Source organism: Actinomadura rayongensis (assembly GCF_009831215.1).
In the GTDB taxonomy this organism is placed as follows: domain Bacteria; phylum Actinomycetota; class Actinomycetes; order Streptosporangiales; family Streptosporangiaceae; genus Spirillospora; species Spirillospora rayongensis.
Genome location: NZ_WUTW01000007.1, coordinates 57,672 through 115,342 on the forward strand (window position 1 = coordinate 57,672; position 57,671 = coordinate 115,342).

Genomic DNA, 57,671 nt, shown 5'->3' on the forward strand with positions numbered 1-57,671 from the left:
ACGAGGGCGAGCGCGTCGTCCTGTCCGCCCGCGAGCGCGCCGGACTCGGCGGCCGGGCTCCAGTCGCCGCCGGTCGCCGCCGCGCGGCCGAGGTAGTTGAACGCGAGCTGCGGCGTCCGCGCGCCGAGCCCGGCGCCCGCCGGGTTGAGATGGCGCAGCAGGCCGTGGCCGATGCCGTTGTCGGGGATCTCGCGGAGCTGTTCCTTCACCCGCTTCAGCGCGGTGCCGACGGCCGGGCCGCCCGCGACGACCTCGTCCCAGGCGACCGTCCCGGCGTCCACGCGGACGGGGAAGATCGAGGTGAACCAGCCCGCCGTGCGCGACAGGTCCGCGCCGGGGACGATCTCCTCGCGGCCGTGGCCCTCCAGGTCCAGCAGGACCGGCGTGTCGTCGCCGGTCCCCCGGTCGCGGCGCCACGCGGCGACGGCGAGCGCGAGCGCGGTGAGCAGGACGTCGTTGGCGCGACCGTGGAACGCGGCGGGCACGTCGGTGAGCAGCGGGCCGGTGACGTCGGCGGGCAGCTCCACGGTCAGGTGCCGGGCCGTCGCGAACGTGTCGCGGGCCGGGTCGAGCGGGCGGGCGGCCAGGTCCGGGTCGGGCGCGGCCTCGATCTCGGCCCACAGCGGCAGTTCGGCGGTGCGGGCCGGGTCGGTGGCGGCGGCGGTGAGCCGCTGCGCCCAGCGGCGGAACGACGTCGGGACGGGTTCCAGCTCGCTTCCCGCCCACGCGGCGACGAGGTCGGGGAGCAGGATCCGCCAGGACACGCCGTCCACGACGAGGTGGTGCAGGGTGAGCAGCAGGCGGCCGGACGCGGCCGGTCCCGCGTCGAACCAGACGAGGCGGGCGTTGATCCCGCGCGCCGGGTCGAGGGCGCGGCGGGCGGCCAGGGACTCGTCGTGCAGGACGGTCGCGAGCGCTTCTCCGTCCAGGCCGGTGACGTCCACGCGGCAGACGAGCTTCGCGGCGGCCACGGCACCGGGCTCGGGGATCTCGAACCGGCCGCCGTCGGCGCGCATCCGCAGGACGTCGTGGTGGTCGAGCAGCGTCTGCAGCGCCTCGGCGAGCCGGGTCTCGCCGAGGCCGGGCGGGACCTGGAGCAGCATCCGCTGGCTGTAGCCGGCGGTGGGGCCGTCGAGTTCGGTGAACCAGCGCAGGATCGGCGTCGGCGGGACCGGGCCGAGGGCCGCGCCGGGCGGTTCGGTCTCGACCGTCTCGCCGGCCGGGCGCGCGGTGCGGGCGAGGGCTTCGACGGTCTGGTGCTGGAAGACGTCGCGCGGCGAGATGACCAGGCCGGACTGGCGGGCGCGGGAGACGAGCTGGATCGCGATGATCGAGTCGCCGCCCAGGTCGAAGAACCCGTCGTCCACGCCGACCCGCTCCAGGCCGAGGACTTCGGCGAACAGGCCCGCCAGCGTCTCTTCCTCGGGCGTGCTCGGCGCGCGGGAGGACGCGGCGGCGGCGAAGTCGGGGGCGGGCAGGGCGCGGCGGTCGAGCTTGCCGTTGGGGGTGAGCGGCAGGGCGTCCAGGGACACGACCGTGGCCGGGACCATGTGGTCGGCCAAGGTCCGGTTCGCGAAGGTGCGCAGCTCGCGGGAGTCGATCGCGGCGCCCTCGGCGGGGACGGCGTAGGCGATGAGGCGTTCGTCGCGGACGATCACCGCGACGTCGGTGACGGTCTCGTGCCGGGCCAGGACGGCTTCGATCTCTCCGGGCTCGATCCGGAAGCCGCGCAGCTGGACCTGCTGGTCGGCGCGGCCGAGGTATTCGAGATTCCCGGACGTGTTCCAGCGCGCGAGGTCGCCCGTCCGGTACATGCGGGTGCCCGGCTTGCCGTACGGGTCGGCGACGAACCGTTCAGCCGACAGCCCGGGGCGGTTCAGATACCCGCGCGCCAGGCCCGCGCCCGCCACGTACAGCTCACCGGCCACACCCGCCGGGACGGGCTGGAGCCGGTCGTCCAGGACGTAGATCCGCAGGTCGGGGATGCCGACGCCGATCGTGCTGCCGGGCGCGGTCTCCGCGTGCACCTGGTCCAGCGCGAGGTGGGAGACGTGGACGGTCGTCTCCGTGATCCCGTACATGTTGACCAGGCGCGGGGCGTCGTCGGCGTGCCGGGAGTACCAGTCGGCCAGACGGCCCAGTTCGAGAGCTTCCCCGCCGAACACCACGTACCGCAGCGCCAGATCCTGGCCGGGGTTCTCCCGGTCGGCGGCCATGAGCTGGTAGAACGCCGACGGCGTCTGGTTCAGCACCGTCACCCGCTCGGCGACCAGCAGCTTCAGGAAGTCCTCCGGCGACCGCGACGTCAGATACGGCACCACGACCAGACGGCCGCCGTACAGCAGCGGACCCCACAACTCCCACACCGAGAAGTCGAACGCGTAGGAGTGGAACAGCGTCCAGACATCGTCCGGGCCGAAGTCGAACCACGGCTCGGTGGAGCGCAGCAGCCGCACCACGTTCCGGTGCGGGACGACCACGCCCTTGGGACGCCCGGTGGAACCGGACGTGTAAATGACGTACGCGGGATTGTCCGGGGACAGCGCGACGTCCGGTGCGGTGGCCGGGTATCCGCTCTCGGGGTTCTCGTCCAGGTTCAGGCGCTCGACGCCGTCGGGCAGCGCGCCCGCCGCCGTGGTGATCGCGAGGGCGGGACGCGCGTCGTCCAGCATGTACGCGATGCGCTCGGCCGGGTAGTCCGGGTCGACCGGGACGTACGCCGCCCCGGCCTTCAGCACGCCCAGAATCGCCACGACCAGATCCGCCGAACGCGGCAGCGCAAGCGCCACGAACTGTTCCGGGCGGACGCCGCGCCCCACCAGCAGGTGCGCGAGACGGTTGGCGCGGGCTTCGACCTCGGCGTAGGTGAGCGTGACGCCCTCGAACGTCACGGCCGGGGCGTCCGGACGCTCCGCCGCGCGGGCGGCGAACGCGGCCGGGATCGTGTCCGCGTCGAGCCGGGGCGCGAACCCGGCGGGCAGGCCGGGGCCGGCGGGCCAGCGGCGCAGCAGCGTGCGGCGCTCGGCGCGGTCCAGGATCTCGGCGGTCCCGACGGGCGCGTCCGGCGCGGCGACCAGCTCCCCGACGAACCGGACGAACCGCTCGGCGATCGACGTCGCCGTGGCCGCGTCGAACAGGTCGAGCGCGTACTCCAGGTGCGCCTCGATCCCGGCGGGCGCGCCGTCGGCGTGCCGTTCCTCCAGGTAGAGGGACAGGTCGTACTTGGCGGTGCCGAGCGGCATCGGCTCGGGGGCGGCGGTCAGGCCGTCCAGCTCCAGCGTCGCCTCGGGGTTGTTCTGGAACGACAGCGCGACCTGGAACAGCGGGTGCCGGGCCATCGAACGCGCCGGGTTGAGGACGTCCACCAGCTTCTCGAACGGCAGGTCCTGGTGGGCGTAGGCGGCGAGGTCGGCCTCCTTCACCCGGGCGATCAGCTCACGGAACGACGGGTCGCCGGACGTGTCGGTCCGCAGGACGAGCATGTTGACGAACATGCCGACGAGATCGTCCAGGGCCTCGTCCGTGCGGCCCGCGATCGGCGACCCGACCGGAACGTCCGTGCCCGCGCCGAGCCGCGTCAGCAGCGCGGCGTACGCGGCCTGCATGACCATGAACAGGCTCGCGCCGCTCTCGCGCGCGAGGGCGCGGAGCCCGGCGTGCACGTCGGCGTCGAGGGTGAACGGGATCGTCCCGCCCCGGTGGGACGCGCGGGCGGGGCGCGGCCGGTCGGCGGGCAGCGGCAGTTCCTCCGGCAGGCCCGCCAAAGCGCCCTGCCAGTAGGCGATCTGCCGGGCGATCAGGCTGGACGGGTCGTCCTCGGAACCGAACAGCTCACGCTGCCACAACGTGTAGTCCGCGTACTGGACGGGCAGCGGCGTCCACTCGGGCGCGCGTCCGTCCGCGCGGGCCGCGTAGGCGACGATCAGGTCCCGCGCGAGCGGCGCCATCGACCAGCCGTCCCCCGCGATGTGGTGCAGCACGAGCAGCACCACGTGTTCATTGGGAGAGAACCGAAACAGCCGGGCGCGCAGCGGCGGCTCCACCGACAGGTCGAAGCCCTGCCCGACGGCGGCGGCGAGCGCGGCGGGCAGCCGGGCCGCGTCGGTCTCGGTCACGACCAGCGGCGGCCGGGCCGTCGCGGCGTCCAGGACGAGCTGGCGCGGCGTCCCCGACGCGTCCGGGAAGATCGTCCGCAGCGGCTCGTGCCGGGCCACGACATCGCCGAGCGCCGCGTCCAGCGCCGCCGCGTCCAGGGCGCCGCGCAGCCGCAGCGCGACCGGCATCGCGAACGTCGCCGACGGCCCCTCGAACCGGTTGAGGAACCACAACCTCTGCTGCGCGTACGACAGCGGCACCGGGTCGGGCCGGACGGCCGGGACGAGCGGCGGCCGGGCCGTCCCTGCGGCCTCGGCGAGCCGGGCCGCCAGCCCCGCGACGGTCGGCGCCTCGAACAGCGCCCGCACCGGCAGTTCCGCGCCGAACGCCGACCGGACGCGGCTGACCAGCCGGGTCGCGGTGAGCGAGTCGCCGCCGAGGTCGAAGAACGAGTCGTTCGCGCCGACCGGCGCGGTGCCGAGCACGTCGGCGAACAGCCCGCACAGGATCTCCTCCTGCGGGGTGCGCGGGCCGCGCCCGGCGGTCTCGGCGGCGTCCGGCGCGGGCAGCGCGCGGCGGTCCACCTTGCCGCTGACGGTGAGCGGCAGCGCGTCCAGGACGGTCACCGACGCGGGCACCATGTACTCGGGCAGGCGGGCTGCGGCGTGGCGGCGCAGCGCGGCCGGGTCCAGCCCGGCGGGTGCGACGTAGGCGGCGAGCCGGTCGTCGCGGACGACGACCGCGGCCTGCGCGACGTCCGGATGCGCGGCGAGCACGCTCTCGACCTCGCCCAGTTCGACCCGGTAGCCGCGGATCTTCACCTGATCGTCGGCGCGGCCGAGGTATTCGGCGATCCGGGGGTCGCCGGTCCAGCGGACGAGGTCGCCCGTCCGGTACATGCGGTCGCCGGGCGCGCCGAACGGGTCGGCGACGAACCGCTCGGCGGTCGCGCCGGGCCGCCCGTGGTAGCCGCGCGCGAGCTGGCCGCCCGCCAGGTACAGCTCGCCGGGGACGCCGGGCGGGACGGGCTGCAGCGCCGCGTCCAGCACATAGGCGCGCACGCCCCGGCGCGGCGCGCCGATCGCCGGGCGCTCGGCGGCGGCGAACCGGTGGTCGAGGACGTCGACGGTCGCCTCGGTCGGGCCGTAGAAGTTGCGGGCCTCCACGCCGGGCAGGGCGCGCAGCTCGTCCCACAGCGCGGCCCCGACCGCCTCGCCGCCGAGCAGCAGGTGCCCGGGCAGGTGGCGGCCGTCGGGTTCGAGCAGGCCGGACTCGCGCAACGACTGCAGATGCGACGGCGTGGTGTTGATGAGGTCGACGCGGTGTTCGGCGACGTATTCGGCGAACGCCTCGACGTCCCGGCGCGTCCGGTCGTCGATCAGATGCAGTTCGTGGCCGTGGAACATCCACAGCAGGCCCATCCACGACGTGTCGAACGAGAACGACGCCAGATGGGCGAAGCGGAGGCGCCGACCGCCCGCCGCCGCGACGGCCGGGTCGAAGAACGCCGTCCGGTGCGCCTCGTAGTACGCGAGGACGGCCGCGTGCGGCACGGCGACGCCCTTCGGACGCCCGGTCGAGCCCGACGTGTAGATGACGTACGCGGTGTTGCCCGGCCGGACGCCGCTCGGTGACAGGGGCGGTGCGTCGGCGGGCAGGTCGTCCAGCGCGATGCGGCCGGGCGCGTCCGGGACGAGGTCGCCGGTCGTCACGGTCAGGACGGGACGCGCGTCCTCCAGCATGTACGCGATCCGGTCGGCCGGATACGCCGGGTCGATCGGCACGTACGCGGCGCCCGCCCTGTGCGCGGCGAGGATCGCGACGACGATCTCCGGGACGCGCGGCAGCACGACCGCGACCCGGTCCTCCGGCCCCGCGCCGCGCGCGGCCAGCTCCCCCGCGAGCCGGGACGCGCGGGCGTCCAGCTCGGCGTAGGTGAGCGCGGTGTCCCCCGCGATGAGCGCGACCGCGTCCGGCGTCGCGGCGGCGCGCTCGGCGAACAGGTCGGCGAGCGTCCCCGGACGCTGCGCGGTGCCGGTGGCGTTCCAGGCGGCGAGCGCGGCCAGGTCGTCCGGCCCGGCGAGGGCGAGCGCGCCGATCGGCGTGCCGGGATCGTCCGCGACGGCCTCAAGAACGCGCCGGACGCGGGCGAGCAGCGCTTCGGCCGTGTCGCGCGCGTAGACGTCGGGCCGATAGTGCAGACGCAGTTGCAGTTCCGGGCCGGGCGCGGCGACGAACGACAGCGGGAAGTGCGTCGCGTCGTAGGCGTCGGCCCCGGTGATGCGAACGCCGTTCAACGACCCGTCCATCGCCTCCGGGTCGAACGGATAGTTCTCCAGGACCGTCATCGTGTCGAACAGCGGGCCGCCGTGCCCGGCCGCGCGCTGGATGTCGGTGAGCCCGAGGTGGTGGTGCGGCAGCAGGTCGGTCTGCTCGTCCTGGAGGCGTTCGAGCAGGTCGCCGAGCGTGTCCCCGGGACGGAACCGGACGCGCACCGGCAGCGTGTTGATGAACAGCCCGATCATCTGCTCCACGCCGGGCAGCTCCGGCGGACGGCCCGAGACCGTCGCGCCGAACACCACGTCGTCGCGGCCGAGCGTCCGGCCGAGCACGACGCCCCACGCGGCCTGCAACAGCGTGGACAAAGTCGCGCCGTGGCGGCGGGCGACGCGGGTGAGCTTCCTGGCGAACCGCTCGTCCAGCGCGGTCACGGCCCGCTCCGGCGGCACCGGCGGCAGCCCGGCCGCGTCGGGCGCGACGAGGCTCGGCTCGGCGACGCCGTCCAGCGCGCGCCGCCACGCCGCCCGCGCCGCGTCCCGGTCCTGCCCGGCGAGCCAGGCCAGGTAGTTCTTGTACGGGGTGACGCGCGGCATCCCGGTGTCGTGGCCGCCCTGGAGGTAGAGCGCGAACAGCTCGGTGGCGAGGACGGGCGTGGACCAGCCGTCCAGCAGGATGTGGTGGTGCGTGAAGACGAGCCGGTGCTCCTCGGCGCCGAGCCGGACGAGCACGAACCGCAGCAGCGGCGGCTCGGTCACCGGGAACGGCCGGGCCCGCTCGCGCGCCACCACCGCGTCGGCCTCGGCGCGGTCGGCGGCGTCCACCTCGTCCCACGGCAGGTCGACCGCGCGCGGGATCACCTGCACGGGCTTGGACAGGTTCTCGTGCCAGAACGCGGCGCGCAGGTTCGCGTGCCGGCGCAGCAGCGTCACGGCGGCCGTGCGCAGCGCGCCCGCGTCCAGCGGCCCGGCGAGGTCCAGGACGAGCTGCGCCGTGTAGACGTCCGGCGCGTCCGCGTCGAGCACAGCGTGGAAGAAGAAGCCCTGCTGCAGCGGCGACAGCGGCAGGATGTCCTCCAGGTCGCCCCGGTTCACTCTCGGTTCCTCCACGCGTCCTGCAAGGTGTCGATCTCGCTCTGGTCCAGGTCGACCAGCAGGTCGGACGGGGTGAACCCGCCCGCCGCGCCCGCCCGGGCATGGGCGGCGAGGCCGCGCAGCGCCGCGAACCACGCGTCGGCGAGGTCGCGGACGTCGGCGGCGGCGAGCAGGCCGTCCGGCCAGGTCCAGGTGGCGCGCAGCTCGGGGCCGCCGGGCAGGTCGCGGGCGAGCGCGTTGACCGTGAGGGCGTGCGCGAACGGCATGCGCGGGTCGTCCCCGGCGGCCGGTTCCTCGGGCGCGAGGCTCCAGTCCGCGCCGTCGGCGCCGGGCGCGACGCGGCCGAGGTAGTTGAACGCGAGCTGCGCCGTCGGCAGGTCGGCCAGTTCCTCGGCGGTCTCCTCGTTGAGGTACCGCAGCAGGCCGTAACCGATCCCGTTGCGCGGCACCGCGCGGAGCTGTTCCTTCACCCGCTTCACGGCCGTCCCGACGGCGGGACCGCCCGCCGTGACGTCGGCCCAGTCGGCCGGGCCCGCGTCGAGCCGGACGGGGAAGAGGGAGGTGAACCAGCCGACCGTCCTGGACAGGTCGACGCCGGGCACGACGTCCTCGCGGCCGTGGCCCTCCAGGTCCAGCAGGACGCCCGTGCCGCGTCCGCCCCGGCGGCGGCGCCAGTGCGCGACGGCGAGCGCGAGGCCGGTGAGCAGGACGTCGTTGACGCGGCCGTGGAACGCGGCGGGCACGTCGGCGAGCAGCGGGCCGGTCACGTCGGCGGGCAGGTCGACGGTCAGCGACGCGGCGCGGTCTGTTGTGACCGTGCGCGGGTCACCGTCGGCGAGGCGTTGCGGCGGGCCGTCCACGAGGTCCAGCCAGGTGTCGAGTTCGCCGGTCGTCTCGGCGCCGGACGCGAGCGCGGTGAGCTTCTGCGCCCAGCGGCGGAACGACGTCGGGACGGGTTCGAGCGCCGCGCCCGTCCACGCCGCGACGAGGTCGGGCAGCAGGATCCGCCAGGACACGCCGTCCACGACGAGGTGGTGCGCGACGACGAGCAGCCGCCCGCGCTCCTCGCCCGCGTCGAACCAGACGACCTGCAGCGTCGTCCCGGCGACCGGGTCGACGCGGTCGCGGGCGGCGGCGGCCTGCTCGGCGAGCACGGCGGCGCGCTTGTCGGGGTCCAGGCCCTGCGCGTCGATGCGGGTGACGAGCGGCGCGGCCGGGACGTCCCCGGCGGGCCGGACGAACGGGCGCCACGCGCCGTCCTCGACGTCCAGGCGCAGGCGCAGCACGTCGTGCCGGTCCAGGACGGCCCGCACGGCGTCCACCAGCGCGTCGTGGTCCAGGCCCGGCGGGGTGACAAGCATCGTGGCCTGCGTGTACGCGGCGACGCGCGCGGCGTCGCCGCCGACGCGGTCGCGCAGCCACGCCACGATCGGCGTGACGGGGACGGGTCCCTCGCCCGCGCCGGGCGGCTCGGTCTCGACCGTCTCGTCCGCGCCGGCCGGGCGCGCGACGGCCGCCAGCGCCTCGACGGTCTGGTGCTGGAAGACGTCGCGCGGCGAGATCACCAGGCCCGACTGCCGGGCGCGGGAGACGAGCTGGATCGCGATGATCGAGTCGCCGCCCAGATCGAAGAACCCGTCGTCCACGCCGACCCGCTCCAGGCCCAGCACCTCGGCGAACAGGCCCGCCAGGATCTCCTCCTCGGGCGTGCCCGGCGTGCGCGCCGACACTTCGACCGTGAGGTCGGGCAGGGCGCGGCGGTCCAGCTTGCCGTTCACGGTCAGCGGCAGGACGGGCAGTTCGACCACGCCCGCCGGGACCATGTGGACGGGCAGGTGGCGGCCGGCGAACGCGCGCAGCGCGGCTGCGTCGAGCGCGGCGCCCTCCGCCGGGACGACGTACGCGACCAGGCGCTCGTCGCGGACGATCACCGCGACGTCGGTGACGCTCTCGTGCCGGGCCAGGACGGCTTCGATCTCGCCCGGCTCGATCCGGAAGCCCCGCAGCTGGACCTGCTGGTCGGCACGCCCGAGATATTCGAGCGTCCCGGTCCTGTCCCAGCGCGCCAGGTCGCCCGTCCGGTACATGCGGGTGCCCGGCTTGCCGTACGGGTCAGCGACGAACCGCTCCGCCGACAGCCCCGGACGGTTCAGATACCCGCGCGCCAACCCGGCGCCCGCGACGTACAGCTCACCCACGACGCCCGGTGCAACGGGCTGGAGGTAGTCGTCCAGGACGTAGATCCGTAGGTCGGGGATCCCGATGCCGATCACGCTGCCGGACGCGGTCTCCGCCGAGAACTGGTCCAGTTCCACGTACGAGACGTGGACCGTGGTCTCGGTGATGCCGTACATGTTGACCAGGCGCGGCGTGTCGTCGGCGTGCCGGGAGTACCAGTCGGCGAGACGGCCCAGTTCGAGGGCTTCACCGCCGAACACCACGTACCGCAGCGCCAAGTCCGAGCCGGGGTTCTCCCGGTCGGCCGCCATGAGCTGGTAGAACGCCGACGGCGTCTGGTTCAGCACCGTCACCCGCTCGGCGACCAGCAGCTTCAGGAACTCGTCCGGCGACCGCGACGTCAGGTACGGCACGACCACGAGGCGACCGCCGTTGAGCAGCGAGCCCCACAGCTCCCAGACGGTGAAGTCGAAGGCGTAGGAGTGGAACAGCGTCCAGACGTCGTCGGGGCCGAAGTCGAACCACTCCCGTGTGGACGACAGCAGCCGCACCACGTTCCGGTGCGGGACGACCACGCCCTTGGGACGGCCGGTGGAACCGGACGTGTAGATGACGTACGCCGGGTGGTCCGGACGCAGCGGCGCCGTCCGGTCCGCGTCCGTCACCCTCGTGGCCGGGAACTCGCCGACGGCGTCGAGCAGGACGCGCGGCAGCTCGGCCGGAAGCGCGGCGTCCGCGCCGGGCGCGGTGACCGCGAGCGCCGGGGCCGCGTCCGCCAGCATCGAGGCGACGCGCTCGGCCGGATAGTCCGGGTCGACCGGGACGTACGCCGCCCCGGCCTTCAGTACGCCCAGGATCGCCACAACCAGATCCGCCGAACGCGGCAACGCCAGCGCCACGAACTGCTCAGGACCGACGCCGCGCCCCACCAGCAGATGCGCAAGCCGGTTCGCGCGGGCCTCCACCTCGCCATACGTCAATGTGACGCCCTCGAACGTCACCGCCGGGGCGTCCGGACGGGCCTCGGCCCGCGCCTCGAACAGCGCGGGGATCGTCGTCGCCGCGTCCGGCGCGGCCGTCCCGCCGGCCCAGTCGGTGAGGATCGCGGCACGCTCGGCCGGGTCCAGGACGTCCACGGCGCCGATCCGCGCGGACGGGTCGGCGAGCAGCCCGGCGAGGTACCGCTCGAACCGCCGCACGATCGTCTCGGCCGTCGCGGGGTCGTAGCGGTCGAGGGCGTACTCCAGCTCGCCGTCGATCCCGGCGCCGTCCGGCCGCTCGGTGAGCACCATGAGCAGGTCGAACCGCGCGACGCCCGCGTGCAGCGGCTCGGGCTCGGCGGTGAACCCGGGCAGATCGAGACGCGCCTCGGGGTTGTTCTGGAACGTCAGCCCGACCTGGAACAGCGGGTGGCGGCCGAGGTGGCGCGGCGGGTTCAGGACCTCGACCAGCCGCTCGAACGGGACGTCCTGGTGCGCGTACGCGGCGAGGTCGGTCTCCCGCACCCGCGCGATCAGCTCGCGGAACGACGGGTCGCCGGACGTGTCGGTCCGGAACACCAGCATGTTGACGAAGTTGCCGACCAGGTCGTCCAGGGCCTCGTCCGTGCGGCCCGCGACCGGCGACCCGACCGGGACGTCGGTGCCCGCGCCGAGCCGCGTCAGCAGCGCCGCGTACGCGGCCCGCGCGACCATGAACGGGCTCGCGCCGGTCTCCCGGGCGAGGGCGAGCAGCGCGCGGTGCGCGTCGGCGCCGAGCGTGAACCGGGCGGTCGCGCCCCGGTGGGACGCCTCGGCGGGACGCGGCCGGTCGGCGGGCAGCGGCAGTTCCTCCGGCAGGTCGGCGAGCGCGTCCCGCCAGTAGGCGATCTGCCGGGAGATCAGGCTCTCCGGGTCGTCCTCGGAACCGAACAGCTCCCGCTGCCACAGCGTGTAGTCCGCGTACTGGACGGGCAGCGGATCCCACTGCGGCGCGCGTCCGGCGGCCCGCTCGACGTAGGCGCCGATGAGGTCGCGGGCGAGCGGCGCCATCGACCAGCCGTCCCCCGCGACGTGGTGCAGCAGCAACAACACGACATGTTCGGTCGCAGACAACCGGAACAGGTGCGCGCGCAACGGCGGTTCGCCCGAGATGTCGAACGTGTACCCGGCGGCGGACGCGAGCTTGACCGGCAGGTCGCGCTCGGTCGCGTCCGCGATCCGCAGCGCCGGGCGCGCCGCCGCCGCGTCCAGGACGACCTGGCGCGGCACCCCGCCGTCGTCGGGCAGGATCGTGCGCAGCGCCTCGTGCCGCGCGACGACGTCCCCGAGCGCGGCGCGCAGCGCGTCCAGGTCCAGCGCCCCGCGCACCCGCAGCGCGACCGGCACGTTGTACGTCGCGGACGGCCCCTCGAACCGGTGCAGGAACCACAGCCGCTGCTGCGCGTACGACAGCGGCACCGACGCCGGGCGCTCCCGGGCCGTCAGCGCGGGCCGGGCCGGATCGGTGCCCGCGAGCGCGGCGAGCCCCGCGACGGTCGGCGCCTCGAACAGCGCCCGCACCGGCAGCTCCACGCCGAGCGCGCGCCGGATCCGGCCGACAATCCGCATCGCGACGAGCGAGTCGCCGCCCAGCTCGAAGAAGTCGTCGTCGATCCCGACCCCGTCCGCGCCGAGCAGGTCGGCGAACACCGCCGCGATGGCCGCCTCCCGCTCGTCGCGCGGCGCGCGGTAGGGCCGCAGCGGGACGGTCAGGACGGGCCGGGGCAGCGCCTTGGTGTCGACCTTCCCGTTCGGCGTCAGCGGCATCTCCGGCAGCACGACGACCGCCGCCGGAACCATCGACTCGGGCAGGTGCGCGCGGGCGTGCGCGCGGATCTCCTCGGGGTCGAGCGTCGCGCCGGGCGCGGCGACGACGTACGCGACGAGCTTCTTGACCGTCCGCGCGGGCGGCTCGGGCGCGGCGAACCGCGCGGCCAGAGCCGCGTCGGTCAGCGCGAGGTCGGCGACCGGACGGGACGGGTCCTCGACCAGCGCCGCCGCGAACGCGAGCAGCTCCGCGACGAGCGCCTCGGCGGTCGCGCGGTCGAACAGGTCGGTGCGGTAGCCGAGCCGCAGTTGCAGCCGCTCCCCCGGCACCGCGTCCAGCGTCAGCGGGTAGTGCGTGGCGTCGAGCAGGTCCGCGCCGGTGAGCCGGACGCCGCCGAACGCGGCGTTCAGCAGCGAGGAGTCCAGCGGGTAGTTCTCGAACACCGTCATGGTGTCGAACAGCGCGCCCGTCCCGGCCGCGCGCTGGATCTCGCCGAGCCCGTGGTGGTGGTACGGGAACAGGTCGGCCTGCTCGCCCTGGAGCCGCACGAGGAAGTCCCCGGCCGTCTCCCCCGGCAGGAGCCGCACCCGCACCGGCAGCGTGTTGATGAACAGCCCGACCATCCGCTCCACGCCGGGCAGCTCGGGCGGACGGCCGGACACCGTCGCGCCGAACACCACGTCGTCGCGGCCGAGCAGGCGGCCGAGCAGCAGCCCCCACGCGGCCTGGACGACCGTGTTGACCGTGACGCCGTGCGCGCGGGCGGTCGCGGCGAGGCCGTCCGACAGCGCGGCGGGCAGCAGCGTCTTCACCTTGCCGGGCAGGCCCGGGGCGATCGCGGGGGCGGCCGGGGCGACGAGCGTGCCGTGCTCCAGGCCGTCCAGCGCTTGCGCCCACGCCGCGCCCGCCTCGGCGGGGTCCTGCCGGGCCAGCCACCCGAGGTGGTCGCGGTAGGCGGGGGCGCGCGGCGGCTCCTGGCCGGAGTAGAGCGCGAGCAGTTCGGCGGCGAGGGACGGCATCGACCAGCCGTCCAGCACGATGTGGTGGAACGTCAGGACGAGCCGGTACCGCCCGGGCCCGAGCGCGGCCAGCACGAACCGCAGGAACGGCGGCCGGGCGAGGTCGAAGCGGCGGGTGCGCTCGGCGTCCATGAGCGCGGCGAGGGCCGCCTCGTCGCAGGCGACCTCGCGCCAGTCCACGGCCGCGTCGCGCAGCACGACCTGGACGGGCTCGCCGTCGGCGGCCTGCGTGAACGCGGTCCGCAGCGACGCGTGCCGGGCGGGCAGGGCGTGCGCGGCGGCGCGCAGCGCGGCGGCGTCCAGGTCGCCCGCGAGGTCCAGGACGAGCTGGCCGGTGTAGACGTCGGTCGCGGCGGCGTCCAGCAGCGAGTGGAAGTACAGGCCCTGCTGGAGCGGCGCGAGCGGCCACACGTCGGTGAGCGCGGGGTGGGCCCGCTCCAGGTCGGCGACGGCGGCGGCGTCCAGCGCGACGAGCGGGAAGTCCGACGGCGTGTGCCCGCCCTCGCCCGCGACGGCGGCCAGCGCGCGCAGCTCGGCGGTCCAGCGCGCGGCGAGTTCGCGGACGTCGGCCTCGGCGAGCAGCGCGCCCGCGAACGTCCAGGTCGCGACCAGGCGCGGGCCGTCGGGCCCGTCCTGCGCGACGGCGTCCACGGCGAGCGCGTGGCCGAGCGGCAGCGCGTCGTCGGCGGCGCCGCCGAGCGCGCCCGGCTCGCCCGCGACGCTCCAGTCGCCGTCGGCGTCCGCGACGCGGCCCAGGTAGTTGACGACGATCTCCGGCGCGGGCAGCGCGGCCAACTCCGCTTCGGTGTCCGCGTTCAGGTAGCGCAGCAGGCCGAAGCCGAGGCCGTTGTCGGGGATCGCGCGCAGCGTCTCCTTGACCCGCTTCAGCGACTCCGCCGGGCCGAGCTCGCCCGGGTCGAGCCGGACGGGGTACTTGCTGGTGAACCAGCCGACCGTCCGGGACAGGTCCAGGCCGGGGAAGACGTCCTCGCGGCCGTGGCCCTCCACGTCGAGCAGGACGGGCCCGGACCGCCCGCGCGCCTCCCGCCAGCCCGCGACCGCGCGGGCGAACCCGGTGAGCAGCACGTCGGCGGCGCGGCCGTGGAACGCGGCGGGGACGGCCGTGAGCAGCGCGCCGGTCGTCTCGGCGTCCAGCTCGGCGGTGAACCGGACGGCGGTGGCGTGCGTGTCCACGGCGGGGTCGAGGGGGCGGTCGCCGAGCGGGACCGGGTCCCCGGCGAGGACGCCGCGCCACAGGTCCAGCTCGCCGGCGCGGGCGGGGGCCTCGTCGGCCAGACGCCGCGCCCAGGCGCGCAGCGACGTCCCGACCGGGTCGAGGGCGGGCGCGCCGCCGGCCGCGAGCGCCGCCCACGCCGTGACGAGGTCGGGCACGAGGATCCGCCAGGAGACGCCGTCCACGGCGAAGTGGTGGACGACGAGCAGGAGCCGTCCGGGCGCGTCCCCGGCGTCGAACCACACGAGCCGCACGTTGTCGCCCGCGGCCGGGTCCAGCGCGGCGCGGGCGGCGGCGCGTTCGACGGCGATCGTCGCGGCGAGCGTTTCCGCGTCCTGTCCGGCGACGTCGACGCGGCGGACGGACGCGTCCCCGGCGCCCGGCGGCGGGACCTCCAGCGTGCCGTCGGGCCGCGCGATGAGCCGCAGCGCGTCGTGGTGGTCGAGGACGGCGCGCAGCGCGCCCGCCAGCGGCTCGGCGCCGAGCCCGGCCGGGGTGCGCAGCAGGACGCTCTGCGCGAACCCGTCCGCCGGGCCGCCGAGGTCGCGGAACCAGCGCAGGATCGGGGTCGCGGGGACGTCGCCGAGCCCGGTGTCCGGGGCGGCGGGGACGGCGCCGTCGAGCGGGCGGGCGACGGCGGCCAGCTCGTCCACCGTGGGCCGCTGGAACACCTCGCGCGGCGAGATCGCGAGGCCCGCGCGGCGCGCCCGCGACACCAGCCGCATCGCGATGATCGAGTCGCCGCCGAGGTCGAAGAACCCGTCGTCCAGGCCGACCCGCTCCAGCCCGAGGATCTCGGCGTAGAGCCCGCACAGGACGGTCTCGGCGGGCGTGCGCGGCGCGCGGTAGGGCCGGGACGCGCCGGACGCCGCCGCGTAGTCGGGGGCGGGCAGCGCGCGCTGGTCGAGCTTGCCGTTCGGGGTGAGCGGCAGCGCGTCCAGCGCGACCACGGCGGCCGGGACCATGTACTCCGGCAGCGTCGCGCCGACCGCAGCGCGCAGTTCGCCCGGATCGACCGGTTCGCCGTCCGGGACGACGTAGGCGACGAGCCGCTTGACGCCGGGCTCGTCCTCGCGGGCCACGACGGCGGCCCGCGCCACCGACGGCTGCCGGACGAGCGCCGCCTCGATCTCGCCCAGCTCGATCCGGAACCCGCGGATCTTCACCTGCTGGTCGGCGCGGCCGACGTACTCCAGCGACCCCGGCACCGCGACCGACCAGCGGACGAGGTCGCCGGTGCGGTACATGCGCTCGCCGGGCGTACCGAACGGGCACGCGACGAACGCGGCCGACGTCAGCGCGGGCCGGTTCAGGTAGCCGCGCGCCAGGCCCGAGCCCGCGATGTACAGCTCGCCGGTGACACCGGGCGGGACGGGCCGCAGCGCCGCGTCCAGGACGTAGGCGCGGGTGTCGTCCAGCGGCGAACCGATCGGGACGGTCCGCAGCGCGGCGAGGTCCAAGCCCGCCAGCGGCTGCGCCAGCGCGTAGGTGGTCGCCTCGGTGGGACCGTAGACGTTCGATACGCGCGTGTCCGGGCAGGCGGCGGTCACCCGGGCGAGCGCGGCGGCGGACGCGGCCTCGCCGCCGGTCTGCACGACGCGCGCCGGGGCGAACGCGGCCGGGCGCTCGGCCGCGACCAGGTTGAACAACGCCGTGGTGATGAACAGGTGGCTGACGCGGCCCGCCGCGATCACGCGTTCCAGTCCGGCGGAGTCCAGGGCGCCGTCCGGCGGGACGACGACGGTGCCGCCGCCGAGCAGCGGCCCGTACATCTCCAGCGTGGACGCGTCGAACGCGTGCGGGGCGAGCAGGAGGTGCCGGTCGCCGGGGCCCTCGGCGAGGCGCCCGTCGGTGGCGATCTCCACGACGTCGCGGTGCCGCGCGCCGACCGCCTTCGGGGTGCCGGTCGAGCCGGAGGTGAAGATCGCGTAGGCGAGCTGGTCCGGGCGGACGGCGACGTCCGGCGCGTGGTCGGGCTCGTCCGTCGCCCAGGCGTCGTCGTCCAGCACGAGCACCGTGATGCCGGCGTGGCGGGCGTCGGCGAGCCAGGGCCGCTCGGCGAGCGTCGCGCGGTCGCAGACGAGCAGCCGAACGCCGGTGTCGCGCAGCAGCCACGCCACCCGCTCGGCCGGGAACGTGTGGTGGATCGGGACGTAATAACCGCCCGTCTTGAGTACCGCGAGCGACGTCGTCACGACGTCCGGCGAGCGTTCCAGCAGCACCGCGACCGGCGTCTCGGCGCCCGCGCCGAGCCCCAGCAGCCGGTGCGCGAGGCGGTTGGCGCGGCGGTCCAGGTCCCCGTAGCCGAGGACCGCGTCGCCCGGGACGGTCGCGACGGCGGGCGCATCCGGGGTCGCGGCGACCTGGGCGGCGAACGCGTCCAGGACCGTCCGCGCGGGCCGCTCTGTCGCGGTCGCGTTCCAGCGCGTCAGGACGTTCGCGCGCTCGGCGCCGTCCAGCGGGTCGAGGTCCCCGACGCGCGACGCCGGGTCGGCGGCGGCCATCGCCCGCAGGAACCGGACGTGCCGGGCGTGGTGCGCGGCGATCTCCTCGGCCGTGTGGAGATCGGGGTGGCCGTCCAGGTCGATGCGGGTGCCGCGCCCGTCCAGGCCGTCGTGGACGTTGAACGCCACGTCCTCGGTGAGCCCGAGCGCCAGCGGGTGCGCGCGGCCGGTCGCGCCCGCGAAGTCCGCCGTGTAGTCGAACGGCATGATGTTGATCGTCGCGGCGTAGAGGCGGCGGCGCTCGCCGAGCAGCTTCAGGTCGCGCAGCAGGTCCTCCAGCCGGTACCGCTGGTGGCGCAGCGCGCGGGCGGTCGCGCGGGAGACGGCGCGGGTCAGCTCGTCCACCGTCAGGTCCGGGTCGACGGTCACCCGCAGCGGGACGATGTTGGACATCATCGTCGGCGTGCGGCGCGCGAGGTCGGTCGTGCGGCCGGTCACCGCCAGGCCGAGGACGACCTCGGGGTTCCCGGTCATCCGCGCCATGTAGGCGGCGGTCGCGGCGATGGCGAGGCCCGGCGTCGCGGTGCGCAGGCGGCGCGCTGCGGCGGCGAGCGCCCCGCTGTCGTCCGGGCCGAGCGTGGTGCTGCTGCGGACGAAGTCCATCGTCGGCGCGGCCGTCCGGTCCGACAGGCCGGTGATCTCGGGCAGGTCCGCGAACCGCTCCGTCCAGTAGGCGCGGTCGCGGGCGAACTTCTCGGACGCGCGGTAGGCGGCGTCCTCGGCCAGCAGCGCCCGGTAGTCGCCCCGCTCCTCCGCCTCGTAGGCGCCGCCGCCCGCCAGCAGCGTGTACAGCTCCGCCATGCGGGAGTTGACGAGCGCGCCGCCGAAGCCGTCCACCGTGATGTGGTGCGCGCGCAGGTACCAGAAATGGCGTTCCGGGCCGAGGCGCAGGACGGCGAGATGATGCAGCCGGTCCCCGAAAAGGTCCATCGGACGCGCCATGTCCGCGCGCATCCACTCGCGCGCCGCCGCTTCCGGATCGGGCGCGGAGGAGAAATCCGTGAGAAGAATCGGTGTCTGCGGATCGTCCGGGAGAACCTGGTAAGGAACGCCGTCGCGTTCGACCAGCCGCAGTTGCAGACTGGGGAACTCGCGGGCCGCCATCCGGCCGATAGCGTCGAACAGCGCGGCGTCGAGCGGCCCTTCGATCTCGATGTACTGCGCGATGCAGATCGGCACCTCGGGATTGAGCTGCTGCGCGTACCACACGCTCTGCTGAGCGGCCGAAAGAGGAACGTGCTCCAGGGACGACATCACGGGGTACTTTCCCGGTCGGAGGGGTGGTGCAGGACGCCCGAGAAGGCGACCGGAGACGGTCGTCGGGGCAGCGATCCAGAAAACGCGACGACAGCACTCAGGACCTTTTCGTCCCCTTTCCCCGATTCCCTCCCGCGCGCCTCGTCCGGCCACGACCCGACGCGCGCCGACAGGGCGCCCGACCTGCACCGGACGAACCGCTTTCCGCACGTCCGGCACGGGTTCGTCCTCGACCACGTGCTCTACTCAGGAGTAGCGGAGCCACAGTTAACCAGCCCGTCACATGCCTCGCAATGCCCCGCAATGCAGAACTTGGCGGCGAAAATTGCTAACCGGAGTGACAAACGAGGCGGGTGGATCGTGCGCCGAGAGCACCCTGGCCACTCGTCAGGTGACAATGAGTGACGGAGGCCACGTCCGGACGGTCGTCACGCTCCGTGCGCGTTACAGACGATCTTCCGGAACGGTCAGGAACCGGCCGGAAACTCGTGCACGACGACCGCCGCCGCGCCGACCCCCGGATGCCGCTGCAGGACCGCCTCGATCTCGCCCAGCTCCATCCGGACGCCGGAGATCTTGACCTGGCGGTCGACCCGGCCGAGGTACTGCAGCGTCGGCCGGCCCGCCCCGCCCGCGCCCGCCGGCAGCAGCCGCACCGCGTCGCCCGTCCGGTACAGCCGGCCGGTCGGCGTCGCGGCGAACGGGTCCTGATAGAACGCCTCGCGCGTCCGGTCGTGGTTGCCGAGGTAGCCCCGGCCGACGCACACGCCGCCGACGAACAGCTCGCCGGTCTCGTCCAGCTCGCACGCGCGCCAGGAGCCGTCGTCGTCCCGGCGCAGCACGTAGAGCTGGGCGTTGATGATCGGCGCGCCGATCGGCAGCCGCAGCAGCTCCAGGTCGGGCGCGGTGACGCGGTGGTGCGTGACGTCGTCGGAGCACTCGGTCGGGCCGTAGGCGTTGAGCAGCCCGGCGTGCGGCAGCGCCGTCAGCCAGCGGCGCGACAGCTCGGCGGGCAGCTCCTCGCCGGTCGCGATCATCCAGCGCAGGCCGCCGAGCGCGCCCGCCGGGGCGTCCGCGAGATCGTCCAGCAGATGGCGGACCATCGTCGGGACCAGCTCCACGATCGTGATGCCGCGCTCGTCCACCGCCCGCGCGAACGCCACCGGGTCGTGCGCGACGTCGTCGCCGACGATCTCGACCCGGCCGCCGAGGACGAGCGGGCACAGCATCTGCCAGACCGAGATGTCGAAGCCGAGCGGCGCGGTCTGCGCAAGGACGTCCGCCCCGGTCATGCCGAGGTCGGTGATCTTGGCGTAGAGGTGGTTGATCATGCCCTGGTGCTCGACCACCGCGCCCTTCGGCTTACCGGTGGAACCCGAGGTGAACAGCACGTAGCGGGGCTGGTCGAGGGAGTCCAGCCGGGGCGCGCCGGGCCACGGGTCGAACGCGCCGGCGGCGTCCGCGCGCTCCACCGCGCACCCGGCCTCGGCCGCGCCCGCCAGCAGCGCGGGGGTCGGCTCGCCCGCGACGACCAGCACCGCCGCGCCCGCCTGGGCGAGGACGTCGCGGACGCGCGCGGCGGGCCACGTCGCGTCGGCGGGCACGTACAGCGCGCCGATCAGCTCGGTCGCGAGGAACGCCGCGACGATCTCCCAGCCGCGCTCGCCGCCGACGCCGACGACCGTGCCCGGCTCGACGCCGCGCGCTTCCAGGAACGCGGCCGTCTGCCGGGCGCGCACCGCCAGCTCGGCGTAGGTGAGGCGGACGTCGCCGTCCACCACCGCGACGCGGGACGGGTCGGCGGCGAACCGCTCGACGCGCGCGATCACGGGGTCGGCGAGGTCGATCGCGCGCTCGGCGGTCATGCCGTGCCGGGCGGCGAGGACGCGCGCACGCTCCACCTCGGCGGCCGGGACGGGAAGGACGGGCAACTCCCCGTGATCCAGGAGCCGTTCGGCGACGCGTACGCCAGCATTCATCTTGACTCTCCGTGATCTGGGACGTCTCGACCGTCATCACTAATGGACCGGCCGCACCGGCCCGCGTTGACCGCGGCGATAGCTTATGTCCCGCTCGTCCATGCCTTCACCGAATCGGCGCATTCGATAGTACCCGCGGGTAACTCGGGGCTTGCCACCGGACATGGCCGAAGGTACCGTGATACTTCGCCCCAGTCCGGCCAGAACTGGGACGGACATCGGGGGAAGACGGGGGAACGGCCGGCCATCGCGAATTCCGGAACGCGACCCTCGGGACCTTGACCGCGGCGAATATCCGGAGTCGCGAGAAAAGGTCACTCCACTTCCGCCGGTCCCTCCACGGTAATTCTCTCAAGGGTGGCAGCGTGCCCATCATCACCTCGCCGCAGGAATTCAATGTCGACGACCTCTACGTGGATCTGCGCCCGGTACTCGACTGCCCGCTGTACCTCAAGTGCGAGGGATTCAATTTCGCCGGCTCGGTGAAACTCAAGGCCGCCGCCGCGATGGTCGCCGCGGCCGAGCGCGACGGCCTGCTGACCCCCGGCAGCACGATCGTGGAGTCGTCCTCGGGCAACCTCGGCATCGCGCTCAGCCTCATCGCCGCCGACCGCGGCCACCGCTTCGTCTGCGTCACCGACCCGCGCTGCAACCCGGCCTCGATGCGGCTGATGCGCGCCCTCGGCGCCGAGGTCCGCGTCATCTCCGCCAAGGACGAGAACGGCGGCTACCTGCAGAGCCGCATCGACTACGTCCGGGGGCTGACCGAGTCCGGCGGCGGCTACGTCTGGCTCAACCAGTACGCCAACAGCAACAACTGGCGGGCGCACTACTCCGGCACCGCGCCCGCGATCGACCGTCAGTTCCCCGATCTGGAGGTCCTGTTCGTCGGCGCGGGCACCACCGGGACGCTGATGGGCTGCGCCCGGTACTTCCGCGAGCACGACCGGCCCGTCACGATCGTCGCCGTGGACGCGGTCGGGTCGGTGACGTTCGGCGGCATCCCCGAGCGGCGCATGGTCCCCGGGCTCGGCACGAGCAGCCGGCCCGCGCTGGTGGACGAGTCCTACGTCGACGACGTCGTCCACGTCCCCGAGACCGACACGATCCGGACCGTCCACGCGCTGTCGTCGCGCGGGTTCCTGTTCGGCGGCTCGACCGGCACGGTCGTGTCCGGCGCGGCGCGCTGGCTCGCCGCCAAGTACCCCGGCGAGGAACCGGTCGCCGTCGCGATCGCCCCCGACCTCGGCGAACGCTATCTCGACTCGATCTACGAGGAGAGCTGGCTGCGCGAGAACTTCGCCGATATCGCGCACGAACTGCACCTTCCCGGCGCCGATATCCTCGGCGTTTGACACCTGCCCACACATTTCACGGAGTTTCGGTCATGACGCAGCCCCCGTCCTTCGCGGTGATCTCCGGCGCCCAGGTTCACGCGGCCGTCAGCGGGCGCGAGCGCGAGGTCACCGCCATGATCGAGGCCGCGTACCGGCTGCACGGCGCGGGACGGACCGTCAACCCCGACTCCTACTTCCTGCGCTTCCCCGACGAGCCCGCGAACCGGATCATCGCGCTGCCCGCGTCGGTCGGCGGCGAGGTCGACGTGCACGGCATCAAGTGGATCTCCAGCTTCCCCGGCAACGTCGCGGCCGGGATCCCGCGCGCGTCGGCCGTCCTGATCCTCAACGACACCGCGACCGGCTACCCGTTCGCGTGCCTGGAGAGTTCGATCATCAGCGCGGCCCGCACCGCCGCGTCCGCCGCCCTCGCCGCCGCCCGGCTCGCCGACGCCCGCGGCGCCCGGCCGCGCCGCGCGGGGTTCTTCGGCGTCGGGCTGATCGCCCGGTACGTCCACACCTACCTGGCGGCGAACGGGTTCGCGTTCGACGAGCTGCACGTCCACGACCTGTCGCGCGAGCACGCCGAGGGCTTCCGCGACTACCTGGAGCGCACCGGGTCCGGCGCGGTGACGATCCACGACGCGGCCGAGGACCTGGTGCGCTCGTCCGACCTGATCGTCTTCGCGACCGTCGCGGGCGAACCGCACGTCACCGACCCGAAGTGGTTCGAGCACAACCCGCTCGTGCTGCACGTGTCGCTGCGGGACCTCTCCCCCGAGATCATCCTGGCGTCGTACAACATCGTGGACGACGTCGACCACTGCCTGAAGGCCAACACCTCGCCGCACCTGGCCGAGCAGCGGGTGGGCAACCGGGACTTCGTCGCCGGAACCCTCTACGACGTCCTCACCGGCACGGCGACCCCGCCCGCCGACCGCCCGGTGATCTTCTCCCCGTTCGGCCTCGGCGTCCTGGACCTCGCCGTCGCCCGCCACGTCTACGACCGGGTGACCGAATCCGGCGAACTGCAAACGGTTCCGGGCTTCTTCCACGAGATGAAGCGCTACGGCTGATGCATAGGCCCGTCCGAGACGGGCAGGCGTCGGACATGAGCGAGCAGCGCGCCGACGTCCAGGGCCTCTCGGACGTCGACCTCATCGTGTACGAGGCGGTGGCGACGCTCGGCCAGGACGGTTCCGCCGCCGAGGCCGACCGCCTCCGGGACATGACGGACCTGCCCGAAGAGGACGTCTGGCAGGCCCTGAACCATCTCGTCCAGGCCAACCACGTCCACGCCACCGACCACGGCTACACCCTCGGCCCCCACGACTGGTCCGTGTGGCAGTGACCTATGTGAACTCGGACGTGTCCAGCTCGAACCCGAACGGTTCGGGCAGCAGCAGGCCCTTGCCGAACGGTTCCGTGACCGAAGCCCGGTAGTCGTTGCCCTCCGGGTCCCGGAACAACGTGGTCGACCGCGCCTCACGGTCGACCAGAAGGTAGAGCGAGAGGCCCGCTCCCGCATAGCAGCGACGTTTGGTCTCCCGGTCGCGCTCAGGGCGGCTGGAGGTCACCTCGCAGACCAGGACGACGCCATCGGTCGATCCCCAGACGAGGCCCCGGTCGAAGCAGTCGGCTTCGGTCGGCGCGAACGCGATGTCCGGGATCACGTGGCTCGTCGGGCGCCCGCTTCCGCTCGGCACGGTGAAGCCGACGTTCTGAACACCTTCGAGATCGACGCTGCTGTTCTTGTACACCTGCTTAACGATCTTGGTGATGATCCGCTCATGCCTGTCGATGGGGGGTGGCGACACGACGATCTCTCCGTCGATGAGTTCGGCTCGGAAGCCCTCGGGGGTTTCAAGGGCGAGGAAACCCTCCAGGAGGGCGTCCTCCGCCTCCTGCTGTGTCACGTGCTGGTCATGAACCATCGCGGTCATGCCCTGCTCCTTTCCTCGTCGCAAGGACGATAGCAGCAGAGCGCCACCTTTCGCCTACTCATCGTGAACCCCGGCAATGACGATTTCAGCGTACGGGCCGACGCCCTCGGTTTCACGTACCGGATCGTCCACATCGGCCCGGAGCTGATCGGCGCGGTGCTGGCGGACCTGACCGGACGGCGGGCCGCGCCGCCGCTGTTCGCCGCGCCCGTCGTGACGGACCCGCTGCTCGCGTGCCGGCTGCGGGCGCTGCACGCCGGGCTGCTCGGCGGCGCGTCCGCGCTGCGCCGGGACGAGCTGCTGACGGGCGCGGTCGCCGCGATGGTCGGCCGCGCCGCGACCCGGCGTCCGCGCGGCGCCTGTCCGGCGGCGGGGCCGCGCGCGGCGCGGATCGCACGGGACCGGCTGCGCGCCGCGCCGCTCGCGGACGTGGCCGCCGACGAGCTGGCCGCAGAGGCGGGCGTCAGCCGGTTCGCGCTCTACCGGGCTTTCCGGACGGCGTACGGGATGGCGCCGAGCGAGTACCAGCGGCTGCTGCGGCTCCGCACGGCGCGGCGGCTCATCGCGGCGGGACGGCCGCTCGCCGACGCGGCGGCGGCGAGCGGGTTCGCCGACCAGAGCCATCTGACGCGCTGGTTCGTCCGGTGCTACGGGGTGACGCCCGGCGCCTTCCGCGACGGGAATCGGGGAGAATGCCCGGCATGACGTTGCGGGCGAGCGGGTCGATGTTCGGGCTGGCGTACGGGGACGCGCTGGGCGCGCCCACCGAGTTCCTCGGTCTGGACGAGATCCGCGCCCGGTACGGGGACGACGGTCCGGGCGGTCCCGAGGGCGATCCGTGGCGCGTCACCGACGACACGCAGATGGGGCTCGCGGTCGCCGAGGGGCTGATCGAGGCGGGCGGCGAGCCGTCGCCGGAGCGGCTGGCGGCGATCTGGGGTCGGCGGTTCGTCGCGTGGGCCGAGAGTCCCGAGAACAATCGTGCGCCCGGGATGACGTGTTTGCGCGCTTGCGGCGGGCTCGCCGATGGTCTGCCTTGGGTCGAGGCGACGCAGGCGGGGTCGAAGGGGTGCGGGGCGAACATGCGGGTCACGCCCGTCGGGCTCGTCCCCGGGTGGAGCGACGCCGACCGCGCCGGGGCCGCGCAGCTCCAGGCCGCGCTGACCCACGGGCACCCGACCGGGCTGGCCGCCAGCGAGCTGACCGCGTTCACCGTGTGGTGGCTGCGCACCGGGCTGGAGCCGTCCGCGCTGCCCGGCGCCCTGCGCGCCCACGCGCACGCCCAGCGGACGACCTACCACGAGCGCTGGCTCGGCGACCTGTGGAAGCGGCCCGGCGTCGACTCCCCCGAGGCGTTCGCGGCGCGCGGCTGGGACGAGTGCCTGGCCGTCCTGGACCGGCTCGACGCCGCGCTCGCCGCGCCCGACCCGTCCGCCGACCCGTGCGCGGTCACCGGCGCGGGCTGGGTGGCCGAGGAGGCGTTCGCGACCGCGCTGCTGTGCTTCCTGCTGTTCCCCGGCGACCCGGTGCGCGCGATCCGGCGCGGCGCCGTCAGCTCCGGCGACTCCGACTCGATCGCGTGCCTCGCGGGCGCGTTCGCGGGCGCCCGGCACGGCCTGGACGCCTGGCCGCGCGCCTGGGCGGACCGCGTCGAGTACGCGCCCCGGCTCGCCCGCGCGGGCGCCGCCTGGGACTGACCTCCGCGTCCGGATCCGGCGAGCGGGCCGGGTCATGATCCGTCCGCGCGTACCCTGACGGCGGAGAACCGCAGGGGGGAAGCGCATGGCCGTCGTCACCTCGGGGTGCACTCCGTCGAGGTCCTGGCGCGTCCGGTGGACCGGCTCCCGGCGGGCGGCGCGGAGGTCCCGGTCGAGCGGATCGACGTGGCCGCCGCGGGCGCCGCGGCCGGGACGGCGGTCGCGCTCGCCCGGCTCGGCAACGACGTCGTCTCGGTCGGCGCGATCGGCGACGACGACCTCGGCGACCTGCTGACCCGCGTCATGACCCGCGCGGGCGTGGACGTGAGCGGGCTCGTCCGGCGCACCGGCGAGCGGACCGGCGCGGCGGTGCTCGCGGTCCGCGCGGACGGCGAGCGCTCGGCCCTGCACGTCCCCGGCGCCAACGTCACCCTCACCCCCGGCGCGGTGGACCCGGCGCTGCTGGCCGCCGCCGACGCCGTCCACCTCGGCGGCCCGGACGTCGCGTTCGGCCTCAACGACCCCGCGTTCTTCACCGCGCTGGAGGCCGCCCGCGCCACCGGGACGGCCGTCACGATGGACCTGTCCTCGACCGTCCCCGAACTGCTCCAGAACGCGGCGCCGTTCCTGCGGCACGCCGACTACGTGCTGCCCGACGAGCAGCAGGCGCTGGCGCTGACCGGCGCGTCCGACCCGGTCGCGGCGGCGCGGGCGATCCTCGCCGAGGGACCGGCGGCGGTGGTCGTGACGCTCGGCGAGCACGGCGGGCTGCTGGCGTCCGGCGCGGGCGTCGAGCGGCTGCCCGCCCCCGCGTCCGAGCCCGAGGTCGTCGGGGCCGCCGGGCGCGGCGACGCGTTCAGCGCCGGGTTCCTCACGGCGCTGCTGCGCGGCCTCGGCCCGGCGGAGGCGGCGCGGTGGGGCATCGCCGCCGCCGCGACCGTCGTGCGGGGCGCGGCGCTCTGCCTGTCGTCGCTCAAGGCGATGCTCTGAGACGGAAACGGTCTCCGGACGCGGGCCGCGCCGCCCGCGTCCGGAGACCGTCCTGAGAACATGGACGCCGCCACGTTCGTCCCGGTTTCATCGTCAGGAGGAATTCTGGACGAGTTCCTCCATCGTTCCCCGCGCCGCGAACACCGCCGCCGCCGCGCGGACGAGCTGCTCCAGCCGGAACACCTCCGAGCGGTGGAACGGCGGCGCGCCCGTCCGGGCCACGACCAGCACGATGTCCTCGGGCATCGGCGCGACGGCGAACTGGGTGCCGTCCGGCGCGGTGAACGCGCGCGGACGCAGCGGCTCCAGCGCCGGCAGCTCGACCCCGGCCGCGCCGCCGAGGCTGACGTGCAGGGCGACCGGGCCGTCCGGGCCGATCTCGGCGAGCGCCGCCCAGTCCGCGCTGAGCAGCGCCGGGACGGCGTCGGCGAGCGTCAGCGGCCCGCGCGAGGGGTCGGCGACGAGATGGCCGAGCAGCTCGGCGTCGGGGAACGCGCCCTGCGGCTCGACGGTCGGCCAGATGCCCACGATGTCCACGCCGGTGATCGCGGCCAGCCCGTCGCAGAGCCGCTCGATGCCCGCGCCGGCGGGCCAGGCGACGGTGAAGTCGTCCAGCGCACGGCCGCCGTCGCGCTCCAGGACGGCCATCTGGGCCACGTCGGCCCCCGCCGCGCCGAGCGTCCGCGCGACCTGCCCGAGCGCGCCCGGACGATCGGGCAGCCGCACCCGTACCCGCAGCAACATCGTCACCTCCCGCTTCCGGCACCGCACGAATCGGCACCGGCGTTCACCCTGGTCGAAGCCCGTTTCCAGAGTGTTACCCCGATGTATCCGCGGTGAGAAACCAGCGGTCGGAGCCGTGAGCGCGCGATACTCGCCACATACTCACGACATCGGTGGGCCTACCCGGTGCCCGCCCGGAGCGTTAAGGTGACTGCACGTGTCGAGCGACCCGGATCCCGCTGTCAGCGCCGACCCCGCGTCGGACCCTCCGGACGAGGGCGTCGTCCCTCCGCACGAGCCTCCGCCGGAACCCCCGGCCGAGCCTCCGCACGGGGAGATCCTCGCGGCGCTGGCGGCCCTCGGATCCAGGCTCGACCGCGAGCACGAGCGGGCCGCGCACCGGGAGGCCGTCATCGACCGGCTGCACGAGGAGAACCAGCGGCTGCGCCGCGGCGAGCTGGAGGGCGCCCTGGAGCCGCTGCGCGCCGCGCTGTACCGCTGCCACGACCTCGCCCGCCGCGAGGCCCGCCGCTGGGCCGGGGACGAGCCGCCCGACCCGGCCGGCGCCGCCGCCGTGCTCGCCGCCCTCGCCGACGACATCGCCGACGCGCTCGCCCGCTCGGGCGTGGAGCGCTTCACCGCCGCGCCCGGCGAGCCCTACGACGCGTCCCGGCACCGTCCGGTGGCCGTGGAGACCGTCGCGGACGCCGAGCTGGACGGCATGATCACCGCCGTGTCCGGGGACGGGTTCGAGCGCGACGGACGGGTCGTCCGCAAGGCCGAGGTGAGCGTCGCCCGGACCGTCCCGGCGGCCCGGGACGCCCCCGCCGCCGAGAACGGCTGCGCCGAGCCGGACCGAGCGAGACGATGAGCACCGAACGCGGTACCGATAGGTGAAGAGGGACATGGCTGTCTACGGGATCGACCTGGGAACCACGTACTCCTGCATTGCCTCCATCGACGATGTGGGACGCCCCGCGGTCCTGCGGAACCTGGAGGGCACCGACACGACCCCGTCGGTGGTGTACTTCGAGAGCGGCGACAACGTCGTGGTGGGCGCGACCGCCAAGGACACCGCGGTGCTGGACCCCGGCAACGTCGTCAGCCTCATCAAGCGCGACATGGGCCGGGACGTCACGCGCCGCATCCACGGCATCGACTTCAAGCCCGAGGAGCTGTCGGCGTTCATCCTGCTGAAGCTCGCCACCGACGCGCGCACCAGCGCGGGCGAGGAGGCGCGGGACGTGGTGATCACCGTCCCGGCGTACTTCGGCGCGGCCGAGCGGGACGCCACGCACAAGGCGGGCCGGATCGCGGGCCTGAACGTCATCGACATCGTGTCCGAGCCGATCGCGGCGGCGATCACCTACGGGGTGCTGAACCCCGACGCCGACCGGACGATCCTCGTCTACGACCTCGGCGGCGGAACGTTCGACACGACGGTGATCGCGCTGCGCGGCGGGCACATCGAGGTCGTCTGCACCGACGGCGACCACGAGCTGGGCGGCGCGGACTGGGACGCGCGGATCGTGGAGTTCCTCGCCGAGCGGTTCCTCGCCGAGCACCCCGGCGCGTCCGACCCGCTGGACGACCCGCAGACCGAGCAGCAGCTCCGCCGGGACGCCGAGGACGCCAAGAAGTCGCTGACGACGCGGACCGTCCACACCGTCCGGGTCATGCACGACGGGCGGGTCGCGGCGGTCGAGCTGACGCGGGAGAAGCTGGAGGACCTGACCCGCGACCTGCTGGACCGGACGATCGAGATCACCGGGCGGACGCTCGCGACGGCGGCGGAGAAGGGCGTCCACGACTACGACGACCTGGTGCTCGTCGGCGGCTCCACGAAGATGCCGGTCGTGGCGGCGCGGCTGGAGACCGAACTCGGCCTGCGCGCCCGCCTCCAGGACCCCGACCTGGCGGTGGCCAAGGGCGCGGCGCTGTACGCGTTCGAGGAGACCTACCGCCGCCTGGTGCGCGAGGGCGCGGCCGAGCGCGCCGAGGAGATGGCGAACCGGGCGGGCCTGTCCGCCGAGCAGCAGCGCCAGATCGCGGGCCGGACGATCCGCACGGTCGCCTCGCACGCCTTCGGCATCGTCGTGGTGGACCGGGAGACGGGCGAGGAGAGCGTCGCGCACCTCGTCCACGCCAACGACGAGCTGCCCGCCGCGCGCTCGGAGGACTTCTTCACGGTCTTCGACGACCAGGACTCGGCGGACGTCAGGGTGATGGAGCAGGCCGGCAGCGTCGAGTCCCCCGACCTGCTCGACAACAACGAGATCGCGGCCGGCGACATCCGCATCCCGGCGGGCAAGCGCGCGGGCTGGCCGATCGAGGTGACGTTCCAACTCGACGCGTCCGGGCTCCTGAACGTGGCGGCGGTGGAGAAGGAGAAGGGCGAGCGCCTGGACCTCAAGATCGACGTGGGCGGCATGTCCGAAGAGGAGGTCGAACGCTCCCGCACCGCCCTGTCCCGCGTCCAGGTGAGCTGACCCCCCGTGCCCCCGAACCCCCCGCTCGTTCCCCTCGCCCCAAGCCCGACGACCGCGCGCAGCAAGGCACGAGCGCGCGCGACGAGGAACGCCGCGAACGAAGGGCCGCCCGCCCCTCGAACGGGAACGGGCGGATGAGCGGCGGGCGCGCGCCGCGCGCTGGACTGAGGAGCGGCGGGAGCTTGCGACCAGAGCGACGAGGGAAGCGCGCGGCTGAAGGCGCGCCCGCCCCGCCGAGCGGAGCGAGGCCATGAACACGGACGAGGAGTACAGGCGGGCTGTTCTTGAGCCCGCTCGGGCCGCCGGGGATCAGCCGCCGGAGGATCTGCGCGTCCGGTACATGTTGCGGGAGCCGTTGGAGCCCGCGGCGGTCGCGGCGGCGGTGAAGCAGGTCCGGCAGTGCTGGCGGCGGGCTCGTGGGCAGCTGAAGTACCGGCGGCTGGTGGACCGGCTGGAGGCCGAGCACCGGGAGCTGGCGGCGGTGTTCGCGGCGGCCGAGCGCGGCGACGTCCGGCCGCTGGCGGAGCGGCTGCGGGGCGGGCGGGAGCGCGACGAGCGGCGGCGCGAGGCCGTGCGGGCGCGGCTGGCGGACGCGGCGGGCGCGCTGCGGATGGTGACGCCGGCCGAGGTGGAGGCGATCGCGCGGGCGGCGGGCGTCCCGGCGGACGAGGGCCGCGCGTTGGCCGCCGTCGAGCGGATCGACGTCCGCGAGCCGGACCGGCTGCCGCCGACGGCGCCGTACGCGGCGTATCCGAAGGTGCGGGAGTCGCTGGACGTCCTCGGCCGCCGCCATCTGCCCGACTTCCTGTTCGGCGAGCGCCTGACCGGCCCGATGCGCGTGCTGGACGGGTTCGCGGCGGCGGGCGTGACGCTGGACGCGGCGGCGGTGGAGGCGGCGGTCGCGGCGTGGGCGCGGCGCAGCCGGGACACGAGCACGACGCACGCCGGGACGATCCTGGCGGGCCTGCGCTCGGACGCCGACCCGTCCGAGCTCGTCCGCTACGACATCGTGGAGCGGTTGCGGGAGCGGGCGCGGCAGCGGGCGTCGGAGCGGGCGCTGCTGCGGTTCGCGATGGAAGACCTCGGGATCGAGCCGGGCGACGCGCGGCGGCTGGTGTTCGCGATCGTCCGGGAGTCGGGCGGGGGCGGCGGCGTCGCGGCGCGGCTGCGGGCGCTGCTGGACGCGGGCGAGGTCTACGCGGCGGCGGAGATGGCCGACGGCGGCCTGGACAACGACGCCCCGGACGAGGCGGCGGTGCTCGCGGCCGAGGCGCGCAGGCGCGTCGAGGCGGCGGTGCGGCTGCGCGAGCAGGCGGCGGCCGAGACCGACCCCGACCGCGCGTGGCGGCTGCTGGCCGACGCGCTGCGCCTGGTCGGCGACCTGCCCGGCGCGGCCGAACTCCAGCGGCGGCTGCCGCCCGAGCCCGTCCCGGCGGTGCGCGCGGACGTGGACGTGACGGCGGGCGGCACGACGGTCCGGCTGTTCTTCGAGCCGTCGCCGTCCACGGCGGGCGACGTCCGGTACCACGTGGTGCGGCGCCGCGACCGTCCACCGCGCGGCGCGGCCGACGGCGAACCGCTCGTCGGCGGCCGAGACGAACGCCCGCCGGTGAACGCCCCGCTGTACTACGCGGTGACGGCCGTGCGCGGCGAGGCGGCGTCGGCGCCGGTGGTGACCGGCCCGGTGGTCGTCCGCCCGGAACCGGCGGACGTGGCGGTGGCGGCGGGCGACGGCGTCGTGACGGGCCGGTGGCGGCTGCCCGCCGAGGCCGCCGGGGTACGGGTGACGCGCGACGGCCACCGCGTGCCCGCGACGCGCGACGGGTTCTCCGAGATCGTCCCGAACGAGGCGACGCACCACTACCTGATCGCGGCCGTCTACCTGGACGCCGACGGACGCGAGGTCGTGACGCCGGGCGTCCGGCGGTCCGCCGCGCCGAGCGCGCCGCCCGACCCGGTGTTCGAGCTGGCCGCCGCCCCGGACCCGGCCGACCCGGACGCCCTGTTCGTCCGGTTCGACCCGCCGGGGCACGGGACGGTCGAGCTGGTCCTGACGCACGAGCCGCCGCCGTGGCCGCGCAGCGCGCTGCTCCCGGTGGCGGAGCTGCGCGGCGTCGTGCGGCGGCTGCCGTCGGATCCGGCGCCGGGCGGGCTGCGGGTGCGGCCGGGCTCGGCGGGCTGGATCATGGCGGTGACGGTGGCGGGCGGGTTCGCGGCCATCGGAGCGCACCACCGGCACGTCCACCTGCCCCCGCCGGGACGCGTGGTCGCCGACCGGCGCGGCGGGCACGTCCATCTCGGGTTCGACTGGCCGGGCGACGCCGCCGAGGTCGAGGTGGCGTTCCGGGTGGGGCGCAGCGGCGACGGCCGTCCGGTGACGAGGCGGGCGGTGACCCGCGCGGCCTACGACACGCAGGGCGGGCTCCGGCTGCCGGTGCCCGAGGACGAGCCGGTGGAGGTGACGGTCGCGGCGGTCGGGACGGCCGGGGACGGGCGGCTGACGGGCCCGGCGGTGTCGGCGCGGGTGGCGGCGCGGACGGTCGTCGCCTACGAGCTGGTGCGCGGCGGCCCGCCGTGGCGCCGGTCGCTGACGGTCCGGCTCAGCGCGGGACGGGCCGCGCGGATCGGCCGGCTGGAGCTGGTGCTGCGCGAGGGACGGGTGATGCCGCACCGCGCGGGCGACGGGGAGACGGTCCAGGTGTGGGAGTCGGTGCCGGTGCCGGGCGAGGTGACGGTCGATCTCCCGCGTGTCGCGGGGCCCTACTGGCTGCGGTGCTTCGCCGATGATGATGTGATCGAACTCGGCGACCCCCCCGTCCGCTCCCTCCGGGTCGCCAAGTAGGAGGTCCCCGTGTCCCGTTCGCCGCTCGCGCCCCGGGTGAGCCTGCCGAAGGTCCCGTCCCGGCAGGCCGTCACCTGCCCGTACTGCTTCGCCGTGACGTCCGCGCACCGGATCCCGTTCCGGTGCCGGGGGCAGGCGGGCCGCCGGGCGGGCTGCGCGCCGGTGCTGGACGAGCGGCTGGCGGCCTACACCGGGTCGGCGGCGGGCGCGTCGCTGCCGCCGGTGTTCGCCGCGCCGGGCCGGGGCGGCCGGGCGGACTGCCCGGCGTGCGGGCAGCCGACGGGCAGCCGGGTGTGCGGCGAGTGCCACAATCCGCTGCCGTCGGCGTACTGCGAGGCGCCGGGCCGGATCGTGGCGCTGGTCGGCGCGAAGAACGCGGGCAAGAGCACCTACATCGCGGTGCTGCTGCACGAGCTGATGAACCGGGTCGGGACGGAGCTGGACGCGTCCCTGGTCGCCTGCGACGACCGGACGATCGAGCGCTACAAGCGGGACTTCGCGCGTCCGCTGCTGGAGGAGCGCCGCCTGCTGCCGACGACGGCGTCCGCCGCGACGTCGCCGCGCGAGCCGCTCGTCTACCTGCTGACGCGGACGCGGCGCGGCCGGTTCGCGCGCGAGCGCACCGACTCGCTGGCGCTGGTGCTGTTCGACACGGCGGGCGAGGACCTGCGCAGCCGGGAGGTCCGCGACCTGCACCTGCGGTACCTGGAGGCGGCGGACGCGATCATCTTCCTGGTCGACCCGCTGGAGCTGCCGGGCGCGGGCTCGGCGCTCGCCGGGTCGCCGCCGCCGCCCGACGCCGATCCCGACGCCGAGCCGGTGAACATCATCGCGCGGGTGACCGAGGCGCTGCGGCTGCGGCGCGGGATGAAGCCGGGCGAGCGGCTGCCGGTGCCGGTCGCGGTGGCGCTCACCAAGATCGACGTTCTGGTGCCGGAGATGGCGCGGCAGTCGGCGCTGCACCGGACGCGGTCGGGCACGGGCGTGCTGGACCTGGACGACCGCGACGCCGTCCACGAGCAGGTCCGGTCGCTGCTGCACGAGTGGCAGGCCGGACGGCTGGAGACCTTCCTCGGGCAGCAGTACGCCGACTTCGCGCTGTTCGGGCTGTCGGCGCTCGGCGGCGTGCCGGAGAACGGGCGGGTCGGGCCGGGCGGCGTCCGGCCGCATCGGGCCGAGGATCCGCTGTTGTGGCTGCTGTACCGGTTCGGCATGCTGGACGGGGTTCGAGGTCGGGGAGCGTGACCTGAGTGGCCTGGCAGATGCACTACACGTCCGCGCGGAACGGGCCGACCGGCCGGTCGGGGTTCCAGTTCACGGCGGAGACGCCGGGCCTTCCCGACCGGGTGCGCGCGGCGGTGGCGCCCTTCCTGGCCTACCGTCCGCCGCCCGCCGCGCCGCTGTCGCCGGGGCCCGGCGAGCTGGCGGCGTTCCCGGTCGCGCTGCTGTACGACCGGGTGGACGGCCGTCCGCTGCTGGCCCGCTCCCGCTACCTCGGGCAGGACTACTCGGGCCGGTACGGCAACTTCTTCGCGCACGCGGTCGTCGCCGAGCCGGACGAGCTGGAGGGCCTGCGCCCCGCCGAGCTGTGGGACGCGCCGCTGTGGCGGGCCGGCCCGACGGCGCTCGGCGCGCTGCCCGAGGTCCCCGACCTGGCGCCGGACGCGGCGTTCGCGCCGGACGCGCTCGCCGAGTGGCTGCGCGGCCAGCCGGACCTGCTCGCGCCGCTGGTGGACGCGGTGGTGACCGTCCTCGGGCGCGGCCACGGCCGGGTGGTCCTGGTCGCGGCGGACGTGGAATTGATCGCCCGGTGGATCGCGGTCGTGTCGTACTCGCTGCCGGTCGCGGCGGCCGAGCGGCTGACGTTCGTCACCTACAGCGCCGACCCCGACGGCGCGGGCCAGCGCGTCGTCGGGACGACCCCGGACGCGTGGGCCGCCGCGCAGTACCAGGGCGGCCCGGCGTTCGCGCTCGGCGACCCGCCCCCGCCGCACCGGCCGGTGAGCCGGTTCGCGCGGACGGTCGCGGCGTGCTGGCGGGCGGGCGACTTCGCGGCCCTGGACGCGCTCGGCGAGCTGGCCCTGCTGGACGGCGCCGACCCGCCGGGGCCGCGCGCCCTGGAGCGCGCGGCGGCGCTGCTCGCGCTGTGCCGGGGCGAGGCGCGGGTGACGCCGGACGAAGAGGCGGGCGCGGCGGCGCTGCTGGCCCGGTCCGGCCGGGACCTGCCCGAATGGGTCTGGCGGGACCTCGTGCCGGGCGTCCCGTCGATGGGCGTGGACCTCGCGGTCGCCGTCGAGGACCGGGCGCGCGCTGCGGGCGCGGTCGACGTGGCGGGGCAGTGCGCGCTGCGGGCCGTGACGGCGGCGCTGGACGACCCGTCCACGCGGGACCGGCTGCCGCGCCGCGCGCTGCCGCTCGTGCTGCGCCCGGCGCTGGAGCCCGCCGTGACGTCCGCGCTGGCGGCGGCCGAGGAGCTGACCGACGTCGCGCACATCGCCGGGATCGCGGCGGCGGCGGGCGCGCCCGCGCGGCCGGGCGAGGTCCGGGCGGCGGCGCAGGGCCGGGCGCGGGTCGGCGCGGCGGACGTCCCGGCGGCCCTCGCGGCGTGCCCGGACGCGGCGCGCGGCGCGCTGCTGGCCGGGGTCGTCACGGGCCTCGCGGCGGCGGACGCGCGGACCCGCGCCGCCGTCCTCGGCGACCGGGCGTGCGACCTGCTGCACGACGCGGCGCGCGACGACCCGGATCTGTGGCCGTCCGCGCCGGAGGTGGCGCTCGCGGTGCTGGACTCGGTCGGCCGCCGCCGCCCGCTGCACCGCGTGGCCGTCACCGCCGACCTGCTCTCCCTCGCCGACGTCGAGTCTGTGCTTCCCCGACCAACCGCTCTCCCCCGACCAACCGACCCCGACCGACCTCCCGGCCCCGACCGACCTCCCGTCGATGCCGTCCTGGAGCGGTTGTGGGCGGCGGCGCCGCAGCCCGGCGAGTGCCTGGAGCTGCTGGAGTCGCACGCCGCCGCGTTCGGGGAGCGGCCGGTGCTCGCGGAGCTGCCGTCCCGGACGTTCGCGCGCGCCCTCGGCGACGCCGACATCGGCGTGGAGGTGCTGCGGCTCGCCGCCCGCGTCCGCTCCGCGCCGCCCGGCCCGGACGCGGACCGGGACGCGGCGGCCGTCCAGGCGTGCGCGACGGCGATCGGCGCGGAGCGCCCGGACGCCGCCGCCGAGGCCCTGGCCGCGCTCGCCGACCGCGGCGCGGGCCCGCTCGCCGAGCCCGCGTTCGGCGTCGCCGCCGGCCGCCTCGCCCGCCGCGACCCGGTGTTCCGCGCGGCGCTGCTCGCGGCGGCGCCCGCCCGGCTGCGCGCCCGGCTCGGCGCCCGCTGGACCGGCGCCCTGCCCGGCCGGGGCGGCGACCCGGCCGTCCGGCACGAACTGATCGAGACGGTCCTGCGGATGCGGGCGCTCGGCGCGGCGGACCCGGCGCTGGAGACCTGGGCGCGGACGGCGGTGACGCGCTGGTTCGCGGGCCGCAGGCTGGAGGCCCACTTCGGCGGCGACCCGGCCCTGCGCTCCGCCCTGCGCGACCTCGCCGCCGAGGCGCGCACCGGGAACCGAGGACGGCAGGGCGCATGAATCCGGTGATGGTCGCGGTGCTGGCGGCGGCGTGGGTCGCCGCGATGCTGGTCGGGTTCGGGGTGGTCTTCCCGGTGCTGTTCCCGCTGACGCTCGTCGTCGCGGGGCTCGGCGCGGCGGCGCTGTCGTATCTCCAGGCCTGCCGGGCGCTGACGCCGTCGTCGCGGTCGGGGCCGTCGCCGGTGCCCGCCCCGGAGGTCTCCTACCGGCACTACCTGCTCGGGCAGGTCTGGCGCGACTGGTGGGCCATCGCGCGCGAGGTCGGGCCGCGCGTGTGGACGCTGGCCCGGGACGTCGTCCTCCGGCTGACGGAGGTGCTGCTCGGCGGCCCGTGGGGATGGTTCGCGTTCCCGGTGTGGCTGGCGCTGTGCGCGGGGATCGTCGTCGCGGCCGTGCCCGCCGCCGTCCTCGCGCTCGCGCTGACCGCGCTGTACGGGGTCGTCGCGGCGGTCGGGCTCGCGGGCTGGCTGGCGTGCGCGGTGGTGCTCGCCGCCGTGGAGCGCGTGTTCACCGCCTACGGCCGCATCCTCCAGACGTGCCCGCACCCGTTCTGCTACGAGCGCATCGGCCTGCCGGTGTACGCGTGCCCGGGGTGCGGGGCGCGGCACGCGCGGCTCGTCCCCGGCCCGGCGGGCGCGTTCCGGCACGTCTGCCGGTGCGGGACGCGGCTGCCGACGACCGTCCTGCTCGGCCGGTTCCGGCTCGCCGCGTACTGCCCGCACTGCTCGGGACGGCTCCCGCCGCGCATCGGCCGCGTCCGGGTCGAGCCGCTGCCGTTCGTCGGCGGCCCCGGCGCGGGCAAGACGACGTTCATGATGCTCGGCATCCGCGCCCTGCACGCGCGGGCGCGGGCCGTCGACGGACGGGTCGCGTTCGTCGAGGGACGGCACGCCGAGGCGTACGCGGCGACGGTCCGCGCGTTCCGCTCCGGGGGCCGTCCGCCCAAGACCGGCCCGGACCTGCCGCTCGCGACGATGCTGGACGTGGAGCTGCCCGCCGGACGGCGCGGCAAGCCCGCCCGCCGCATCCTCTATCTGTTCGACCCGGCGGGCGAGCATTTCGCCGGGTCGACCGAGGTGGAGTCGCTGCGCTACCTCGACCACGGCGAGACGCTGCTGTTCATCGTGGACCCGTTCGCGCTGCCGCAGGTGAACCGGTCGCTGACGGCCGTCGAGCGGGCGCGGGTGGAGGCGGCGGCGGGGCCGTCCGGCGAGGACCCGGCCGACACGCTCCAGCGGGTGCTGAACGAGCTGCGGTCGCGGCCGGACCGGGGACGGCAGAAGCGCGTCGCGGTCGTCATCACCAAGACGGACCTGCTGCTCACCACCGAGATCGGCAAGAAGCTGTACGAGGACCCGGACCTGCGCGGCTGGCTGCGCGCGGTCGGGCTCGGCAACATCGTGCGGGCGCTGGACCACGTGGCGGCCGACGTCCGGTACTTCGGGTCGGGTCTCGCGACGGACCCGTCCTACATCGCGGACCTGCTCGGCTGGGCGGCGGGCCTGTCCCCCGCCGAGCCGTCGGACGCCCCGGCGTCCCCGGACCCGGCCGACGAGATCCCCGGCACCGCCCCGCTGCGCGCTCCGTGGCCGGTGCGGGGCCGGGACGCGGCGCTCGTCCCGGCGGGCTACCAGGTCGGCCGGTGGACCGTGCTGGCGGGCATGTCGGCGCTGACCGTCCTCGCCATCGCCGTCTCGGCGGCGGAGGTGACGGCCCGGCTGGCACACTGGCCCTGACCGGTTGTGTGACGTATGCCACTTCCTGACGCGGCAGATAACGGAGCGTCCTACGGTTGCACCAGCCGGAGCCGCTTTCGATCCGCCGACAGGAAGGCCCGACCATGACGACCGCCACCGACCTCCTCGCGCTGGACGCCGCCGCGCAGGACCTGCTGTTCCGCACGGCCCGCACCGCGAACACCTTCACCGACGAACCGGTCACCGACGAGCAGCTCCGCGCCGTCCTGGACCTGGTGAAGTGGGGGCCGACGGCGATGAACGCCCAGCCGCTGCGGATCGTCGCCGTCCGGAGCCCGGAGGCGAAGGAGCGGCTCGTCGCGCAGATGGCCGACGGCAACAAGGCCAAGACGGCCGCCGCGCCGCTGACGCTGATCGTCACCGCCGACGCCGCGTTCCACGAGCACCTGCCCGTCATCTTCCCGATCAAGGAGGGGGCGCGCGACGCACTGGAGGCGAACCCGGGACGTCCGGCGATGGCCCGGTTCAACGCCGCGATCCAGCTCGGCTACCTGATCGTCGGGATCCGCGCGGCGGGCCTCGCGGCGGGGCCGATGGGCGGGTTCGACGCCGAGGGCGTCAAGCGCGAGTTCCTCGCCGACACCGACCAGGACCCGATCGCGGTCGTCAACGTCGGACGGCCCGGACCGGACGCCTGGTACGACCGCCTGCCCCGCCTGGAGCACGACCAGGTCGTCACGACCGTCTGACCCCTTCCCCGCCGCGCCGCCGCGCCCGTGCCCCTGGTCGTGCGGCGGCGCGGCCGTGCCGACCGGAGCCGCATGTCCCCCCGCACCTCGTCCAGCACCGCAGCGTCCGCCCCGCAGTGGACCGTTCCCGGCGCGACGGCCGCCCGCCGCGTCACGCTCGTCCTGATCCTCGGCGCGCTCGCCGCGACCGCGCCGCTGTCCATCGACATGTACCTGCCCGCGCTGCCGCGCCTCACCGAGGACTTCGGGACGGTCGCGTCGCGCGCGCAGCTCACGCTGACCGCCTGCGTCGTCGGGCTCGCCGCCGGGCAGGTCGTCGCCGGGCCGCTCAGCGACCGCCTCGGCCGCCGCCGCCCGCTGCTGTACGGGCTCGCCGGGTACGCGGCGGCGTCGCTGCTGTGCGCGGTCGCGCCGACCGTGGAGACGCTGACCGCCGCGCGGCTCGTGCAGGGCGCGGCGGGCGCGGCGGGGATCGTCATCGGCCGCGCCGTCGTCCGCGACCTGTTCGAGGGGACGGCCGCCGCCCGCTTCTACGCCACGCTGATGATCGTCAGCGGGCTCGCGCCGATTCTCGCGCCGGTGGTCGGCGGGCAGCTCCTGCGCGTCGTCCCGTGGCCCGGCGTGTTCGTGGTGCTCGCCGGGATCGGGATCGCGGTGCTGCTCGGCTCGCTGGCCGGGCTGCCCGAGACGCTGCCGCCCGAGCGCCGGTCGCCGGCGGGCGCCGCCGCGATCGTCCGGACGTTCGCGACGCTGTGCCGCGACCGCGTCTTCGTCGGCCACACGCTGACGCTGGCGCTGGCGTTCGCGGCGATGTTCACCTACATCTCCGGGTCGCCGTTCGTCCTCCAGGACATCTACGGGCTGTCGCCGCAGGAGTTCAGCGTGGTGTTCGGGGTGAACGCGCTCGGGATCGTCGCGGCCGGGCAGATCGGCGGACGGCTCGCCGGGCGCGTCCCGCTCGGCCGGCTGCTCGGGACCGGGCTCGCGCTCGTCGTGACGGGCGGCGCGGCGCTCCTGGCGGCGGTCCTGACGGACGCCGGGACGACCGTGCTCCTGCCCGCATTGTTCCTCGTCGTCGCCGGGCAGGGCCTGGTGCTGCCGAACGCGACGGCGCTGGCGCTCGCGGGCCGCCCCGCGGGCACGGCGGGCAGCGCGTCCGCGCTGATGGGCCTGACGCAGTTCGCCCTCGGCGGCGCCGCCGCGCCGCTGGCGGGCATCGCCGGGACCGGCACGGCCGTCCCGATGGCCGTCACGATCGCCGTCCTGGCCTTCGCCGCGATCCCCGCGGCCCTGCTCGCCCGCTCACGGCGCGACTAGCTCAGACCCTCGATGCGCGCGCGGACGAGCCGCGGGTGGAAGTAGCTGATGCCGACGCGCTGTTCGGCGGTGACGCAGAAGATGCGGTAGCCGTTGCGGCCGTCCTCGTCGGGCTCCTCGAACTCGGCGGGCGCGAACAGGCCGCGCCGCACCATCTCGCCGAACCAGCGCATCAGCTCGAACTCGTCGGCGAAGCGCTCGGAGGAGAAGCCGCGGCGGCCGAGGCTGTAGGCGACCTCGTAGCCGCAGCCGTCCGGCGGGTAGGTCAAATTCGCCCCTCTCCGTGGCAGACGCCGCACTTGCGCGTGCCGTCGTCGCTCCTGCCGCTGCCTCCGCAGAACGGGCACGTCCTCGACGGGGGCGCGCTGTGCTTGCCCATTCCCGGATCCCACCTCGCTCATGCCGCGACCGCAGGATTCTACGGCGCGCCGGCCCCCGGCCGCAGGGCGGCGAGGACGAAACCGGTGACCTCGGCGGCCAGTTCGGCGGCGGTCTTCGGGCCGTCCGCGCGGTACCAGGACGTCATCTGGTTCACCATGCCGAGCGCGACGATCGTGACGGTCTCGGCGGGCGTCGCGGCGGAGAACTCGCCCGTCCGCTGGCCGGACTCCACGAGGTCGCGGAACGTCCGGTGGTAGCGGCGGCGGTCGGCGCGCACCGCGTGCATCCGGGCGGTGTCGAGGCGGTGCATCTCGCGCGCGAACACCTTGGCCTCGTCGATGTGCGCGGCGGTGCTGACGATCAGGTCGGTGAGCACGGTCCGGACGGTCTCGCCCGGCGGCGTCCCGGCGGCGAGCGCGCGGTCCAGGTCGGCGAGCTGGCGGGAGATCAGCGCGTGGTAGATCTCGTAGAGCAGGTCGTCCTTGGAGCCGAAGTAGTGGTAGAGGGCGCCCTTGGTGACGTCCGCCTCGGCCACGATGCCCTGGACGGACGCGCCGTCGAAGCCGTGCGCGGCGAACTGCCGGACGGCCGCGTCGAGGATGCGCCGCTTGACGGTGCTGGGCCCGCGCGCCATCGTCCCTCCCTCCGGTCCAGGCCGCAGAATACCGACCGGTCGGTACGCGGGGACACCCGGAGGACGCCCGTAAGCCGATCTTGCGGCATCCTTACGACATGCCCGTTTCCCTGGGGGGATTCCGGTAATCGGCCGGACCGTGGATCATTCTCGGTACGGGCCGTTCGGTCCGGGCCGGTCGCCGGGCGCGGACGACGGACCGGACGGGACGGGCGAAACACGGGGAGAAGGAGGCGCGCCGGTGAACGAGGCCCCCGGGCGCGAGGGATCGGGACCGGTGACTCTTCTGGTCCTGTTGGTCCTGGTCACGGCCGCGGCCGTGGTGTTCGGGCGTCCGCTGCTCGCCGAGTACGCCAACGGCGGCGAGATGGCCGCGCCGGCGCCCGCCCCGACGAGCACGCGGGCCGGGGACCGGCCGTCCGGACGCAGGCCCGGCGTGATCAACATCGAGGCGGACCAGGGGCTGAGCAGCCTGCGGTCGGCGGGCACCGGGATCCTCATGACGCCGTCGGGCTTCGTGCTGACGAACAACCACGTCATCGCGGGCGCGACGTCCATCACCGCGACCGACACCGACAACCGCCGCGCCTACCGCGCCCGCGTCGTCGGCTACGACCCGGCGAGCGACCTCGCGGTGATCAAGATGGACGACGCGGCCGGGCTGAAGCCCGCCGTGTTCGGCGACTCGACCGACGTGCGCGTCGGCGACCCGGTGACGGCCGTCGGCAACGCGGGCGGCAAGGGCGGCACCCCGGCGGTCGTGACGGGCGTCGTGACGTCGCTGGAGCAGACGATCACCGCCCGCAACCAGGCCGACGGCGGGTCGGAGCGGCTGGCCGGCCTCATCGAGACCGACGCGCCGATCAAGCCGGGCGACTCGGGCGGCCCGCTGCTGGACACCGACGGCAAGGTGATCGGCATCAACACGGCCGCGTCGGCGGGCCCGGACGACGACGGCGCGACGCACAAGCACGCGACGCCGTCCGGCACGGCGAGCGCGACGCCCGAGCACCGGGGCTACGCGATCCCGGCGGCGCACGCGCTGGAGATCGCCCGGCAGATCCGCGCGGGCCGGGCGACCGGGACGATCCACATCGGCAAGACCGCGCTGCTCGGCGTCCAGGTCCGGTCCAACGGCACGGCGTTCGGCGCGCTGGTCGACGCGGTCGTCCCGGGCACCCCGGCGGACGAGGCGGGCGTCAAGGCGGGCGGGGTCGTCGTCGCGCTGGCGGGCCAGCCGGTGGACACGCCGTCGCGGCTGACGGGCCTCATGCTGACGCACCACCCGGGCGACGTGGTGAAACTGGAGTGGACGACCCGCGACGGGCGCCGCCACTCCGCCGACGTCCGCCTGGTGGAGGGGCCGCCGCAGTAACGTCCCCGGCGACGGAAGGACGAGGATGGACGCTCCCGAGGACCACGAGAACCCGCGCGTCGGCCCGCCCAAGGACTGGGCGGCGGGCGTGCCGGGCGTGACGGCCGCGCTGCGGCGCTCCCGCGAGCAGATGGGCGTGCGCCGGTCGGCCCTGACCCTGCTGCGCGTCAACCAGAAGCGGGGCTTCGACTGCCCCGGCTGCGCGTGGCCCGAGGGCGGCGACCGCCATCTCGCCGAGTTCTGCGAGAACGGCGCCAAGGCCGTCGCCGAGGAGGCCACGACCCGCCGCGTCGCCCGCGCGTTCTTCGCCGCGCACGACGTCGACGACCTCGCCGTCCGCTCCGACCACTGGCTCGGGCAGCAGGGACGGCTCACCGAGCCGATGGTGAAGCGCGCCGGTTCGCGGCACTACGAGCCCGTCTCCTGGGACGAGGCGTTCGCGATCGCCGCCGCCGAGCTGAACGCGCTGGACTCCCCCGACGAGGCCGTCTTCTACACGTCCGGGCGGACGAGCAACGAGGCGGCGTTCGCCTACCAGCTGTTCGTCCGCGCCTTCGGGACGAACAACCTCCCCGACTGCAGCAACATGTGCCACGAGTCGTCCGGGGCGGCGCTCACCCAGACGCTCGGCGTCGGGAAGGGCTCGGTGTCGCTGGACGACCTGCACCGCGCCGACCTGCTGTTCGTCGTCGGCCAGAACCCCGGCACCAACCACCCCCGGATGCTGGCCGCGCTGGAGAAGGCGAAGCGGAACGGCGCGCGGATCATCGCCGTCAACCCGCTGCCGGAGGCGGGGCTGCTGCGCTTCAAGAACCCGCAGCGTCCGGGCGGGCTCGCCGGACGCGGCACCGCGCTCGCCGACCGGTTCCTCCAGATCCGGCTGAACGGCGACCTCGCGCTGTTCCAGGCGCTGAACCGGCTGCTGCTGGAGGCGGACGCCGTCGACCGCGCGTTCGTCGCCGAGCACACGCACGGTTTCGCGGCGTTCGAGGAGCACGTCCGGACGCTGGACTGGGCCGACGTGCTCGCCGCGACCGGCCTGACGCGGGACGAGATCGAGGCGACCGCCGGGGACGTCCGCGCCGCCCGCCGGATCGTCGTGTGCTGGGCGATGGGCCTCACGCAGCACCGCAACTCCGTCGCGACGATCCGCGAGGTCGTCAACTTCCTGCTGCTGCGCGGGAACGTCGGCCGTCCCGGCGCGGGCGTGTGCCCGGTGCGCGGCCACTCCAACGTCCAGGGCGACCGGACGATGGGGATCGTCGAGCGGCCCGCGCCCGCGTTCCTGGACGCGCTCGCCGCCGAGTTCGGATTCGCGCCGCCGCGCGCCCACGGGTTCGACACGGTCGGGGCCGTCCGGGCGATGCGGGACGGCTGGGCGCGCGTGTTCGTCGGGATGGGCGGCAACTTCGCCCGCGCGACGCCCGACTCGGCGGTCACCGAGGCCGCGCTGCGCGGCTGCCGGCTGACCGTCCAGGTGTCCACCAAGCTGAACCGGTCCCACGCGGTGACCGGCGAGACCGCGCTGATCCTCCCGGCGCTCGGCCGCACCGAGCGCGACGAGCAGCGGACCGGCCCGCAGTTCGTGTCCGTCGAGGACTCGATGGGCCTGGTCCACGCCTCGCGCGGACGGCTCGCGCCCGCCGGCCCCGACCTGCGCTCGGAGGTCGCGATCGTGTGCGGGCTGGCGCGGGCCACGCTGCCCGGCTCGCCGATCGACTGGGCGGCGATGCGGGACGACTACGACGTCATCCGCGACCACGTGTCCCGGGTCGTTCCGGGCTTCGCCGACTACAACGCGCGCGTCCGCGAACCGGACGGGTTCGCCCTGCCGCACGCGCCGCGCGACGAACGCCGCTTCCCCACCGCGACGGGCAAGGCGAACTTCACGGCGAACCGGCTGGACGTCGTCCGCATCCCGGAGGGGCGGCTGCTGCTCCAGACCCTCCGCAGCCACGACCAGTTCAACACCACGATCTACGGCATGGACGACCGCTACCGGGGCGTGAAGGCCGGACGCCGGGTCGTGTTCGTCCACCCCGGCGACCTGGCCGACCTCGGTGTCGCGGACGGCGCGACCGTCGACCTCGTCTCGGAGTGGACGGACGGCTCCGAGCGCCGCGCCCCCGCGTTCCGCGTCGTCGCGTACCCGACCGCGCGCGGGTGCGCCGCCGCGTACTTCCCGGAGACGAACGTCCTCGTGCCGCTCGACAGCACCGCCGAGACCAGCAACACCCCGACGTCGAAATCGGTGGTCGTACGGCTGGAACCCGTGTCGCACTCTGGGTGATCGGTCGGCGGCGCGTCGTGACGTCCGGGTACGATGGGTGACGACCGGCTCACCCCCGGAGCCCTTCACCCGAGGTGATCGTCACGGTGCTGGCGGAGATGTCGCGGGCCGGGAATCTGCCCGCCGAAATGACGCGGTTCATCGGACGGCAGCGCGAGCTGGGCGAGGCCCGGCAGGTGCTGGCCCGGTCCAGGCTCGTCACGCTGACCGGCGTCGGCGGCGTCGGCAAGACCCGGCTGGCGGTGCGCGTCGCCGCCGACCTGCGCCGTTCGTTCCCCGACGGGGCGTGGCTGGTGGAGCTGTCGGCGCTGCGCGAGCCCGCGCTGCTCGCCCGGACGGTCGCCGACGCGCTGCGGCTGCCCGGCCAGGCGTCCGGCGACCAGACCGACCGGCTCGCCGACCACCTGTCCGACAAGCACCTGCTGCTCGTCCTGGACACCTGCGAACATCTGGTGGACGGCTGCGCGACGCTCACCGAGGTGCTGCTGCGCGCCGCGCCCCGGCTGCGGATCCTCGCGACCAGCCGCGAGCCGCTGGACGTCATGGGCGAGCACACGCTCGTCATCCCGCCGCTGCCCGTCGCCGACCAGGACAGCGCCACCGGCGACGACGCGGTGACGCTGTTCGCCGACCGCGCCGAGGCGATGGTCCCGGGGTTCGCGCTGACGCGGGACAACCACCCGACGGTCGCCCGGCTCTGCCGCCACCTGGACGGCATCCCGCTCGCGATCGAACTGGCCGCCGTCCGGCTGCGGAGCATGTCGGTCGAACAGCTCGTGGACCGCATCGACGACCGGTTCCGGCTGCTCGGCACCCCGCGCGCGGCGGGCGGACGGCACCGGACGCTCCGCGCGACGATCGAGTGGAGCCACGACCTGTGCACCGCGCAGGAGCGGCTGCTGTGGGCGCGGCTGTCGGTGTTCCCCGGCGACTTCGACCTCGCCGCCGCCGAGCGCGTCGGGGCGGGCGGGGCGCTGGCCGCCGACGCGCTGCTGGACGTCCTCGCCCGGCTGGTGGAGAAGTCGATCGTCCTGTGCGAGCGCGACGGCCGCCGCTACCGGATGCTCGACACGCTGCGCGAGTACGGCGCCGAGCGGCTGACCGAGCTGGGCGAGCGCCCGGACGTCCTGCGCCGCCACCGCGACCACTACCTCGCGCTCGCCGAGGAGGCGCGGCGGGACGCGCTCGGCGCCGGGCAGCTCCCCGCGCTCATCCGGCTGCGCGAGGAGAACGCGAACCTGCGGGTGGCGCTGGAGCACTCGCTGTCCACGCCCGGCGACGAGGAGACGGCGCTGCACCTGGCGGCCGTCCTGCAGCACTACTGGCTGTGCCTCGGGAAGTTCGGCGAGGCGCTGAGCTGGCAGGACCGGGTGCTCACGGCGACCGAGGCGCTGCCGCCCGTCCACCGCGAGCGGGCGTGGGTGGCGTTCGGGACGGGCCTCGTCGCCGTCCAGCGCGGCGAGGCCGAGCGCGGCCGGGCGCTGTTCGAGCGCGCCGCCGCCGCCGACGACCCGGTGCTGCGCGCCCACATCCTGCACGGGACGGGCCTGGTCGCGCTGTTCGAGGGCGACCTGGAGGGCGCCAGGACGCGCATCGCGCAGGCGCGCGAGAAGTTCGCGCGGCTCGGCCACGAGGAACCGGCCGCCCTGCTCGCCGGGCCGCACCTGTCGTCGGTGCTGGCGCTGGAGAGCGACTGGGACGCGGCGCTCGCGGTCGCCGAGGAGAGCGTCCGGGCGGGCGAGGCCAGCGGCGAGGTGTGGAACCGGTCGTTCGCGCTGTACGCGCGGGCGGCGGCGCGCTGGTGGACGGGCCGCAAGGACGAGGCCGTGGACGACCTCATGGCCTGCCTCCAGATCAAGGAGGACCTCGGCGACCAGCTCGGCATCACGCTCGCCCTCGACCTGCTGACCCCCGCCACGCTGGTGCGGGGCCGGTACGAGGAGGCGGCGATGCTGCTCGGCGCGACCGAGCGCATGTGGCGCGAGCTGGGCGCGCAGCTCCAGTACGGCCCGCACTACATGGAGCGCCGGGCGCTGTCGGAGAAGGCGCTGCAGCGCCGCCTGCCCGCCGACCGGTTCCAGTCCGCCAAGCGGCGCGGCGGCGAGCTGACGATCACCGAGGCGATCGCGCTGGCGCGCGGCGAGCCGGTGGCCGCGCCCGGCCCGGCGCCCGCACGTGAGACGCTCACCACACGGGAGCGCGAAGTGGCGGCGCTGGTCGCGGAAGGGCTCACCAACCGACAGATCGCGGACCGGCTCGTCCTCGCCAAGCGCACCGTGGACTCACATGTGGAGCACATCCTCTCCAAGCTGGGTTTCACGGCCCGAACGGAGATCGCGGCCTGGACTCCGCCGCCCGATTAAGCTCCGTTTCATGGCGAATATCCCGCAACGTGAGCCGGACGTCCGGGCCTCGGACGCCGACCGCGAACGCTTCGCGCACGTCCTCCGTCAGGCCGCCGGCGACGGCCGCCTGACGCTCGCGGAGACCGAGGAACGGCTCGGCTGGGTGTTCGCGTCGCGGACGATCGGCCAGCTGGAACAGCTCGTCGCCGACCTGGCGCCCGAGGTGTACGCGGGGTCGACCGCCGCGGCGAGCGGGCTGCCGTCGTGGAGTTCCGCGTACGCGGTGATGAGCGGGTGCAAGCGGCGCGGGCCGTGGTCGGCGCCCAAGCGGTTCACCGCGTTCTCGTTCTGGGGGAAGAGCAGCATCGACCTGCGCGAGGCCGTCTTCCCCGCGGGCGAGACCAAGATCACCGCGTTCGCGTTCATGGGCGGCGTGGAGGTCGTCGTGCCGCCGGACCTCAACGTGCAGGTCGAGGGCGTCGGGATGATGGGCGGGTTCGGGCAGGGGGCGTCCGGGCCGGGCGCGGCCGGGTCGCCGCTCGTCATCGTGACCGGGCTCGCGATGTGGGGCAGCGTGTCGGTGAAGCGGCGGGAGCGGCGCGCGGACCGGCGGGCGCGCCGGTCCGGGCGGCGCTCACGGCGCTGACGCGGGCGGACGGCGGCCGGCCCACGGGCGGGCCGCCTCGAACGCGCGGCACGCGGCGAGGACGCGGGCGTCGGCGTGCCGGGGGCCGACGATCTGGAGCCCGGCCGGGAGCCCTTCGGCCGTGAACCCGCACGGGACGCTCGCGGCGGGCTGCTGGGTCATGTTGAACGGATAGGTGAAGGGCGTCCAGGACGTCCAGCGCTCCCCCGGCCGCCCGTCCGGCGTCTCCCGGCCCGCCGGGAACGCGGTGACCGGCAGCGTCGGGAACGCGGTGACCGGCAGCGTCGGGGTGAGCAGCAGGTCGTAGCGCTCGTGGAACTCGCCCATGCGGCGGCCGAGGTCCATCCGGACGGCGGTGGCGTCCAGGTACTCGGCGGCGGTCACGGTCGCGCCCTGGTCGCAGGTCTCGCGCAGGCCGGGGTCCAGGTCCGCCCACTGCGCCGGGGTCAGGTGCTCGACGACCTTGGCGGCCCCGGCGGACCACAGCGTCCAGAAGGCGGCGACGGGGTCGGCGAAGCCCGGGTCGGCGTGCTCCACGTTCGCGCCGAGCGCGGCGAACGTCTCGGCGGCGGACGCGACGAGCGCCGCCACCTCCGGATCGACGCGGGCGTGGCCGAGGTCGGGGCTGAACGCGATCCGCAGGCCCGTGACGTCCGGGACGGTCGCGGCGAACGGCGCGTCCGGCGGCGGCAGCGCGGACCAGTCGCGCGGGTCGGGCGCGGTGATGACGTCGAGCAGGAGCACGGCGTCCTCGACCGTCCGGGTCATCGGGCCTGCGTGCGCGAGCGTCCCGAACGGGCTCGCCGGGTAGTGCGGCACCCGTCCGTACGTCGGCTTCAGCGTGAACGTGCCGGTGAACGCGGCCGGGATGCGCACCGATCCGCCGCCGTCGGTGCCGAGCGCGAGCGGCGCCAGGCCCGCCGCGACGGCCGCCGCCGCGCCGCCGCTGGACCCGCCGGGCGTCAGCGACGGGTCCCACGGGTTGCGGGTGACGCCGGTCAGCGGGCCGTCGGTGACGCCCTTCCACGCGAACTCCGGCGTCGTCGTCTTCCCGACGGCGACGGCGCCCGCCGCGCGCAGCCGGGCCACGGCGGGCGCGTCCTCGCGCCACGGCCCGGCGGGGTCGACCGCGCGGCTGCCGCGCAGCGTGGGCCGCCCGGCGGTGAGGAAGACGTCCTTGATCGAGACCGGGACGCCGTCGAGGGGCAGCGGCCGGCCGCGCGCCCACCGGTCCGCCGACGCGCGGGCGGCGGTCAGCGCCTCGTCGGCGGTGACCAGGCAGAACGCGTTGAGCACCGGGTTCTCGCGCTCGATCCGGCGCAGGACGGCGTCGACCGCGTCGACCGGCGACAGCGTCCGCTCCCGGTAGGCGGCGAGGAGTTCGGCGGCGGACAGGTCGGCCGGGTCGGTCATGTCGCTCCCTCGCGGACGTGCTCGCGGACGTAGCCGAGCCGCTGGTCCACGACGTTGCGCAGCGGGCGGCCGGTGAGGCGGCGGTCGAGGTTGTCGGCGAACAGCGCGACCAGCTCGTCCCGCCAGCCCGCCGCGTCGCCGGACATGTGCGGCGAGACGATCACGTTCGGCAGCGTCCACAGCGGCGCGTCCGGCGGCAGCGGCTCGGCGGCGAACACGTCCAGCGCGGCCCCGGCGATCGTGCCCGCGCGCAGCGCCGCGACGAGGGCGTTCTCGTCGACGAGCGCGCCCCGGCCGACGTTGATCAGCCGCGCGGACGGCCGCATCCGGGCGAGCGCGGCGGCGTCGATCATGCCGCGCGTGGCGGGGGTGAGCGGCGCGGCGAGGACGACGTAGTCGGCGGCGGCGAGGCCGTCGTGCAGTTCGTCCGGGGCGAGGACGGTCCCGAAGTCGGGGTCGCCGGTGCGCGCCGCGCGGCCCGCGCCGGTGACGGCGAGGCCCGCCGCGCGCAGCAGCCGGGCGACGGCGCGGCCGATCGGGCCGGTGCCGACGACGAGCGCGGACCGTCCGGCGATCCGCTCGGTCTCGCGGTGCCGCCAGACGCGCGCCTCTTGGTGGCGGAGCGTGCCGGGCAGGTCCTTCGCGAACGCCAGGACGAGCCCGAGCACGTACTCGGCGATCGGCCCGTCGAACACGCCCCGCGAGTTGGTGACGACCGCGCGGTCGGCGAGCGCGGGGAACAGCAGCCGGTCGACCCCGGCGCTCGCGATGTGGACCCAGCCGGGGCCGCCGGTCGCGGGCCAGGCGGCGGGGACGGCGTCGGACAGGAAGTCCCAGACGAACAGGACGTCGGAGTCCGGGAGCGCGGCGGCGAGGCCCGCCGCGTCCACATAGCGCAGGTCGGCGCGGCGGTCGAGCGCGTCCGTGCCGGGCGGCCGGTCGTCGGCGCACAGGACGGTCACGCGCATCGGCGTCTCCCTTCCCTGCCAGGGCCGGCGAGTGTTGACGCGCCTTTAACACGGGGGCATTGACACGCTAGGAACGGCTCGTAGGATTGTCAACAATCGAACGCGATCAGGCTGCAAGACCGTTCCGTCACCGGTCCCGCCCGGTGCGGGCAGGCGGATCCCAAGGCGCTGAGCGTCCTGTCGGGTGCGCGACGCCCGTCGCCGCCCCGCACCGGTTCCCGGGGAGGTCCGGCTTGCCGAGGTTCATCACGATCACGTTGGAGCGCCGGGGCGTCTCCTGCACCGCCGAACTGCTCGACAAGGACGCGCCGCGCACCTGCGCGGCCGTCTGGGACGCGCTCCCCCAGGGCGGCGACGTCTACCACGCCAAGTACGCCCGCAACGAGGTCTACACGATGGTGGAGCGGTTCGCGCCGCAGGAGGTCGGGCTGGAGAACCCGACCGTCACCCCCATCCCGGGCGACGTCGTCTACTTCTCCTTCCCCGGAGGCATGCTCGACCGCGCCTTCAAGGAAGAGAAGAGCATCGACCACCTGCCCGGCGTCATCGACCTCGCGCTGTTCTACGGGCGCAACAACCTGCTGCTCAACGGCGACGTCGGCTGGGTGCCCGGCAACGTCTACGCGACCGTCGTGGACGGCCTGGCGCGCATGGCCGAGGCGTGCAACGACGTGTGGCGCTCGGGCGCGGTCGGCGAGCGGCTCGTCTACCGCCGGCACGAGAGCTGACCGGCGATGGCGTTCGACCCGGCCGCGGTGGTGCGGCCCGCCCTGCTCGCCCAGCACGGCGTCGGCGTCGTCGCGCCGTTCGACTTCGCGCTGGACCGCGAGCTGTGGCGCTGGACGCCCGACGACGTGTCGCTGTTCGTCACGCGGCTCCCCTACGTCCCGGTCCCGGTGACGGTCGAGATGGCCGCCGCGCTGTCGGACCACGCGGTCGTCGGCCGCGCCACCCGCGACGTCCTCGCCCCCGAACCGCTCGGCGTGGTGTTCGCGTGCGCGTCCGGCAGCTTCGTCCACGGCGCGGCCGGGGAACGGGCGCTGGTCCGGGCGATGGAGGACGCGGGCGCGCCCGCCGCCACCACGACGTCCGGCGCGCTCGTGGACGCGCTCGCGCTGCTCGGCGTGCGGCGGCTCGCCGTCGTGACGCCCTACATCGACGCGGTGACGCAGCGGCTGCTGACGTTCCTCGCCGAGCACGGCGTCGGCGTCGTCGCGTCGGTGGGGCTCGGGCTGCTGAGCCATATCTGGAAGGTCGGTTATGAGGAAGTCGTGCGGGCCGTGAGCGCGGTGGATCGTCCGGAGGCCGATGCGGTGTTCATCTCCTGTACGAACGTCCCGACCTACGACATCATCGCGCCGCTGGAACGGATGATCGGCAAGCCGGTCCTCACCGCCAACCAGGTGACGATGAGCATGGCGCTGCGCCGGATGGGGTGGCGCGCGGCGGGCGACGACCAGTGGCTCGTCCGGCACCCCGACGCGACGGCGGCCTGAGCATGGGACGCAGCATCGGCTTCCTCTACCCCGGGTTCAGCGCCGAGGACGACTACCCCGTGCTGGAAGGGCTGCTCGGCGACGTCGCGCTGCGGGTCGTCCACACCGAGATGCGCGAGGACGCCCACCGCGTCGACGCCCTGCTGGACATCGGCGGCTCCGGCGTCCTCGCCGCGGGCGCCCGCGCGCTGCGCGACCTCGGCGTGGACGCGGCGGTGTGGGCCTGCACGAGCGGCAGCTTCGTGTTCGGCTGGGACGGCGCCGCCGCGCAGGCCGCCGGGGTCGGGCGGACGGCGGGCGTTCCTGCGTCCAGCACGTCGTTCGCGTTCGTCCACGCGGCGCGGCGGCTCGGGCTGGCGCGCGTGGCGGTCGCGGCGACCTACCCCGCCGACGTCGCCGGACATTTCCGGGCCTTCCTGGAGCACGCGGGGCTGGAGGTCGTCGCGCTGGCGAGCCGGGGCATCGTCACGGCCGCCGAGGTCGGCACGCTCGGCCGCGCCGACGTGCTGGACTTCGTCGCGGCGCACGACCGGCCGGACGCCGACGCGGTGCTCGTCCCCGACACCGCGCTGCACACCGCGGCCTGGCTGGACGACCTGGAGGCCCGCGTCGGCAAGCCCGTCCTGACCGCGAACCAGGTCAGCGTGTGGGAGGGTCTGCGACTGACCGGCGGCGACCGGCCCCGTACCGGGCTGGGCCGTCTTTTCGCCGCCGGATGAAGGAAGGGACTCCGATGCGCCGACCGGGCGAGCTGGAACCGGTTCCCCGCCGATCGACGGTCGAGATCGTCGCGGCCGAGCTGCGTTCGGCGATCATGTACGGGGCGCTGCCGCCCGGCTCCCAGCTCGGCGAGGCCGAGCTGGCGACCCGGCTCGGGATCAGCCGGGGGCCGCTGCGCGAGGCGATGCAGCGGCTCGTCCAGGAGGGGCTGCTGCACAGCGAGCCGCACCGCGGGCTGTTCGTGATCACGCTGGACCACGCGGACGTCGAGGACGTCTACCTGTCCCGGCTCGCGATCGAGCGCGCGGCGTGCGTCCTCGTCATGGCGCGCAACCGGGGCGAGGCGGTCGCGCGGCTGACCGAGGCGCTGGACCGGCTCGTCGCGGCGGCCCGCGAGCGCGACCGGGTGGCGATGAGCGACGCCGACCAGGCGTTCCACGCGGTGCTGGTGAGCGCGTCGGGCAGTCCCCGGCTGGAGCGGATGGCGCAGACGCTGCTGGTCGAGACGCGGATGTGCCTGAACGAGCTGCAGGACACCTATCCCGAGCCGGACGAGCTGGTCCAGGAGCACCGCCGGATCGTCGACGCCATCGCCGACGGCGCCGAGGAGCGGCTGCTGCGGCTGATCGAGGAGCACATGACCGGGTCGATCGAGCGGCTGCGTCCGTCCGCCCGGCCCCTGGACAGCGACCCGGCTTCGTGATGCCATGAGCACCGTAGATTGTCAACAATTCCGGGGAGAGGTTCGATGGCGCAGCTGTCACCGGTGCTCAGGCAGGCGACGCCCGTGCTGGCCGAACGCGGCGAAGGGGTCCATCTCTACGACGCCGACGGGCGGCGGTATCTGGACTTCACCGCGGGCATCGGCGTCACGAGCACCGGCCACTGCCATCCCCGGGTGGTCGCGGCGGCGCGCGAGCAGGTCGGCACGCTGATCCACGGGCAGTACACGACCGTCCTGCACCCGGGCCTGCTGCGGCTCACCGAACGGCTCGGCGACGTCCTGCCCTCCGGCCTGGACTCGGTGTTCTACCTCAACAGCGGCAGCGAGGCCGTCGAGGCGGCGGTGCGGCTGGCGCGGCACGCGACCGGACGGCAGAACCTCGTCGCGTTCCAGGGCTCGTTCCACGGCCGGACGATGGGCGCCGCCGCGCTGACCACGGCCGGCACCAAGTTCCGCGCGGGCATCGGGCCGCTGATGCCGGGCGTCGCGGTCGCGCCGTTCCCGCAGGCGTACCGGTACGGGTGGGACGAGGACGAGGCCGTCCGGTTCGCGCTGCGCGAGCTGGACCACCTGCTCGCGACGGCGTGCGCGCCCGCCGACACCGCCGCGTTCATCGTGGAGCCGGTGCTCGGCGAGGGCGGCTACATTCCCGCGCCGCCCGCGTTCCTCGCGGGGCTGCGCGAGCGCGCGGACCGGCACGGCGCGCTGCTCATCGTGGACGAGGTGCAGACCGGCATCGGCCGCACCGGACGGTTCTGGGGCCACGACCACGCCGACATCCGGCCGGACGTGCTCATCACCGCCAAGGGCCTGGCCAGCGGGTTCCCCCTGTCGGCGATCGCGGCGCCCGCCGCGCTGATGGAACGGGCCTGGCCGGGATCGCAGGGCGGCACCTACGGCGGCAACGCGGTGGCGTGCGCCGCCGCGCTCGCGACGCTGGACGTCGTCCGCGACGAGGACCTGGTCGGGAACGCGGCCGTCCAGGGCGCCCGGCTGCGGGCGGGGCTGCGCGCGATCGCCGCCGACCACCCGGCGATCGGGGACGTGCGGGGCCTCGGGCTGATGCAGGCGTGCGAGTTCACGACGCCGTCCGGCGAACCGGACGCGGCGACGGCCGCGCGGGCGCAGGCCGCCGCCGCCGAGCGCGGGCTGCTGCTGCTGACGTGCGGCGGGTACGGGAACGTCGTCCGGATGATCCCCCCGCTGGTCGTGACGGGCGAGCAGGTGGACGAGGGCCTGGCGCTGTTCGCCAAGGCGGTCGCGGACGCGGGATGAGCCCGGGGATGACCGGGCGGCCACCTCTTTGTTAGATTCCGAATCTCGTTCTACCGAGTCGGAGGCCGCCCGTGAGTCCCTGGAACACCCCCGAACGCCGCGCCCTGCGCGCCCTCGTCCGCGACTTCACGACCCGTGAGATCGTCCCGCACCTGGACGCCTGGGAGCGCGCCGGGGAACTCCCCCGCGACCTGCACCGCCGCGCGGCGGCGGCCGGCCTGCTCGGCGCGGGCTTCCCCGAGGACGCGGGCGGCCAGGGCGGCGACCCGATCGACGCGCTGCTCGTCGCCGAGGAGATCATCCAGTCCGGCGGGTCCGGGGGCGTCGTCGCGTCGCTGTTCACGCACGGGATCGCGCTGCCGCACCTGATCGCGTCCGGCGACAAGGACCTCATCGACAGGTTCGCCCGGCCCGTGCTGGCCGGCGAGATGATCGGATCGCTCGGCATCACCGAGCCGGACGCCGGCTCGGACGTCGCCGGCCTGCGGACCACGGCCGTCCGCGACGGCGACTCCTACGTGGTGAACGGCGCGAAGATCTTCATCACGTCCGGAGTCCGGGCCGACTTCGTGACCACGGCCGTCCGCACCGGCGGCCCCGGCTACGGCGGCGTGTCCCTGCTCGTCATCGAGAAGGGAACACCGGGCTTCACGGTGTCCAGGGCGCTCGACAAGATGGGCTGGCTCTGCTCGGACACGGCCGAGCTGTCCTTCTCCGACGTCCGCGTACCCGCGACGAACCTAGTAGGCGCCGAGAACACCGGCTTCCTGCAAATCGTGCAGAACTTCGTGGCCGAACGCCTGTCCCTGGCAGTCCAGGCCTACGCGACCGCACAACGCTGCCTGGACCTGACGCTCGCCTACGTCCGCGAACGCGAAACCTTCGGCCGCCCCCTCTCGTCCCGCCAACTCGTCCGCCACAAAATCGCCGAAATGGCCCGCCAGGTGGACGTAGCCCGCGTCTACACCCGCACCATCGCCGAACGCTACGTAGCCGGCGAGGACGTCCTGACCGAAACCGCCTACGCCAAAAACACCGCCGTCTACATCTGCGAGCAGGTCGTCCACGAGGCCGTCCAACTCCACGGCGGCATGGGCTACATGCGCGAGTCCGAGGTGGAACGCCACTACCGCGACGCCCGCATCCTCGGCATAGGCGGCGGCACCAACGAGATCATGAACGAGATCATCGCCAAACAACTCGGCCTCTAGCCCCGACCGGGCGGCGCGGCGATGCAGGCGGCCCGGATGGGTCGGCCGCCGGGGCCACTATCGGCCACAAAGCGATGAAAAACGTCCAACCATCTTGGCGCGGTTCACACTTCACCGCCACCTGGTTACGGTGAGGCCGTCGTGGCACGACCTACACCCCCGTCGTTCGGCAACGGATCAGGTGAACCGTGGAGCAGCCTGCGCCCTATGTCCTACTGAATGACCAGCCGGTGGAGGATCCGGCGGAAGATCTGGCCGACGCGGGCGAGGTCGCCGAGGGTCTCGCGGCCATGATCTTGTCCTCCCGGCGGTCGTCCCCGTTCGCCCTCGCGGTCGATGCCGGCTGGGGAATGGGCAAGAGCACGCTGCTCCTGCAGATCGAGGCGCTGCTGGCAGCTCAGCCGCGCGTCACCACAGTGCGCTTCAACGCCTGGACGGCGGCCGGTGACGATGCCCTTGAAGGGGTCATCAAATCAGTGCTCGTGGGGCTCGACCGCAGTGTCATGCGGCGTTGGACCCGCAAGCTCGGCCGGCAACGGCGTTTGGGCGCCGTGGCCGGTATCGCCGTGGGGCTCGCGGCCAGATTCGCGGGTGTCACGCGTCTGGTCGATGAGCTGTGGAATCAATTGGCCGACAGCGCCAAGATACGGAACGATCTCCGCGTCCTGATCCACGACATGCTCGATGAATGGATCGGATCCGACGGGCAACGGGATCCCGATCGGGCGCTGGTGGTCTTCATCGATGATCTGGACCGCTGCTCGGGCGAGGTCGTGGTCAAGATCTGTGAAGCGATCAAGCTCTACCTCGACGCACCCGGCTTGATATTCGTCCTCGCCTGCGACCAGACGGCCCTGGCGCGCGGGGTCTCCACGGGGGCGCGGGACATCACGGCCGATGGACGGGCGTATCTGGAGAAGATCGTCCAGGTGTGCTACCGGATGCCGCCGCTCAACACCTCCCAGCTCGGGGCGATGATCACCGGATACGCGGCGCAGTCGGGCACCTCGGAACTGATCGACGAGACGGTGACCGCGATCCTCGCCCAACGCGCCGGACGGAACCCGCGCCGGATCAAGCGGATCATCAACAGCTTCATTCTCGAATACCAGCTCGACCCGGCGTGGCGGCTTCCGAACGCCGGCCCCCACCTCGTCACGGCCGTCCTGCTCCAGCAACTCTACCCCGCATTTTATGACCTGCTCGTCTCCGAAGCGTCCGGCGACGACCCGATCGGCGAATTTCTCGACTACATCAATATTCGCGACCACGTGTTCAACCCACCCGGAGATCCAGATGACGAATGGTGGCGCATGGCACGGCAGGTCTTCCTGGATCACCGTGTTCCACTACCCCAGCCGCCATCGGATACCTCGGCCCTGCGGGAAGCCGTTCACTCGCTGGAAGCCGAGCTTCCCGAGTTCTTCCCCGGGCTCGCCGCCAATGCCAATTTTCTGGCGCTGCTGCGCAGCGTCGGCGACGCCGAAGAACGCCGAAGCCTGAGAACACACCTGTTCAGGCGTCCCCTCACTGCGCAGTCTCCGTCAGGCGTACCGGAATCGTACGTATCGGCGGACCCGGCATCGTACGTCTCCGCAGATCTGGCGTCCACCGCGCACCGGCCCCTGGCAGGCCTGCATATTGCGTCCATAGATGACGAGCCGGGGAACAATGACCTTCTCGTGCAGCTGCTCGAGGGCGCCGGTGCGCAGGTGAGCATTCTCGACGCGGCGACGGTGACCGATCCGCTAATCATCAACACACCACCGGACGCACTGGTATCCGACATCACACGAGGAGCGGATCCCGACGGCGGATTCGAGCACGTACAGCAATTGAGGGCGGCCGGCTACCAAGGTCCAGTGATTTTCTACACGGGCCGCATCACGCCGCATCGGCGGCAACGTGCTCAGGACCTCGGCGCGATCGCCATCACGACGTCAGCAACGGACGTCCTCAATGTGCTGATCGGACTGAGACTCACCGACAGCGATACTTCCACCGCCATTGGAGTTTCGATGGATAAATCATGGTCGTGACCCTGACCCGGGCCTTCACCTGCACGCGCTTCGGTGCCGCGGCGACCTGAGGATCAACCGATGTCGCGGTAGAAGGCCAGGTGGCGTTGGGCGGTTTCTTGCCAGGTGTGGTGGGCGGCCAGGTTGCGGCCTGCCGTTCGGCGGGCGGGGTCGGGGGTGGTGATGGCTTGGTCGAGTTCTGTCGCGAGCGCTTCGGGGGTGGCGGCGAAGCGGGCGGCGGGAGTGAAGACCTCGCGTAGGACCGGTAGGTCCCGGACGACGAGGGGGACGCCTGCCGCCAGCGCTTCCATTGCGGCCAGGCCGAAGCCTTCCTTGGTTGA

Annotated in this window: 35 protein-coding genes (2 of these 35 cut by a window edge); 25 read left to right on the forward strand and 10 right to left on the reverse strand. The window is 74.7% G+C overall.

The genetic code is table 11. From position 1 onward, the window contains the following. From GQ466_RS25380 to GQ466_RS25390, 3 genes are all read right to left on the reverse strand, one after another. Nucleotides 1-7,481, reverse strand: the 5' portion of a protein-coding gene (locus GQ466_RS25380; RefSeq protein WP_337193622.1) for an amino acid adenylation domain-containing protein. Its footprint begins 280 nt before the window's first position; only the first 7,481 of its 7,761 coding nucleotides appear in the window; its start codon is at nt 7,479-7,481; its stop codon lies off the left edge, out of view. Continuing rightward, nucleotides 7,463-18,442 (reverse strand): non-ribosomal peptide synthetase, encoded by a 10,980-nt coding sequence (locus GQ466_RS25385; protein ID WP_161105555.1) that lies wholly within the window; start codon nt 18,440-18,442, stop codon nt 7,463-7,465. The genes GQ466_RS25380 and GQ466_RS25385 overlap by 19 nt, the downstream gene beginning before the upstream one ends. A 470-nt stretch (nt 18,443-18,912) precedes the next feature. Next, nucleotides 18,913-20,424 carry an amino acid adenylation domain-containing protein gene (locus GQ466_RS25390; RefSeq protein ID WP_161105556.1) on the reverse strand — a complete coding sequence of 504 codons (1,512 nt, stop codon included), beginning with the start codon at nt 20,422-20,424 and terminating at the stop codon, nt 18,913-18,915. Between the two features lie 365 nt (nt 20,425-20,789). Here GQ466_RS25390 and sbnA point away from each other — a divergent pair, with 365 nt between their 5' ends. From sbnA to GQ466_RS25405, 3 genes are read left to right on the forward strand one after another with little or no spacing between them, the layout of a single operon-like run. Beyond that, nucleotides 20,790-21,779 carry a 2,3-diaminopropionate biosynthesis protein SbnA gene (gene sbnA / locus GQ466_RS25395; RefSeq protein WP_161105557.1) on the forward strand — a complete coding sequence of 330 codons (990 nt, stop codon included), beginning with the start codon at nt 20,790-20,792 and terminating at the stop codon, nt 21,777-21,779. A gap of 32 nt (nt 21,780-21,811) precedes the next feature. Further along, complete coding sequence (gene sbnB / locus GQ466_RS25400; protein WP_161105558.1) at nt 21,812-22,837, forward strand: 2,3-diaminopropionate biosynthesis protein SbnB; 1,026 nt, start codon at nt 21,812-21,814, stop codon at nt 22,835-22,837. Nucleotides 22,838-22,872: 35 nt separating this feature from the next. Further along, a complete protein-coding gene (locus tag GQ466_RS25405; protein ID WP_161105559.1) occupies nt 22,873-23,112 on the forward strand; it encodes a hypothetical protein in 240 nt (79 codons plus the stop codon). 1 nt (nt 23,113) lies between these two features. Here the strand turns inward: GQ466_RS25405 and GQ466_RS25410 are convergent, their stop codons facing one another. Further along, on the reverse strand, nt 23,114-23,704 hold the full coding sequence (locus GQ466_RS25410) for a Uma2 family endonuclease (protein ID WP_161105560.1): 591 nt from the start codon (nt 23,702-23,704) through the stop codon (nt 23,114-23,116). 63 nt (nt 23,705-23,767) lie between these two features. Here GQ466_RS25410 and GQ466_RS32975 point away from each other — a divergent pair, with 63 nt between their 5' ends. From GQ466_RS32975 to GQ466_RS25425, 3 genes are all read left to right on the forward strand, one after another. Further along, a complete protein-coding gene (locus GQ466_RS32975; protein WP_337193623.1) occupies nt 23,768-24,409 on the forward strand; it encodes a helix-turn-helix domain-containing protein in 642 nt (213 codons plus the stop codon). Beyond that, nucleotides 24,406-25,401 (forward strand): ADP-ribosylglycohydrolase family protein, encoded by a 996-nt coding sequence (locus GQ466_RS25420; RefSeq protein WP_161105561.1) that lies wholly within the window; start codon nt 24,406-24,408, stop codon nt 25,399-25,401. The genes GQ466_RS32975 and GQ466_RS25420 overlap by 4 nt, the downstream gene beginning before the upstream one ends. 105 nt (nt 25,402-25,506) lie before the next feature. Continuing rightward, nucleotides 25,507-26,391, forward strand: a complete 885-nt coding sequence (locus GQ466_RS25425; protein ID WP_337193624.1) for a carbohydrate kinase family protein — start codon at nt 25,507-25,509, stop codon at nt 26,389-26,391. A gap of 93 nt (nt 26,392-26,484) precedes the next feature. On the opposite strand, the gene GQ466_RS25430 is transcribed toward GQ466_RS25425, so the two are convergent. Beyond that, nucleotides 26,485-27,135, reverse strand: coding sequence for an ACT domain-containing protein (locus GQ466_RS25430; RefSeq protein WP_161105747.1), 651 nt, complete (start codon nt 27,133-27,135; stop codon nt 26,485-26,487). Nucleotides 27,136-27,331: 196 nt separating this feature from the next. Between GQ466_RS25430 and grpE the strand changes: the two genes are divergently transcribed. The 8 genes from grpE (at nt 27,332) to GQ466_RS25470 (ending at nt 39,834) form a co-directional block, all read left to right on the forward strand. Next, nucleotides 27,332-27,985 carry a nucleotide exchange factor GrpE gene (grpE, locus tag GQ466_RS25435; RefSeq protein WP_161105562.1) on the forward strand — a complete coding sequence of 218 codons (654 nt, stop codon included), beginning with the start codon at nt 27,332-27,334 and terminating at the stop codon, nt 27,983-27,985. Between the two features lie 34 nt (nt 27,986-28,019). Further along, a complete protein-coding gene (locus tag GQ466_RS25440; protein WP_161105563.1) occupies nt 28,020-29,603 on the forward strand; it encodes an Hsp70 family protein in 1,584 nt (527 codons plus the stop codon). A 250-nt stretch (nt 29,604-29,853) separates the two neighbouring features. Beyond that, entirely contained in the window at nt 29,854-32,445 is a 2,592-nt protein-coding gene (locus tag GQ466_RS25445; RefSeq protein ID WP_161105564.1) for a SaeA-related protein, read from the forward strand. A 9-nt stretch (nt 32,446-32,454) separates the two neighbouring features. Further along, entirely contained in the window at nt 32,455-33,690 is a 1,236-nt protein-coding gene (locus tag GQ466_RS25450; protein ID WP_337193625.1) for a TRAFAC clade GTPase domain-containing protein, read from the forward strand. Nucleotides 33,691-33,695: 5 nt separating this feature from the next. Beyond that, a complete protein-coding gene (locus GQ466_RS25455) occupies nt 33,696-36,071 on the forward strand; it encodes a GAP1-N2 domain-containing protein (protein WP_161105565.1) in 2,376 nt (791 codons plus the stop codon). After that, a complete protein-coding gene (locus GQ466_RS25460) occupies nt 36,068-37,807 on the forward strand; it encodes a TRAFAC clade GTPase domain-containing protein (RefSeq protein WP_161105566.1) in 1,740 nt (579 codons plus the stop codon). The genes GQ466_RS25455 and GQ466_RS25460 overlap by 4 nt, the downstream gene beginning before the upstream one ends. 104 nt (nt 37,808-37,911) lie before the next feature. Continuing rightward, the gene (locus GQ466_RS25465; protein WP_161105567.1) at nt 37,912-38,517 is read left to right on the forward strand and encodes a malonic semialdehyde reductase; all 606 of its coding nucleotides are present in this window, start codon (nt 37,912-37,914) and stop codon (nt 38,515-38,517) included. A 72-nt stretch (nt 38,518-38,589) separates the two neighbouring features. Then, a complete protein-coding gene (locus GQ466_RS25470; protein WP_161105568.1) occupies nt 38,590-39,834 on the forward strand; it encodes a multidrug effflux MFS transporter in 1,245 nt (414 codons plus the stop codon). On the opposite strand, the gene GQ466_RS25475 is transcribed toward GQ466_RS25470, so the two are convergent. Beyond that, nucleotides 39,831-40,103, reverse strand: a complete 273-nt coding sequence (locus GQ466_RS25475) for a hypothetical protein (RefSeq protein ID WP_161105569.1) — start codon at nt 40,101-40,103, stop codon at nt 39,831-39,833. The two genes, GQ466_RS25470 and GQ466_RS25475, sit on opposite strands and share 4 nt — an antisense overlap. 149 nt (nt 40,104-40,252) lie before the next feature. Then, entirely contained in the window at nt 40,253-40,849 is a 597-nt protein-coding gene (locus tag GQ466_RS25480; RefSeq protein WP_161105570.1) for a TetR/AcrR family transcriptional regulator, read from the reverse strand. A gap of 277 nt (nt 40,850-41,126) precedes the next feature. On the opposite strand from GQ466_RS25480, the gene GQ466_RS25485 reads away from it, so the two are divergent. The 4 genes from GQ466_RS25485 (at nt 41,127) to GQ466_RS25500 (ending at nt 47,505) form a co-directional block, all read left to right on the forward strand. Beyond that, complete coding sequence (locus GQ466_RS25485) at nt 41,127-42,224, forward strand: S1C family serine protease (protein WP_337193626.1); 1,098 nt, start codon at nt 41,127-41,129, stop codon at nt 42,222-42,224. 25 nt (nt 42,225-42,249) lie between these two features. Further along, nucleotides 42,250-44,514, forward strand: a complete 2,265-nt coding sequence (locus tag GQ466_RS25490; RefSeq protein ID WP_161105572.1) for an FdhF/YdeP family oxidoreductase — start codon at nt 42,250-42,252, stop codon at nt 44,512-44,514. A gap of 74 nt (nt 44,515-44,588) precedes the next feature. After that, the gene (locus GQ466_RS25495) at nt 44,589-46,877 is read left to right on the forward strand and encodes a LuxR C-terminal-related transcriptional regulator (protein ID WP_161105573.1); all 2,289 of its coding nucleotides are present in this window, start codon (nt 44,589-44,591) and stop codon (nt 46,875-46,877) included. A gap of 10 nt (nt 46,878-46,887) precedes the next feature. Continuing rightward, nucleotides 46,888-47,505 carry a DUF1707 SHOCT-like domain-containing protein gene (locus GQ466_RS25500; protein ID WP_161105574.1) on the forward strand — a complete coding sequence of 206 codons (618 nt, stop codon included), beginning with the start codon at nt 46,888-46,890 and terminating at the stop codon, nt 47,503-47,505. Here the strand turns inward: GQ466_RS25500 and GQ466_RS25505 are convergent. After that, on the reverse strand, nt 47,494-48,918 hold the full coding sequence (locus GQ466_RS25505; protein WP_161105575.1) for an amidase: 1,425 nt from the start codon (nt 48,916-48,918) through the stop codon (nt 47,494-47,496). The genes GQ466_RS25500 and GQ466_RS25505 overlap by 12 nt on opposite strands. Further along, the gene (locus GQ466_RS25510) at nt 48,915-49,886 is read right to left on the reverse strand and encodes a D-2-hydroxyacid dehydrogenase (RefSeq protein WP_161105576.1); all 972 of its coding nucleotides are present in this window, start codon (nt 49,884-49,886) and stop codon (nt 48,915-48,917) included. The genes GQ466_RS25505 and GQ466_RS25510 overlap by 4 nt, the downstream gene beginning before the upstream one ends. 245 nt (nt 49,887-50,131) lie before the next feature. On the opposite strand from GQ466_RS25510, the gene GQ466_RS25515 reads away from it, so the two are divergent. The 7 genes from GQ466_RS25515 (at nt 50,132) to GQ466_RS25545 (ending at nt 57,351) form a co-directional block, all read left to right on the forward strand. Then, complete coding sequence (locus GQ466_RS25515) at nt 50,132-50,614, forward strand: DUF3830 family protein (RefSeq protein WP_337193639.1); 483 nt, start codon at nt 50,132-50,134, stop codon at nt 50,612-50,614. 6 nt (nt 50,615-50,620) lie between these two features. After that, complete coding sequence (locus GQ466_RS25520; protein WP_161105578.1) at nt 50,621-51,382, forward strand: maleate cis-trans isomerase family protein; 762 nt, start codon at nt 50,621-50,623, stop codon at nt 51,380-51,382. A 2-nt stretch (nt 51,383-51,384) separates the two neighbouring features. Then, nucleotides 51,385-52,101, forward strand: coding sequence for a maleate cis-trans isomerase family protein (locus tag GQ466_RS25525; RefSeq protein ID WP_161105579.1), 717 nt, complete (start codon nt 51,385-51,387; stop codon nt 52,099-52,101). Between the two features lie 14 nt (nt 52,102-52,115). Then, complete coding sequence (locus GQ466_RS25530; RefSeq protein WP_161105580.1) at nt 52,116-52,805, forward strand: GntR family transcriptional regulator; 690 nt, start codon at nt 52,116-52,118, stop codon at nt 52,803-52,805. A 45-nt stretch (nt 52,806-52,850) separates the two neighbouring features. Beyond that, entirely contained in the window at nt 52,851-54,101 is a 1,251-nt protein-coding gene (locus GQ466_RS25535) for an aspartate aminotransferase family protein (protein WP_161105581.1), read from the forward strand. Nucleotides 54,102-54,172: 71 nt separating this feature from the next. Further along, nucleotides 54,173-55,312: an acyl-CoA dehydrogenase family protein gene (locus GQ466_RS25540; protein ID WP_161105582.1), complete on the forward strand. Its 1,140-nt coding sequence runs from the start codon at nt 54,173-54,175 to the stop codon at nt 55,310-55,312. A gap of 188 nt (nt 55,313-55,500) precedes the next feature. Next, a complete protein-coding gene (locus GQ466_RS25545) occupies nt 55,501-57,351 on the forward strand; it encodes a P-loop NTPase fold protein (protein ID WP_161105583.1) in 1,851 nt (616 codons plus the stop codon). A gap of 53 nt (nt 57,352-57,404) precedes the next feature. Here the strand turns inward: GQ466_RS25545 and GQ466_RS25550 are convergent, their stop codons facing one another. Then, a protein-coding gene (locus GQ466_RS25550; protein WP_161105584.1) for an MSMEG_0565 family glycosyltransferase crosses the window boundary here: on the reverse strand, nt 57,405-57,671 show its 3' portion. 807 nt of this gene lie beyond the right edge of the window; 267 of the gene's 1,074 nt are visible here — the last part of the coding sequence; its start codon lies beyond the right edge, outside the window; its stop codon occupies nt 57,405-57,407.

What these genes read in the sequence shown, in the direction of transcription:
- GQ466_RS25390 (WP_161105556.1), bottom strand. Translation starts at nt 20,424, where the DNA reads ATGAATGCTGGCGTACGCGTCGCCGAACGGCTCCTGGATCACGGGGAG.
- GQ466_RS25440 (WP_161105563.1), top strand. Translation starts at nt 28,020, where the DNA reads ATGGCTGTCTACGGGATCGACCTGGGAACCACGTACTCCTGCATTGCC.
- GQ466_RS25500 (WP_161105574.1), top strand. Translation starts at nt 46,888, where the DNA reads ATGGCGAATATCCCGCAACGTGAGCCGGACGTCCGGGCCTCGGACGCC.
- GQ466_RS25490 (WP_161105572.1), top strand. Translation starts at nt 42,250, where the DNA reads ATGGACGCTCCCGAGGACCACGAGAACCCGCGCGTCGGCCCGCCCAAG.
- sbnB (WP_161105558.1), top strand. Translation starts at nt 21,812, where the DNA reads ATGACGCAGCCCCCGTCCTTCGCGGTGATCTCCGGCGCCCAGGTTCAC.
- GQ466_RS25525 (WP_161105579.1), top strand. Translation starts at nt 51,385, where the DNA reads ATGGGACGCAGCATCGGCTTCCTCTACCCCGGGTTCAGCGCCGAGGAC.
- GQ466_RS25535 (WP_161105581.1), top strand. Translation starts at nt 52,851, where the DNA reads ATGGCGCAGCTGTCACCGGTGCTCAGGCAGGCGACGCCCGTGCTGGCC.
- GQ466_RS25410 (WP_161105560.1), bottom strand. Translation starts at nt 23,704, where the DNA reads ATGACCGCGATGGTTCATGACCAGCACGTGACACAGCAGGAGGCGGAG.
- GQ466_RS25505 (WP_161105575.1), bottom strand. Translation starts at nt 48,918, where the DNA reads ATGACCGACCCGGCCGACCTGTCCGCCGCCGAACTCCTCGCCGCCTAC.
- GQ466_RS25405 (WP_161105559.1), top strand. Translation starts at nt 22,873, where the DNA reads ATGAGCGAGCAGCGCGCCGACGTCCAGGGCCTCTCGGACGTCGACCTC.
- GQ466_RS25510 (WP_161105576.1), bottom strand. Translation starts at nt 49,886, where the DNA reads ATGCGCGTGACCGTCCTGTGCGCCGACGACCGGCCGCCCGGCACGGAC.
- GQ466_RS25530 (WP_161105580.1), top strand. Translation starts at nt 52,116, where the DNA reads ATGCGCCGACCGGGCGAGCTGGAACCGGTTCCCCGCCGATCGACGGTC.
- GQ466_RS25430 (WP_161105747.1), bottom strand. Translation starts at nt 27,135, where the DNA reads ATGTTGCTGCGGGTACGGGTGCGGCTGCCCGATCGTCCGGGCGCGCTC.
- GQ466_RS25520 (WP_161105578.1), top strand. Translation starts at nt 50,621, where the DNA reads ATGGCGTTCGACCCGGCCGCGGTGGTGCGGCCCGCCCTGCTCGCCCAG.
- GQ466_RS25460 (WP_161105566.1), top strand. Translation starts at nt 36,068, where the DNA reads ATGAATCCGGTGATGGTCGCGGTGCTGGCGGCGGCGTGGGTCGCCGCG.
- GQ466_RS25445 (WP_161105564.1), top strand. Translation starts at nt 29,854, where the DNA reads ATGAACACGGACGAGGAGTACAGGCGGGCTGTTCTTGAGCCCGCTCGG.
- GQ466_RS25480 (WP_161105570.1), bottom strand. Translation starts at nt 40,849, where the DNA reads ATGGCGCGCGGGCCCAGCACCGTCAAGCGGCGCATCCTCGACGCGGCC.
- GQ466_RS25385 (WP_161105555.1), bottom strand. Translation starts at nt 18,442, where the DNA reads ATGTCGTCCCTGGAGCACGTTCCTCTTTCGGCCGCTCAGCAGAGCGTG.
- GQ466_RS25470 (WP_161105568.1), top strand. Translation starts at nt 38,590, where the DNA reads ATGTCCCCCCGCACCTCGTCCAGCACCGCAGCGTCCGCCCCGCAGTGG.
- GQ466_RS25465 (WP_161105567.1), top strand. Translation starts at nt 37,912, where the DNA reads ATGACGACCGCCACCGACCTCCTCGCGCTGGACGCCGCCGCGCAGGAC.
- GQ466_RS25420 (WP_161105561.1), top strand. Translation starts at nt 24,406, where the DNA reads ATGACGTTGCGGGCGAGCGGGTCGATGTTCGGGCTGGCGTACGGGGAC.